This window comes from Pantoea sp. EEL5 (assembly GCF_049892805.1).
GTDB classification, from domain to species: domain Bacteria; phylum Pseudomonadota; class Gammaproteobacteria; order Enterobacterales; family Enterobacteriaceae; genus Pantoea; species Pantoea ananatis.
The window spans coordinates 567,226-624,896 of the sequence record NZ_JBNDNJ010000001.1 but is presented as its reverse complement, the minus strand read 5'-3'; the positions used below and the strand labels follow the sequence as shown (position 1 = coordinate 624,896).

At 53.6% G+C, this 57,671-nt stretch carries 43 protein-coding genes (2 of these 43 only partly in view); 15 read left to right on the top strand and 28 right to left on the bottom strand.

What is annotated here, in order from left to right; all coding sequences use genetic code 11:
• A protein-coding gene (locus ACPXSQ_RS02910) for a YcbX family protein (protein ID WP_064373481.1) crosses the window boundary here: on the top strand, window positions 1–403 show its 3' portion. It extends 707 nt beyond the left edge of the window; only the last 403 of its 1,110 coding nucleotides appear in the window; the start codon falls outside the window, past its left edge; it ends in the stop codon at window positions 401–403.
• 1 nt (window position 404) lies between these two features.
• On the opposite strand, the gene ACPXSQ_RS02905 is transcribed toward ACPXSQ_RS02910, so the two are convergent.
• The 4 genes from ACPXSQ_RS02905 to ACPXSQ_RS02890 all read right to left on the bottom strand — a co-directional run bounded on the left by ACPXSQ_RS02905 (window position 405) and on the right by ACPXSQ_RS02890 (window position 4,599).
• Window positions 405–947 (bottom strand): cell division protein ZapC, encoded by a 543-nt coding sequence (locus tag ACPXSQ_RS02905; protein WP_015700640.1) that lies wholly within the window; start codon window positions 945–947, stop codon window positions 405–407.
• 141 nt (window positions 948–1,088) lie between these two features.
• A complete protein-coding gene (gene pyrD, locus ACPXSQ_RS02900; protein ID WP_013025267.1) occupies window positions 1,089–2,099 on the bottom strand; it encodes a quinone-dependent dihydroorotate dehydrogenase in 1,011 nt (336 codons plus the stop codon).
• Between the two features lie 134 nt (window positions 2,100–2,233).
• Complete coding sequence (locus ACPXSQ_RS02895) at window positions 2,234–3,535, bottom strand: flippase (protein WP_013025266.1); 1,302 nt, start codon at window positions 3,533–3,535, stop codon at window positions 2,234–2,236.
• Between the two features lie 83 nt (window positions 3,536–3,618).
• Entirely contained in the window at window positions 3,619–4,599 is a 981-nt protein-coding gene (locus tag ACPXSQ_RS02890; RefSeq protein WP_014606180.1) for a glycosyltransferase, read from the bottom strand.
• Between the two features lie 753 nt (window positions 4,600–5,352).
• Here ACPXSQ_RS02890 and ssuE point away from each other — a divergent pair.
• The 5 genes from ssuE to ssuB are packed head-to-tail and all read left to right on the top strand — an operon-like array spanning window position 5,353 to window position 9,614.
• Window positions 5,353–5,904, top strand: a complete 552-nt coding sequence (gene ssuE, locus ACPXSQ_RS02885) for an NADPH-dependent FMN reductase (RefSeq protein WP_013025264.1) — start codon at window positions 5,353–5,355, stop codon at window positions 5,902–5,904.
• A gap of 10 nt (window positions 5,905–5,914) precedes the next feature.
• Entirely contained in the window at window positions 5,915–6,868 is a 954-nt protein-coding gene (locus tag ACPXSQ_RS02880; RefSeq protein WP_105087673.1) for a sulfonate ABC transporter substrate-binding protein, read from the top strand.
• Window positions 6,869–6,878: 10 nt separating this feature from the next.
• Complete coding sequence (ssuD, locus tag ACPXSQ_RS02875) at window positions 6,879–8,027, top strand: FMNH2-dependent alkanesulfonate monooxygenase (protein WP_014593339.1); 1,149 nt, start codon at window positions 6,879–6,881, stop codon at window positions 8,025–8,027.
• A 10-nt stretch (window positions 8,028–8,037) separates the two neighbouring features.
• Entirely contained in the window at window positions 8,038–8,829 is a 792-nt protein-coding gene (gene ssuC, locus ACPXSQ_RS02870; protein ID WP_024470936.1) for an aliphatic sulfonate ABC transporter permease SsuC, read from the top strand.
• Entirely contained in the window at window positions 8,826–9,614 is a 789-nt protein-coding gene (gene ssuB, locus ACPXSQ_RS02865; protein WP_015700642.1) for an aliphatic sulfonates ABC transporter ATP-binding protein, read from the top strand. The genes ssuC and ssuB overlap by 4 nt, the downstream gene beginning before the upstream one ends.
• 32 nt (window positions 9,615–9,646) lie before the next feature.
• Here ssuB and pepN read toward each other — a convergent pair whose 3' ends face one another.
• Complete coding sequence (gene pepN / locus ACPXSQ_RS02860) at window positions 9,647–12,262, bottom strand: aminopeptidase N (RefSeq protein ID WP_072138667.1); 2,616 nt, start codon at window positions 12,260–12,262, stop codon at window positions 9,647–9,649.
• A gap of 284 nt (window positions 12,263–12,546) precedes the next feature.
• Between pepN and pncB the strand changes: the two genes are divergently transcribed.
• The 4 genes from pncB (at window position 12,547) to ACPXSQ_RS02840 (ending at window position 18,135) form a co-directional block, all read left to right on the top strand.
• The gene (gene pncB / locus ACPXSQ_RS02855; RefSeq protein WP_105088521.1) at window positions 12,547–13,752 is read left to right on the top strand and encodes a nicotinate phosphoribosyltransferase; all 1,206 of its coding nucleotides are present in this window, start codon (window positions 12,547–12,549) and stop codon (window positions 13,750–13,752) included.
• A gap of 156 nt (window positions 13,753–13,908) precedes the next feature.
• On the top strand, window positions 13,909–15,309 hold the full coding sequence (gene asnS, locus ACPXSQ_RS02850; RefSeq protein ID WP_013025258.1) for an asparagine--tRNA ligase: 1,401 nt from the start codon (window positions 13,909–13,911) through the stop codon (window positions 15,307–15,309).
• Window positions 15,310–15,609: 300 nt separating this feature from the next.
• The gene (ompF, locus tag ACPXSQ_RS02845; RefSeq protein ID WP_029568574.1) at window positions 15,610–16,734 is read left to right on the top strand and encodes a porin OmpF; all 1,125 of its coding nucleotides are present in this window, start codon (window positions 15,610–15,612) and stop codon (window positions 16,732–16,734) included.
• 210 nt (window positions 16,735–16,944) lie between these two features.
• Window positions 16,945–18,135 (top strand): amino acid aminotransferase, encoded by a 1,191-nt coding sequence (locus ACPXSQ_RS02840; RefSeq protein WP_013025256.1) that lies wholly within the window; start codon window positions 16,945–16,947, stop codon window positions 18,133–18,135.
• A gap of 41 nt (window positions 18,136–18,176) precedes the next feature.
• On the opposite strand, the gene ACPXSQ_RS02835 is transcribed toward ACPXSQ_RS02840, so the two are convergent.
• The 7 genes from ACPXSQ_RS02835 to cmoM form a co-directional block, all read right to left on the bottom strand.
• On the bottom strand, window positions 18,177–18,806 hold the full coding sequence (locus ACPXSQ_RS02835; RefSeq protein WP_014593331.1) for an MBL fold metallo-hydrolase: 630 nt from the start codon (window positions 18,804–18,806) through the stop codon (window positions 18,177–18,179).
• Between the two features lie 39 nt (window positions 18,807–18,845).
• Entirely contained in the window at window positions 18,846–19,394 is a 549-nt protein-coding gene (locus ACPXSQ_RS02830; protein WP_013025254.1) for a YcbK family protein, read from the bottom strand.
• A gap of 185 nt (window positions 19,395–19,579) precedes the next feature.
• Window positions 19,580–21,397 carry a L,D-transpeptidase gene (ldtD, locus tag ACPXSQ_RS02825; RefSeq protein WP_029568573.1) on the bottom strand — a complete coding sequence of 606 codons (1,818 nt, stop codon included), beginning with the start codon at window positions 21,395–21,397 and terminating at the stop codon, window positions 19,580–19,582.
• A gap of 169 nt (window positions 21,398–21,566) precedes the next feature.
• Window positions 21,567–26,033: a chromosome partition protein MukB gene (mukB, locus tag ACPXSQ_RS02820; RefSeq protein WP_029568572.1), complete on the bottom strand. Its 4,467-nt coding sequence runs from the start codon at window positions 26,031–26,033 to the stop codon at window positions 21,567–21,569.
• Window positions 26,030–26,755 carry a chromosome partition protein MukE gene (gene mukE / locus ACPXSQ_RS02815; protein WP_019106194.1) on the bottom strand — a complete coding sequence of 242 codons (726 nt, stop codon included), beginning with the start codon at window positions 26,753–26,755 and terminating at the stop codon, window positions 26,030–26,032. The genes mukB and mukE overlap by 4 nt, the downstream gene beginning before the upstream one ends.
• Window positions 26,736–28,058, bottom strand: a complete 1,323-nt coding sequence (gene mukF / locus ACPXSQ_RS02810) for a chromosome partition protein MukF (RefSeq protein ID WP_013025250.1) — start codon at window positions 28,056–28,058, stop codon at window positions 26,736–26,738. The genes mukE and mukF overlap by 20 nt, the downstream gene beginning before the upstream one ends.
• On the bottom strand, window positions 28,055–28,840 hold the full coding sequence (gene cmoM / locus ACPXSQ_RS02805; protein ID WP_426142700.1) for a tRNA uridine 5-oxyacetic acid(34) methyltransferase CmoM: 786 nt from the start codon (window positions 28,838–28,840) through the stop codon (window positions 28,055–28,057). Before cmoM ends, mukF begins: the two co-directional genes overlap by 4 nt.
• A 125-nt stretch (window positions 28,841–28,965) precedes the next feature.
• On the opposite strand from cmoM, the gene elyC reads away from it, so the two are divergent.
• A complete protein-coding gene (gene elyC, locus ACPXSQ_RS02800) occupies window positions 28,966–29,742 on the top strand; it encodes an envelope biogenesis factor ElyC (RefSeq protein ID WP_072137916.1) in 777 nt (258 codons plus the stop codon).
• Between the two features lie 97 nt (window positions 29,743–29,839).
• Here elyC and kdsB read toward each other — a convergent pair whose 3' ends face one another.
• The 11 genes from kdsB to serC form a co-directional block, all read right to left on the bottom strand.
• A complete protein-coding gene (kdsB, locus tag ACPXSQ_RS02795) occupies window positions 29,840–30,589 on the bottom strand; it encodes a 3-deoxy-manno-octulosonate cytidylyltransferase (RefSeq protein ID WP_028714991.1) in 750 nt (249 codons plus the stop codon).
• On the bottom strand, window positions 30,586–30,768 hold the full coding sequence (locus tag ACPXSQ_RS02790; RefSeq protein WP_013025246.1) for a Trm112 family protein: 183 nt from the start codon (window positions 30,766–30,768) through the stop codon (window positions 30,586–30,588). The genes kdsB and ACPXSQ_RS02790 overlap by 4 nt, the downstream gene beginning before the upstream one ends.
• Before the next feature lie 85 nt (window positions 30,769–30,853).
• Window positions 30,854–32,071 carry a winged helix-turn-helix domain-containing protein gene (locus ACPXSQ_RS02785; protein WP_028714990.1) on the bottom strand — a complete coding sequence of 406 codons (1,218 nt, stop codon included), beginning with the start codon at window positions 32,069–32,071 and terminating at the stop codon, window positions 30,854–30,856.
• A 24-nt stretch (window positions 32,072–32,095) separates the two neighbouring features.
• Entirely contained in the window at window positions 32,096–33,097 is a 1,002-nt protein-coding gene (gene lpxK / locus ACPXSQ_RS02780) for a tetraacyldisaccharide 4'-kinase (RefSeq protein ID WP_426142696.1), read from the bottom strand.
• A complete protein-coding gene (msbA, locus tag ACPXSQ_RS02775) occupies window positions 33,094–34,842 on the bottom strand; it encodes a lipid A ABC transporter ATP-binding protein/permease MsbA (RefSeq protein ID WP_013025243.1) in 1,749 nt (582 codons plus the stop codon). The genes lpxK and msbA overlap by 4 nt, the downstream gene beginning before the upstream one ends.
• Window positions 34,843–34,876: 34 nt before the next feature.
• Window positions 34,877–37,132, bottom strand: coding sequence for a DNA internalization-related competence protein ComEC/Rec2 (locus ACPXSQ_RS02770; protein ID WP_426142693.1), 2,256 nt, complete (start codon window positions 37,130–37,132; stop codon window positions 34,877–34,879).
• A 202-nt stretch (window positions 37,133–37,334) separates the two neighbouring features.
• Window positions 37,335–37,619, bottom strand: a complete 285-nt coding sequence (gene ihfB / locus ACPXSQ_RS02765) for an integration host factor subunit beta (protein ID WP_003849360.1) — start codon at window positions 37,617–37,619, stop codon at window positions 37,335–37,337.
• 82 nt (window positions 37,620–37,701) lie between these two features.
• A complete protein-coding gene (rpsA, locus tag ACPXSQ_RS02760; protein ID WP_026021040.1) occupies window positions 37,702–39,375 on the bottom strand; it encodes a 30S ribosomal protein S1 in 1,674 nt (557 codons plus the stop codon).
• A gap of 122 nt (window positions 39,376–39,497) precedes the next feature.
• Window positions 39,498–40,178, bottom strand: a complete 681-nt coding sequence (gene cmk / locus ACPXSQ_RS02755) for a (d)CMP kinase (protein ID WP_014606194.1) — start codon at window positions 40,176–40,178, stop codon at window positions 39,498–39,500.
• Between the two features lie 191 nt (window positions 40,179–40,369).
• On the bottom strand, window positions 40,370–41,656 hold the full coding sequence (gene aroA / locus ACPXSQ_RS02750) for a 3-phosphoshikimate 1-carboxyvinyltransferase (protein WP_014593322.1): 1,287 nt from the start codon (window positions 41,654–41,656) through the stop codon (window positions 40,370–40,372).
• Window positions 41,657–41,737: 81 nt separating this feature from the next.
• Window positions 41,738–42,823 carry a 3-phosphoserine/phosphohydroxythreonine transaminase gene (serC, locus tag ACPXSQ_RS02745; RefSeq protein WP_015700652.1) on the bottom strand — a complete coding sequence of 362 codons (1,086 nt, stop codon included), beginning with the start codon at window positions 42,821–42,823 and terminating at the stop codon, window positions 41,738–41,740.
• Between the two features lie 309 nt (window positions 42,824–43,132).
• Between serC and ycaO the strand changes: the two genes are divergently transcribed.
• The 4 genes from ycaO (at window position 43,133) to pflA (ending at window position 49,398) form a co-directional block, all read left to right on the top strand.
• Window positions 43,133–44,896: a 30S ribosomal protein S12 methylthiotransferase accessory factor YcaO gene (ycaO, locus tag ACPXSQ_RS02740; protein ID WP_105078752.1), complete on the top strand. Its 1,764-nt coding sequence runs from the start codon at window positions 43,133–43,135 to the stop codon at window positions 44,894–44,896.
• A 378-nt stretch (window positions 44,897–45,274) separates the two neighbouring features.
• A complete protein-coding gene (gene focA, locus ACPXSQ_RS02735) occupies window positions 45,275–46,135 on the top strand; it encodes a formate transporter FocA (protein WP_105078751.1) in 861 nt (286 codons plus the stop codon).
• A gap of 72 nt (window positions 46,136–46,207) precedes the next feature.
• Window positions 46,208–48,490 (top strand): formate C-acetyltransferase, encoded by a 2,283-nt coding sequence (gene pflB / locus ACPXSQ_RS02730; RefSeq protein WP_013025234.1) that lies wholly within the window; start codon window positions 46,208–46,210, stop codon window positions 48,488–48,490.
• Between the two features lie 167 nt (window positions 48,491–48,657).
• Window positions 48,658–49,398 (top strand): pyruvate formate lyase 1-activating protein, encoded by a 741-nt coding sequence (gene pflA / locus ACPXSQ_RS02725; RefSeq protein WP_014606197.1) that lies wholly within the window; start codon window positions 48,658–48,660, stop codon window positions 49,396–49,398.
• Between the two features lie 101 nt (window positions 49,399–49,499).
• Here the strand turns inward: pflA and ACPXSQ_RS02720 are convergent, their stop codons facing one another.
• The 5 genes from ACPXSQ_RS02720 to ACPXSQ_RS02700 all read right to left on the bottom strand — a co-directional run.
• The gene (locus ACPXSQ_RS02720) at window positions 49,500–50,654 is read right to left on the bottom strand and encodes an MFS transporter (protein WP_013025232.1); all 1,155 of its coding nucleotides are present in this window, start codon (window positions 50,652–50,654) and stop codon (window positions 49,500–49,502) included.
• Window positions 50,655–50,976: 322 nt separating this feature from the next.
• Window positions 50,977–52,269: a serine--tRNA ligase gene (gene serS, locus ACPXSQ_RS02715; protein ID WP_013025231.1), complete on the bottom strand. Its 1,293-nt coding sequence runs from the start codon at window positions 52,267–52,269 to the stop codon at window positions 50,977–50,979.
• A 90-nt stretch (window positions 52,270–52,359) separates the two neighbouring features.
• The gene (locus ACPXSQ_RS02710; RefSeq protein WP_026021039.1) at window positions 52,360–53,703 is read right to left on the bottom strand and encodes a replication-associated recombination protein A; all 1,344 of its coding nucleotides are present in this window, start codon (window positions 53,701–53,703) and stop codon (window positions 52,360–52,362) included.
• 7 nt (window positions 53,704–53,710) lie between these two features.
• A complete protein-coding gene (gene lolA, locus ACPXSQ_RS02705) occupies window positions 53,711–54,322 on the bottom strand; it encodes an outer membrane lipoprotein chaperone LolA (RefSeq protein WP_014593314.1) in 612 nt (203 codons plus the stop codon).
• A 182-nt stretch (window positions 54,323–54,504) separates the two neighbouring features.
• On the bottom strand, window positions 54,505–57,671 hold the 3' portion of the coding sequence (locus tag ACPXSQ_RS02700) for a DNA translocase FtsK 4TM domain-containing protein (protein WP_426142685.1). It continues 280 nt past the right edge of the window; 3,167 of the gene's 3,447 nt are visible here — the last part of the coding sequence; the start codon falls outside the window, past its right edge; the stop codon is at window positions 54,505–54,507.

The following is a 57,671-nucleotide window of genomic DNA, read 5'->3' as shown; positions in this document are numbered from 1 at the left end:
GGACGGCAGCGGGGACATTGATTTTGGCCTGAATCTGATCGCGCTCAACAGCGGTATTATTCGCGCTGGCGACGCCGTCAGGATACTGAAACGCCAGTCGCCGCGCGCCTATGGTCCAGGAGAGGTGACTGAAACACTGAAACCGCAACGGCAACCCGCCGCGCAGGTAACCATCACCTGGCAGGGCCAGCGTTTCAGCGGTGATAATCAGCAGGTCTTACTTGAGCAGCTTGAAGCCCAGGGCTTTCGCATCCCCTATTCGTGTCGGGCGGGTCTGTGCGGCAGTTGTAAAATAACGCTGGTTGCGGGAAAGGTGAACGCCTTAAAGCAAAGCGCCATCCGTCACGATGGCACTATATTGAGTTGCAGCTGTATTCCTGCAAGCGATATCGAGGTGCTCTGAATTACACCGCGCGCGCATAGCGCGTGGTTTTTTCCTGCTGGTGCGGTTGTAGCCGATCGTTCATCACTTTAATCGCATCGCCGAGCACCATCCCCTTGCCCGCCAGCGTCAGAGCGGGCTGTGCCAGTAAGCAGAGTGCGGCATTATCACCGTTTTCAACCACCAGCAGACGCGCCTGCTCGCCGCTGTCCGCCAGCGTCACCGCCACCATCTCACCCACCGCAGGCTGCATAGGCTGGCGGTGCGCGGAGAAATGCCAGCTTTTCGGCATCAGTGGCTTGAGGAAACGTGCGGCAACCAGCGCATTTAAAACCAGCTCGGCACGCTGGTCGCTGCTTAGCGGGCTTTGACGACACTTCTCTTCGAACGTGAAATAAAGAGCCGCATCGTCAACACAGAATCCGGATTCGGTGAAAGCATCAGGGGTTAGCATTTTACGTGCATAGCGGGAACGAAAAAGCATACCGTCAGCCAGATCGAGCATCATACGGTCGTGCTCTGCGTCGTAGAACCAACGCCATTTGTCATCGGGTTTAATTTTCATCATGTGCCCTGTATTTACCGCTGCGCTAAAGCTAAAAATCCATAAAATAAAAATGCATGCTGAAAAATCGTGCAACAGGACAAAATATAAACGAGCCGGAGGGATAAATAAACCCCCCAGCGCATTATTATGGCGAATGTCTTAGATATGGGTCACGATATCTTTAATTAAACTGGGCCCTTTATAAATAAAGCCAGAATAAATTTGAACCAACGTCGCGCCCGCTGCTATTTTTTCACGCGCAGCAGTAAGCGAATCAATACCGCCTACGCCAATAATGGGCAATCTTCCCTGTAACTCCTGCGACAGTCGCTGGATGACGGCGGTACTGCGCGACTGTACCGGACGACCACTTAATCCACCGATTTCTTCGCCATATTTCAGGCCCTTTACCAGAGAACGATCGAGCGTGGTATTGGTCGCAATGACACCATCAATTTGGTGACGTATTAAACTGTCGGCAACCTGGATCAATTCGTCTTCAGAAAGATCCGGCGCGATCTTAACAGCCACCGGCACATATTTGAGATGCCGTTTTTCCAGATCTTTCTGTTTGGCTTTTATGGAAATGAGCAGATCGTCCAGCGCCTCACCATATTGTAACGAGCGTAAACCCGGCGTATTGGGTGATGAAATATTGATCGCAATATAACCGGCGTGCGCGTACACCTTCTCCATACAGATCAGATAATCGTCTTTTCCCTGCTCCACGGGTGTGTCTTTATTTTTGCCAATATTGATCCCGAGCACGCCTTTAAAGCGGGATTTTTTTACGTTTTCAACCAGGTTATCAACGCCGAGATTATTAAATCCCATGCGGTTAATAATCCCTTCGGCTTCCACTAAGCGAAACATGCGTGGCTTGTCATTGCCCGCCTGCGCGCGCGGCGTGACTGTTCCGACCTCCACAAAGCCGAACCCCATTGCCCCAAATGCATCAATACACTCGGCGTTTTTATCCAGGCCCGCCGCCAGGCCAAGAGCATTGTCGAAGGTCAGCCCCATGCAGGTAACCGGACGCGAGGGTAAATGCTGGCGAATGATCATTTCCAGCGGCGTGCCGCTCATAAAGCGTAATTGCTGAAAGGTGAGATGGTGCGCACGTTCAGGATCGAGCCTGAACAACGCCGGTCGGACAATTGAGTAAAACATGCACTCTCCTGGAAGACGGAAGCGATGGTGAAAATCAGTGCACGGGAAATTGTGCGCCAGAATGGTAAGGTGCTCTGGCGCAAAAGTAAATCGCGGGGCGCTAAGTCGGGAGACTGTTTAAAGTTGTTTTGATCTTACACAACGGAATCGTTTGCTGTACGGGAATTCAGCCTGTCCGGGAAAGCATAGTCGCGCCAGATGTTATGCCGCACCATAATGCCGAAGATACCAATACAGACCAGCACCTCGGCCAGCACCATCGACCAGGCCGCACCGATGGCCCCAAACTTCCATGCCAGCAGACAGCACACCGGGACGTTAACCACCCCCGCAACCATCATTACCATCATACGTTGCCGCGCCAGTCCATGCGGAATCAAAATCTGCAGGCCCGCCGGATAGGCAATATTGCCAAACAGGAAGCAGAGTACAAAGACGCGCAGCACATCCGCTGACGGCAGGAAGTCTTTCCCTAACAGCAGTGCGACAACCTCATCGGCAAACAGCCAGGTGAAGATCACGATAGACAGGCTCAACGCAAACGACAGCATCAGGCTTTTGCGCGTCGCCGCCACTGCAGCGGCTTTATCACGCCCAAATAAGTGGCTTACGCGGGGGAAAAACGCGCTACCAATCTGCTCCGGCACCGAGTTGGCGGCCTTGCGCAGCCTGTCCGCACCGTTATAGATCCCCACCATATAGTGCGAGGTAAACGACGCCAGAATCACGACGTTTACGCTGTTAAACAGATTGGCACCTGCGATGGCAATAAAGACATCGGCACTGTCGGTAATGCGCTGTTTGATTTCGCGTGGTTCAAAGCGATACGCGCCAATCACCTTCATTTCCAGCACAAACTTCAGCGTAATGATGGCATTGATGATCGATACCGCGCCCGGTATCAACGCAGCCAGCCAGGTATCGTCCGGCGTTTTAACCAGTAGGAACGTGAGCGGAATGGCACAAAAGTTACCAAAAGTGGCAATCACTGCGGTTTTGCCCAGCTTTTCGAAGCCCTGCATTAACCAACCAAACGAAAACAGTGAGCCGATTAAGGTGGTGCAGTTGGCCAGAATAATAAAGAACAGCGAATGCCAGGACGGATTAAACCACGTCGCAGTGAGTAACGTACCGCTGGTAACCAGTAACAGCATCAGCTTGGCGTTAAAGGTGGACCAAAAAAGCTGGGTAACACGTGCCTTATCGTCACGGTGATGGGCAATGTCCTTAGTGGTAAAAACATTGAATCCCCAGTCGGAGATGGTACTGCAGTAAAGGACGCAGGCAATCGCCAGCGCCAGAATCCCCATATGGTCCACCCCCAGCACGCGCGCCAGATAGGGGAGCGTCGCCAGCGGAAACAGGAACGAGGCTCCCCGGTACGCCAGCAAAGATAAGATATTCACTACTAAACTTTTATCGAGCACTTTTGCCATGTCGCAACAACCTTATACACATTGCATGTCTCACCTTCTCATTTCGCTCAGGTGCAAACAACATCAGGTCCCATTTTTAGGAATTACGGAACGCGTTTGAGTTCTTTCTTCACTTTATGGCTTTGCAATAAAATGAAGGTTTCCGGACGGTTAAGCAGCAGCCATTCTTTGAGGCTGCCGGCTTTAATTCGGCGCCCCAGATATCGAATCGCATTGAGCACATATTCCGGTACAGGCGTTTGATTGTAGAGCGACAGATAGATCATTAAACGGAAGGAGTGAATAAGGTAAGCTTTTTCCAGCGCCTTTTTTAATTCACTTTGGGTCTGCGCACAACATAAGGTGTCATAGGTGGCAATAAACGCATTGTAACGTTGGGCGAAAAAGGATGGACTTTTACTGCTGTTAGTCAGTGATCCAACGCGGATACGCTGTTTGTAATACGTCTGGCGAGTGACCCATGCCTGTTGGCAATGCATAAATACCGATAAGGTAAATTTGTGATCTTCATGCACGCGATCGACGAAGCGCAAATGATGCTGCTGGATAACGGTTTTTCTTACCACATAATTCCAGGCCGCCGACGTATAGGAGCCATTATGCAGCAAACTTAGCAGGACATCCTGTGGCTTCTGAATGCCGGTCAGGTTATGCCTGACTTTAGGCCACGTCACGTCCGGTTTGTCTTCGCGGTAAGCGCTGGAATTAAAACAAAATAAATCGGTATCGGGATAATTGTCGACAACCTGGGCCAGCTCATTGACGAATCCTTCTACCACCACATCATCCGGGTCGCAAAAGAAAACGAACTGACCTTCAGCGACCTCAACGCCTTTATCACGCGCATTACCTGCGCCACCGTTGGCAATAGTGATCAGTTTCACCTGAGGAAGATGGCCATAGTGCTGTTCAATTAACGCCACGGTTCCATCGGTAGAACTGTCGTTAACAATGATAATTTCGTTTGGCGCGCTAATTTGTCTTAATAATGAATCCACACATTCGACAATATATTTTTCAACATTGTAAGTGGGAATAATGACCGATAACAGGATGTCAGACATACAGGTTTTCTCTGCTGTTAGAAAAGGACAAATAAATCCACCAGCCCGAGACAGGCACTGACCAAAGGCGAATAGTAATTTTAAAATAACAGGCGCTTACATTGAGCAGAGACATTTTACTGCCTGAATGACTAAAATGCCTGCCTCAATCTCAACAGGGTCCGAATGTGACAAAAACCATGGTTAGAAAATCTGAAGAATAGCTCGCTGATAATCATCTTCCCGTTGAGGAACCATTTAGGCACAGCCGCCTGTTCAGGGGGGTTTCAGGCCGGACATCTGTAACTAAAAATGAATTGTTGTTAAAAACTTCGCCAGACTGCTGCGCTTAACACGCACCGCCTGATGCAACTATTCCTAATCCCCTCTCGCCATCGCGTTAAATAACATTGAATTTTAATTCTTTTTTCTTTTTCCTTCCTCCTGTGAATTTAAAAAAGCGAAAGGCGTGTTTTTCGTTTTACCTGAATGTCTCACTTTTCTGATACTCAAGTAACCAAATGTACGGATTTCCGGGTTTAAACGAATTTTATTCACCCGGATTAATGTATCGACTCGCCCGTCCTGGCGTTTTTAAGATTTGTCGCATCAGGTCTTTCTCAGAAACGCGGCGGTCTCGCTTCAGGCCTTTTGCCGGTTTTCACCTTTAGATTGTCAGAAAAATCATTTAAGCCGTGCCGTCGCCTCTGCCAGGATGAAAGCATCAGTTCTCAACAAAAGATAATCAATAACTTTCAGTTATAAGGAGTCGTAATGAGAGTGCTCACCCTGGCAGGTAGTCCGAGATTTCCTTCACGGTCCACATCGTTATTAGCGCTGTGCCAGCGCAAACTGGAAGCATCCGGTGTTGAGGTTATACCCTGGAATATTCATAACTTTCAGCCTGAGGATCTGATCAACGCCCGCTTCGATTCCCCGGCTATTCTCGCACTGAGTGAAGACCTGGCTCAGGCTGATGGCCTGGTCATTGCCACGCCGGTTTATAAGGCGTCTTTCTCGGGCGCGCTAAAAACCGTTTTGGATCTGTTACCTGAACGCGCGCTGGCCCACAAAGTGGTGCTGCCGTTAGCGAGCGGGGGCAGCGCTGGCCATATGCTGGCGCTGGATTACGCACTCAAACCCGTATTAAACGCCCTGAAAGCCGAAGAAGTGCTTCATGGTGTTTACGCCGAAGATAAACAAATTCATCACTATGATCGCCAGCCGGAACTGGATCCGGTACTGGCTACCCGTCTGGAGGAAGCGGTGCACACGTTCTGGCTGGCGCTGTCACGACGTCATCAGCCCGTTGCCCTGGCTGTGTAAGGAAACAATGATGAAACGAATAATCAGCGCGTGGTTAATGGCAGGGATGTTCGTGGCAGGCGCGCAGGTGAATGCCGCAGAACCCGCCCCTACACAGGTTCGCATCGGCTATCAAAAAGGATCGGTCAGTATGGTGCTGGCCAAGGAGCATCAGCTGCTGGAGAAGCGTTTCCCTGCTACCCGTATTCAATGGATCGAATTCCCGGCCGGACCGCAAATGCTGGAAGCGCTGAACGTTAACAGTATTGATATTGGCAGCACCGGTGATATTCCGCCTATTTTCGCCCAGGCAGCCGGGGCGGATTTGCTGTATATCGGCTCAGAGCCGCCTAAGCCGAAAGCTGAGGTCATCCTGGTCAGCCAGAACAGTCCGTTGAAGTCGGTTGCCGATCTCAAAGGCAAAAAGGTGGCGTTCCAAAAGGGTTCCAGCTCGCACAATCTGCTGTTGCGTGCGCTGGAAGAAGCGGGTCTCAGTATCAAAGATATCCAGCCGGTTTATCTGACGCCAGCCGATGCGCGCGCCGCTTTCCAGCAGGGTAACGTGGACGCCTGGGCAATATGGGACCCCTACTATTCTGCCGTACTGCTTCAGGGCAATGTCCGCGTGTTGAAAGACGGCACCACGCTGAACCAGACGGGACCGTTCTACCTTGCAACCCGCCATTTTGCGCAGGAACACAATGACTTCGTCTTAGCGACGTTAAAAGCCTTTAGTGATGCCGAAGCCCTGACGCGTAGCGAACGTGACCAGAGTATTCATCTGCTTTCGACATCGATCGGTCTGCCTGAGGCCGTCATTGCCAGCAACCTGGACCACCGTCCACCCAGCCCGGTCAGTCCGGTCAGTGCGCGCACGGTTGCTATGCAGCAGAAAACCGCCGATCTGTTTTATGCCAATCATCTGATTCCCGTAAAAGTATCGATTGCCGAGCGCATCTGGCATCCCCAGGCCGTGACGCAATAAGGAGAGAAAAATGAGTGTTTCCGTATTCTGGTTCCTTCCAACCCATGGTGACGGCCATTATCTTGGCACGGCTGAGGGCGCGCGTCCGGTTGATCATGCCTATTTACAACAGGTTGCCCAGGCTGCCGACCGTCTGGGATTTGGCGGCGTACTGATCCCTACCGGGCGTTCCTGCGAGGATGCCTGGCTGGTGGCGGCATCGCTGATCCCCGTTACGCAGCGTCTGCGCTTCCTTGTCGCGCTGCGTCCTGGCGTGATTTCCCCCACCCAGGCGGCGCGCCAGGCTGCAACGCTCGATCGTCTTTCCAACGGACGCGCGTTGTTCAACCTGGTGACCGGGGGCGATCCCGAGGAACTGGCCGGTGATGGCGTCTTTCTTGACCACCGTGAGCGCTATGCAGAATCGGCCGAATTTACCCGCGTCTGGCGCCGCGTGCTGGAAGGCGAAACGGTGGATTACGAAGGCAAGCACGTGCATGTACGAGGTGCGCGTCTGATGTTTAAGCCGGTACAGCAGCCTCGTCCGCCGCTGTGGTTCGGGGGTTCGTCAGAGCCCGCTCAGGATCTGGCTGCCGAACAGGTCGATGTTTATCTGACATGGGGCGAACCCCCTGCGCTGGTGAAAGAAAAAATTGAGCAGGTGCGGGCGAAAGCCGCAGCACAGGGCCGAAAAGTCCGGTTTGGCATCCGGCTGCATGTCATCGTGCGAGAAACCAATGAGGAAGCCTGGCAGGCAGCCGATAAGCTGATCGCGAATGTGGATGATGCCACCATCGCCAAAGCGCAAAGTGCCTTTCAGCGCACCGACTCGGTAGGCCAACAGCGCATGGCCGCCCTGCACGGCGGACGCCGCGATAAACTGGAAATCAGCCCCAACCTTTGGGCTGGCGTTGGGCTGGTGCGCAGCGGGGCAGGCACCGCGCTGGTTGGCGATGCGCCTACCGTAGCGGCTCGCATGAAAGAGTACGAAGCCCTGGGCATTGAAACCTTTATTCTCTCTGGTTATCCGCATCTGGAAGAGGCTTATCGCGTCGGCGAGCTGCTGTTCCCCCATCTGGATCTGGCTATTCCCCAGATTCCTCAGCCTCGTGTTGTTCAGGCGCACGGTGAAGCGGTCGCCAATGATTTTACGCCTGAGAAAAAAGCCGCGCGGGCCTGAGGAGATAACGATGACCAGACTACGTCAATCCTTCTCAGCGGCGCTGGTGCCCTGGCTGCTGCCGGTGTTACTGGTGGTGGTCTGGCAAGTTGCGTCACAGACCGGCTGGTTGTCCAGCCGTATCCTGCCAGCGCCGGAAAAGATTGTGACGACCTTTTGGCAGTTGGCTATCAGCGGAGAGCTCTGGCAGCATCTCGCCATCAGCAGCTGGCGAGCGTTACTTGGCTTCAGCATTGGCGGATCGCTCGGCCTGGTACTGGGATTAATTACCGGCACTTCGCGACTGGGTGAGCGTTTGCTGGATACTTCGCTGCAAATGTTACGTAACGTGCCCCATCTTGCGCTGATCCCATTGGTCATTCTGTGGTTTGGCATTGATGAGTCAGCCAAAATTTTTCTGGTGGCGCTGGGTACGCTGTTTCCCATCTACCTGAATACCTATCACGGTATTCGTAATGTGGATCGTGGGCTGGTTGAGATGGCCCGTAGCTACGGCTTATCCGGCTGGAGCCTGTTTGTTCAGGTGATCTTACCGGGTGCGTTACCGAGCATCATGGTGGGCGTCCGCTTTGCTTTAGGGTTGATGTGGCTGACCCTGATCGTCGCCGAGACAATTTCGGCTAACGCAGGGATTGGCTATCTGGCCATGAATGCCCGTGAATTTCTGCAAACCGATGTGGTGATGGTCGCCATTATTCTTTATGCCCTGCTGGGAAAACTGGCTGATGTCAGCGCACTGCTGCTGGAACGCGTCTGGTTACGCTGGCATCCGGCCTATCAACGTCAGGAGAAAACAGCATGATAAACTCCGCCAGCCCGGCGCGTCTGAATGCGGGTACCCCCGTAGGTGTGAAGGGCGTCAGTAAAAAATACGGTGAACGCACCATTCTGAATCATATCGATCTGCATATTCCTTCCGGCCAGTTTGTTGCCGTAGTCGGCCGCAGCGGTTGCGGTAAAAGCACCCTGCTGCGTCTGCTGGCCGGTCTGGAAAGCACGACCCAGGGCGAGCTGCTGGCAGGCAATGCGCCGCTGCAGACCGCACGTGAAGAAACCCGGTTAATGTTCCAGGATGCGCGACTGCTGCCGTGGAAAAAAGTGATTGATAACGTCGCTCTCGGCCTGCGTGGCAAGGCATGGCGTAAAGCCGCCCTGGAGGCGCTGGAAGCGGTAGGCCTGGCGGACAGAGCGCAAGACTGGCCTGCCGCTTTATCCGGTGGGCAGAAACAGCGCGTGGCACTGGCCCGGGCGTTAATTCACCGTCCCGGCCTGCTGTTGCTGGATGAGCCTCTGGGTGCGCTGGACGCCTTAACGCGAATCGAGATGCAGGAGCTCATCGAATCGCTGTGGCAGCAGTACCACTTCACGGTTCTGTTGGTCACGCACGATGTCAGTGAAGCGGTCGCGATGGCTGATCGGGTATTACTGATAGAGGAAGGCCAGATAGGACTGGATTTGCAGGTCGATTTGCCCCGGCCACGGCGACGAGGCTCGGCGCGTCTGGCAGAGCTGGAAGCCGAAGTGCTGGATCGGGTGATGCGCCGCGGCGCGGCAGAAAAGCCTCCCCGCTACGCGCAACAGCGTTAAAGAAACGGCGGGCATTTGCCCGCCGTTTCTTATCAGGCATTCAGTGCCTTGGTGATTTTCTCGTACAGATCGCCTGACAGTTTATCCAGTCCTTGTAACTGTTCCAGCGCCTGGCGCATCAGCGCCTGACGGTGGGCATCGTAACGTTTCAGACGAATTAATGGCTCAATCATACGCGAAGCCACCTGCGGATTGCGGGTGTTCAGATCCGTCAGCATCTCCACCAGGAAACGATATCCGCTGCCGTCTTCGGCGTGGAAGGCGGAAGGATTACCCGAAGCAAAAGCGCCAATCAGTGAACGGATGCGATTCGGGTTACCCATACTGAAGGAACGATGTGACAGTAAACGGCGCACGTTGAGTAAGGCATTCTGCGCCGGGCTGGTAGCCTGCAACATAAACCATTTGTCCATGACCAGGCCATCCTTGTGCCAGCGCTCATCATAGTCGGCTAACAGCGCATCACGGCAGGGTAACTGTGCCGCCACCGCAGCGGAGAGTGCCGCCAGGGAATCCGTCATGTTATTGGCATGGTGGTATTGCGCCTGCACCAGTTTATCCGCCAGATCCATATCACCAAACGCCAGATAGTACAGACAGATGTTCTTCAGCGAACGTTTGCCGATTTCCGCATGATCAACGTGGTACTCCGCCTGCTGATTGGCGTTATAAACGGCAAAGAATTCATCTGCCAGTTCCCGCGCCAGGGTACGAACCAGAGCTTCGCGCACCAGTGCAATTGCCTGAGGATCGATAATCTCAAACAGTTCGGCGATTTCGTTTTCGCCAGGCAGCGACAGAATCAGAGCGGTCAGCGCCGGATCGCTGTTGGCATCCAGCAGCACCGTGCGAAAGGCATCAGCGACATGCAACGGCAGCGACAGATGCTGGCCCTGCTGATGGCGCGCGACATTGAGGCGCAGGTAGGTTGCCAACAGACTTTGCGCCGCGTCCCAACGTGAAAAATCGTTGCTTGCATGACGCATCAGGAACGTCAGCTGCGCGTCGCTCCACTTGTAGTCGAGCTTCACCGGCGCGGAAAACTCACGCAGCAGCGATGGCACCGGCTGGAAGTAAACGTTGTCAAAAATAAAGGTCTGGAACTCTTCCGTTACGTTCAACACGTTATGCACCGGATGACCGTTGTGCTGCAACGGAATGACCTTACCCTGTCCGTCATACAGTTCGATGTCCAGAGGGATATGCAGAGGCAGTTTCTCTTTCTGCTCGGTCGTCGGCGGCGTGTGCTGCGTCACGTGAAGCGTGTACTGCTCAAGTTCCGGATTGTAGTCATCACGTACCGAGAGCGTAGGTGTACCTGACTGACTGTACCAGCGACGGAACTGGGAAAGATCAACGTTAGACGCGTCTTCCATGGCCTGAACGAAATCATCACAGGTCGCCGCGCTACCGTCATGACGTTCGAAATAGAGCTGCATGCCCTTCTGGAAATTCGCTTCGCCCAGCAAGGTGTGCATCATACGGATCACTTCTGATCCCTTTTCATACACCGTCAAGGTGTAGAAGTTGTTCATCTCGATAACCTGATCCGGGCGGATAGGGTGCGCCATCGGGCTGGCGTCCTCGGCAAACTGCGCGCCGCGCATAATACGCACATTATCGATTCGGTTTACCGCACGCGATCCCAGGTCGGAACTGAACTCCTGATCGCGAAACACGGTCAGCCCCTCTTTCAGGCTCAGCTGGAACCAGTCGCGACAGGTCACACGGTTACCGGTCCAGTTGTGGAAATATTCATGACCGATGACCGCCTCAATCCCCAGATAATCTTTATCGGTGGCGGTTTCGGCTTTGGCCAGCACGTATTTGGAGTTGAAAACGTTAAGCCCTTTATTCTCCATGGCCCCCATGTTGAAGAAGTCCACCGCAACAATCATAAAGATGTCGAGGTCATACTCCAGGCCGAAACGCTCCTCATCCCACTTCATGCTGTTCTTTAATGACGTCATCGCCCAGTCGGCACGATCCAGATTGCCGCGATCGACGAAGATCTCCAACGCAACATTCCGACCCGAACGCGTAGTAAAGCTGTCACGCAGCACGTCAAAATCGCCCGCGACCAGCGCAAACAAATAACAGGGCTTAGGAAACGGATCCTGCCACTTCACCCAGTTACGGCCCTTGTCGTCCTGACCGCTGTCAATGCGATTTCCGTTAGACAGCAGGAAAGGATAACGGCTGCCGTCGGCAATGACGGTGGTCGTGAAGCGTGCCAGCACGTCGGGGCGATCTAAATACCAGGTAATATGCCGAAAGCCTTCGGCTTCACACTGGGTACAGAGCGCTTCACCCGATTTGTATAAGCCTTCAAGGGCACTGTTACGATCGGGATGAATGTCATTGACGATTTTCAGCGTAAAGCTGTTCGGTAACTGGCTGAGCACCAGGCAACCCGCCTCTTCACGCCAGGCCGTCCAGGCCTGTCCATCCACTTCCAGCGAGATCAGCGTCAGATCTTCGCCGTCCAGACGCAGTTCAGCCTGGCTGTCTCCCTGACGCTTAACCTGACTCACCGCCGTCACCCGCGTGGTGCTTTCATCGAGTTCAAAGGTTAAATCGATATCGGTGATGGTGTAGTCTGGTGCACGATAATCGTGTCGATATTTTATTTGTGGCTGCTGCGTCATATTCCGTCCCGCATTAAGTAGTTATTCATCAACGTCTTTGCATTATTCACTCAAGTATAAGCCCTACGCGTCAAACGTCTAAGCATGATGCGCCGAGCTTAGCATGCACAACGTGCACATCAGGTAAAATGGCTACAATTTGTTAACAATGACACATTTCGTCCTCGACTCGCTATCCTGAAATATGCTGTGATCGCTGTCTCTTAGTGATTTATACTTTTGCGTCTTTTACGACGTTTAATACACCGGGCTCTGCGCCACCGAACAGGATGCCGAAACGCGCCATGACAGGACATGCTTCCCCGATACTGACTTCGCTGCTGGATACGGATGCTTATAAGCTCCATATGCAGCAAGCCGTATTCCACCGTTACCATGATGTCACGGTGGCCGCGGAGTTTCGCTGCCGTAGCGACGAATTGCTGGGTTTTTATGCTGACGAGATCCGTACAGCCATTGACGCCATGCAGGCACTGGCGCTGACCGATGCTGAATATGCCTGGTTATCTGATCTGCCCTTCTTTGCTGATGACTACCTTAACTGGCTGCGAAATTTTCGCTACGACCCGCAGCAGGTAGAAGTTCGCAATCATCATGGCAAGCTGGCTATTCGTATCCAGGGCCCCTGGCGGGAAGTGATCATGTGGGAAGTCCCCCTGTTGGCCTTGATCAGTGAAGTGGTCCATCGCCACCGTACACCGGCCATCAGCAGCCAGCAGGCCGTGGATTTTCTGCATCAGAAACTCGCTACCTTTAAGACTCAGGTTGCCGACACTGACATGTCACGTTTTCGCCTGATGGATTTTGGTACCCGCCGCCGCTATTCCCAGGATGTGCAGGAATCGATCGTCAGCACGCTGAAACAGGATTTTCCCTGGCTGATGGGCACCAGTAACTACGACCTGGCCCGTCGCCTCGCACTCACGCCAGTGGGTACCCAGGCCCACGAGTGGTTCCAGGCTTTTCAGCAAATCAGTCCGGTACTGGCGAACAGTCAGCGCGCTGCCTTACAGGCCTGGCTGGATGAATATGACGACAAGCTGGGCATTGCACTCACGGACTGTATCGCCATGGATGCCTTCCTGCGGGATTTCGGCCCGGTGTTCGCCCGCCGTTACCAGGGGCTGCGTCACGATTCAGGTGACCCGGTTGAGTGGGGCGAAAAAGCGCTGGCCCACTATCAGCAGTTGGGTATCGATCCGCTCACGAAAATGCTGGTGTTCTCAGATAATCTCAATCTGGAAAAATCCCTGGCGCTGTATCGCCACTTTGGTCAGCGTACAAACGTCGTCTTCGGCATCGGCACGCGCCTGACTTGTGATATTCCTGGCGTTACGCCGCTCAATATCGTGATTAAGCTGGTGCAATGTAATGGTAAGCCGGTCGCCAAGCTTTCCGACAGCCCAGGTAAAACCATCTGTCAGGATAAAGCGTTCGTTAAGGCTCTTAGAAAAGCCTTTGATCTGCCACTGGTTAAAAAAGCCAGCTAGCGTCTTAGTTATCGGGGCGTTATCGCGCCCCGCCTTCCTGCAATAAATCGGTTATTCCCCTGAATTTTGCTTGTTTCCTGTTGACTCACAAGTAACATAGCTACACCCCAGTCTGGGGAATTCATTCACACACTTCTTCTATATAGAGAGATATTTATGAGCGTAGTGCCTGTAGCGGATGTACTGCACGGTCGCGTCGCGGTTGACAGTGAAGTCACCGTACGTGGTTGGGTGCGTACCCGAAGAGATTCCAAAGCCGGTCTTTCCTTTATCGCTGTCTATGACGGCTCCTGCTTTAATCCCGTTCAGGCTGTCGTCAATAATTCTCTGAATAATTATCAGGACGAAGTGCTGCACCTGACCACCGGCTGTTCCGTCATTGTCACCGGTAAGGTCGTTGCATCTCCGGGTCAGGGTCAGGCATTCGAAATTCAGGCGACAAAGCTGGAGGTCGTGGGCTGGGTAGAAGATCCCGACAGCTATCCAATGGCGGCAAAACGCCACAGTATCGAATACCTGCGTGAGGTGGCCCACCTGCGTCCGCGTACCAACCTGATTGGCGCCGTGGCGCGCGTTCGTCATACCCTGGCCCAGGCGCTGCACCGTTTCTTCCATGAGAACGGCTACTTTTGGGTTTCCACGCCGCTGATCACCGCCTCTGACACCGAAGGGGCTGGTGAGATGTTCCGCGTTTCGACGCTGGACATGGAAAACCTGCCGCGCAACGATCAGGGCAAAGTCGACTATTCGGAGGATTTCTTTGGGAAAGAGGCCTTCCTGACGGTTTCAGGTCAGTTGAACGGTGAAACCTACGCCAGCGCCCTGTCGAAAATCTACACCTTCGGCCCAACGTTCCGTGCGGAAAACTCCAATACCAGCCGCCATCTGGCAGAGTTCTGGATGCTGGAACCGGAAATTGCGTTCGCTTCATTAGACGATGCGGCAGCCCTGGCGGAAGCCATGCTCAAGTATGTCTTCAAAGCGGTGCTGGATGAGCGTGCAGACGATATGGCATTTTTTGCCGAGCGCGTAGACAACGATGCGATTAATCGCCTGGAGCGTTTTGTTACCACCGATTTCGCCCAGGTCAATTATACCGATGCCGTCGATATCTTGATGAACTGCGGGCAGACCTTTGAGAACCCAGTGTCATGGGGCATTGATCTGTCCTCTGAACACGAACGTTATCTTGCCGAGAAGCATTTCAAAGCGCCTGTGGTAGTGAAAAACTATCCCAAGGACATTAAGGCGTTCTACATGCGCCTTAACGACGACGGGAAAACCGTGGCCGCGATGGATGTGTTAGCGCCGGGTATTGGTGAAATTATTGGCGGTTCTCAGCGTGAGGAACGTCTGGATGTGCTGGATGCGCGTCTGGAAGAGATGGGGCTGAAAAAAGAAGATTACTGGTGGTATCGCGATCTGCGTCGCTATGGCACCGTGCCACATTCAGGGTTTGGATTAGGTTTCGAACGTTTAATCGCCTATGTCACCGGCGTACAAAATGTAAGAGATGTTATCCCCTTCCCACGGACGCCACGCAACGCGAGCTTCTGATTTTCAGCATTAAATATAAGAAATTCATATATATAAAGAGGTCGGCATCGCCGGCCTTTTTTTATTTTTGTAAATTTTGATATGACTCACAAAGTTCCGTTATTTTTACATCTTGTAATACATTTTTTATATTTGAAACAAGATTACGACTTTTGTAGCATTTTCGCAGTAGAATTACCCGATGGGGGATGGAAAGATGCGTGCAGACACAGGAGACACCAAACTTCTTTCAAGGTTCACGTAAAGTTTTCTTGACAGCAGTGGCAGGTGTCCAAATAACTCCAATGAGGGTAATAAATAATGATGAAGCGCAACATTCTGGCAGTGGTTATCCCTGCTCTGCTCGCCGCCGGCGCAGCCAACGCAGCAGAAGTTTATAACAAAGACGGCAACAAGCTGGACCTGTACGGTAAAGTGGATGCACGTCATACTTTTTCTGATAACGCTGGCGACGATGGCGATCAGACTTATGTTCGCTTCGGTTTCAAAGGTGAAACCCAGATTAATGACCAGATGACCGGTTACGGTCAGTGGGAATACAACATTCAGGCGAACAACTCTGAAGGTTCTGATGCGCAAACTGACAACAAAACCCGTCTGGGCTTTGCTGGTCTGAAATTCGGTGATGCAGGTTCAATCGACTACGGCCGTAACTACGGTGTGGTTTACGATGCAATCGGCTGGACCGATATGCTGCCAGTGTTTGGTGGTGACTCAAGCTACTCTGATGATTACTTAACAGGCCGTAGCACCGGTGTTCTTACCTATCGTAACTCCAATTTCTTTGGTCTGGTGGATGGCTGGAACTTTGCGCTTCAGTACCAAGGCAAAAATGATCGTTCAGACGTGCGTCGTGCAAATGGTGATGGTTACGGTATTTCAACTTCATATACCTCACCAATTGGTGTAGGTATTGTTGGTGCATACAGCAGCTCAGACCGTACAAACACTCAGGCAGCAGGTACAACCGACATCAATGGTAATGTAATTGGTCAAGGTAAGCGTGCTGAGAACTGGGCAACAGCTCTGAAATATGATGCTAATAACGTATACCTGGCAGCCATGTATGGTGAAAGCCGTAACTCAACCCCAGTAACTGTTACCACGGGCATCAACCCAGCAAATGGTGCTAACGTTACTGGTACAGCATTCGTCAATAAAGTACAGACCATTGAAATGGTTGCTCAGTATCAGTTCGACTTCGGTCTGCGTCCTTCACTGGCCTACGTTCAGTCTAAAGGCAAAGACATCGAAGGTATCGGCGATGCTGATATCTACAAATACTTCGATGTGGGCGCAACCTACTACTTCAACAAAAACATGGCCACCTACGTTGATTACAAAATCAACCAGCTGGACAAAAACAACCCACTCGGCATTCCTAACGATGACGTAGTTGGTGTTGGTCTGGTTTACCAGTTCTAAGTTTGTTGATGCAGTACAAAAAACGGAGCTTCGGCTCCGTTTTTTATTGCCGTTTCCTCGCACTCAGCCCCGCGCTATCCCACTGTTAACATTAGAACGGGTAATTCTGTCGCACAGACGATGAATTTTATCGCAAACGGTTGGCATTTCGCCGTGCTGACGTTAACCTGATGGTTCATTTGCTAAAGTTCACGCTACTGGACCCGACTCATGTTTGAATCGATCTCTGCTGCACCCGCTGACCCCATTCTTGGCCTGGCCGATCTCTTTCGTGCCGACGACCGCCCCAATAAAATCAATCTCGGTATTGGTGTTTACAAAGATGAAACCGGAAAAACCCCGGTGCTCACCAGCGTTAAGAAAGCAGAGCAGTACCTGCTTGAACACGAAACCAGCAAAAATTACCTGAGCATTGACGGTCTGCCAGATTTCGCGCACTGCACGCAGGAATTGTTATTTGGTCAAGGCAATGCCCTGATCGCGGCGGGCAGAGCCCGCACGGCGCAGACGCCGGGCGGTACAGGCGCACTGCGCGTCGCCGCGGATTTCCTGTCTACTCAGACGTCCGTTAAGCGCGTGTGGGTGAGCAACCCGAGCTGGCCGAACCACAAAAACGTGTTTAATGCCGCCGGGCTTGAGGTATGCGAATACCAGTACTATGACGCAGCAAACCATACCCTGGATTTTGACGGCATGCTGGCCTCACTGAAAGAGGTGAAAGCCGGTGATGTGGTGCTGTTCCATGGCTGCTGCCATAACCCGACCGGTATCGATCCTACTGCAGAGCAGTGGCAACAGCTGGCACAGCTCTCTCTGGCTAACGGCTGGCTGCCCCTGTTTGACTTTGCCTACCAGGGCTTTGCCCGTGGTCTGGAAGAGGATGCTGAAGGTCTGCGCATTTTTGCGGCCAGCCATCAGGAACTGATTGTCGCCAGTTCTTATTCCAAGAACTTCGGCCTGTATAACGAACGTGTGGGTGCGATTACGCTGGTTGCGGGCGATGCCGCGACGGCCGACACCGCATTCAGCCAGGTGAAATACACCATCCGCGCCAACTATTCTAACCCGCCGTCACACGGTGCGGCCGTGGTGGCCACGATTCTGGGCAACGACGCGCTCCGCACTATCTGGCAGCAAGAGCTGTCTGATATGCGTCAGCGTATCCAGCGCATGCGCCAACTGTTTGTGAACACCCTGGCGGATAAAGGCGCGCAGCAGGACTTCAGCTTTATCATTAAGCAGAATGGCATGTTCTCGTTCAGTGGGCTGACCAAAGATCAGGTCATTCGCCTGCGCGAGGAGTTTGGGGTTTATGCCGTTAATTCAGGCCGCGTAAACGTTGCCGGTATGACACCAGATAATATGTCTGCACTGTGCGAGGCGATTGTCGCCGTACTTTAAGCGCATCGCGTATAAAAAAATGGGCCACTCTGGCCCATTTTTTATTGCAGGAAAGGATTGGTCAGACGTTCACGCCCCAGCGTTGACACAGGCCCGTGACCGGGTAAAAACGTCACATCGTCGCCGAGCGGCAGCAGCTTATTATTTATCGCATCAATGAGATGTTGATGATTACCCTGCGGGAAGTCGGTACGCCCGACGCCGCCGCTAAAGATCACATCACCTGAGACCAGTAAGCGGCCTTTGGCATCAAAAAATACAATGTGCCCCGGCGTATGTCCGGGACAGTGCAGCACATCAAGCGTGACCTGACCGACCTGAACGGTATCCCCCTCCTCCAGCCAGCGATCCGGCGTCAACGGGGCACAATATTCCAGCCCAAACATTTGGCTTTGAGTAGGTAAGGATTCCAGCCAGAAAGCATCCTGCTTTTGCGGGCCGACCAGCGGCACCTGCCAGAATGCAGCCAGTTCTGCCGCTGCCCCAACATGATCGAGGTGACCATGCGTAAGCAGAATCTGTGCAGGCTTCAAATCAAGCTGCGCCAGCGTTTGCCTGATGGTATCGGCATCGCCACCCGGGTCCACCAGGGCCGATTCACGCGTGGTTTCGCACCAGATAACCGAACAGTTCTGGGCGAAGGCGGTGACGGGGATAATGTGATAATTCATAACGCTCCATGGTCGGCACCCGCAGCGTTGCCGACGTTACTACCAGTGCCTGACGGGACCGGTATCAATATGTACAAAGTTGCTGCTGGGATAATATCCTACACCACCGGCACGCATTTTTAATGCGGCTTTGCGAACATTCGCCAGCGTCACCCCTTCAATGTGGAAATCCATCGCCTGGCCTTTGGTGTGATAACTGTGTTTTGCCACACCAGGTCCGGATTCCCGCAGCATATTGTTCGTCGCCAGTGAGCGATAGCCGGAGACGAGCTGGACGGGTTTGCGCGTTTCTAACAGCGCCTGAAGGCGATAGAGCTGGTCAAATAAGTGGGGATCGATACTTTTGGTTTTATTGGCACGGTAGTCGCGGAAAAAGTGGTTCAGGCGTGACAATTCACTTTTGTCGTAACTTTTACCGTTAAAGAATTCCGTTTTAAGGGTTTCACCAGTGTGAAGATTATTGAGCGTTAATATCCGCGGGCGTGAAGTGGAGAGTGATGCCATCGCGGTCTCTGGCAGTAAGGCCAGGCCGGCAGCGGCACTTCCGCAAAGCAGCAGTTTGCGACGTAAAGAATCGATTGTAGACATGGAGCGGTTTACCTGAAAGCAGAGTCAAAGACATGTGCAAAAAACGTACTGGCGAACCATAACTTTATGGCGGTAGCACGTCAACCCATTATGGGCAAGTTTGGAAGGCGGCTCCGGATAAAGCCGCCTGAATGACAGGACTGAATAACGGACATACCGTACGACTAACGATTGAAAATCAACTATTAGAGTAATAACTGCTGCGCACGGCTTAAGACCTGGCTCGCCGAACGCGCCGTATTATCATAATTGTAAATATCTGTACGGAACTGCGTTTTGCCGTCATCCGCAACCCAGGCCGTTAAATAATACAAGTTAACCGGGATGCGATGCCGAATGGGTACATAGCGCGTATCGCCCTGCTTGAGCGTGTCAGAGATACGTGCGTCATTCCAGCCGACATCCTGCAACAGAATACCGGCCAGTTCCGAAGCTTTATTCACGCGCACGCAGCCCGAGCTGAGCGCACGAATATCGCGCTGAAACAGATTGTGGTTCGGCGTGTCATGCAGATAAATCGCATCCGAGCTTGGCATATTAAACTTATAGCGACCGAGTGAATTGGTTTGCCCCGGTGCCTGACGTATGCGGTAAGGGAAGGATGAGGCTGACACCATGCTCCAGTCAATCATGCTGGGATCGATGACTTCGGAATCGGCGCTCCAGCCAGACAGCAGCGTGTAACCATGTTTATACAGATAGGTTGGGTCCTGTTTCACCTTAGGAATAATGTCCTGACGCACCAGATTGGTCGGCACATTCCAGGGCGGATTCAACACCACATTATTTAGTGCGCTTCGCATCAACGGCGTTTTACGATCTGGTCGTCCCACGATGACCCGGGAGGACAGCACTTTAGTGCCGTTGTTGTAATAATTCAGCGAATAGTTGGGGATGTTCACCATAATGCCGTTGTGCATATCATCCGGCAGCAAACGCAGCCGCTGGATATTCAGCGCCAGCAAGGCCGCACGCTGTTGAGGAGAGACATTCAGCCATTCCCGTGTACGCAGGCCAATCGCCCCATCGGCGTCCAGCCCCTGCCACTGTTGAAAGCGTTTTACCGCCGCGACCAGCTCATCGTTATAAACATTCACACCGCCGGGCGCAGCGGGAGCATTCTGGACGTTACCCTGAACACCGGGTGCCGCAGCAGGTATATCGTTAACCGTGACGGCCGAAGGGCTGACGGCGACAGGCTGCTCGCTGTGGCTGACGGCAACGGGTGCGGTGGGAACGGCATCCTCATTGGGCGCGGGTGCGGTTACCTGTGCACTCAGCATGCCGCTGCGGCGAAGAATTTCCCGCAACGCCGGCACATCGTCACTGACCTGTCCAGGTCGTAACGTGTCGCGATTTTTAATTTGTGGCCAGGGTTGTTTATCTTCAAGCAGGCTTTTCAGGGCCTTATGCATGAGTGGATACTGCGGATGCTGCGGCACCAGTGAATTAACAAACGCCGCCGAACTGCCCGCATTGACGGCATTTTGCCAGGCATTGATCACGGATACAGAAGGCACAGCCAGCTTGTAGGGCGTGGTGCTGTAAAGCCAGATTTCTCCCTGAGCAGGCACCGAGGAGACAAACTGCAAATAGCCCAGCATCGCATCAGACAACGTGACATCACGGGCAAAGCCTGTGATGTCAGGATCGGTCAGGCGATCGACCCAGCGGGTAAACTGCGGCTGCACGCCGGAGAGGGCAACCTCCGCCAGCTGCTGCTGAAATTTCTGTACGGCTTCATGATCCTGCCAGATCGGCTGCATGTTACGCGCGGCGTAGAGCGCGGCCAGAGAAGCACCGTAAAAAGGCTGGCTGTCGCCTGAAAACGCCTGGCGAATCTTCTGCTGACTCTCACTGACGGATGTGGTGGCGTACGCCGCGTGCGTACCGGGCATCGCGGCGATGATCGCAGCCTGAGCCATTGCACAGGGAATGAGCGTGAGCGCTAGCGTCAGCCACGAACTAACCTGATGAATTTTGAAGCGTTTATACAGTAACATCCCTGCCCCCTTCATTGATCTACCGCGCAGCCTGTCAGGAAACAACTGCGATCGGGCTGTTACTCATATTATTGAGTATACAAATAAAAACGGCATTTGCCTCCTGTGACAAATGCCGTTACCAGATTAACTAATGGCGCTGTTTTTGACTATCTCTGCATCGTGAATATTATGTCGTGGTTTCGCTCGCCGGATCGGCTTCGCTGCTGCGTTTTGCGGGCAGTGGATCGGCCGCGAAGCCTCGCAATCCTACCACGTGAACGTGCTCGGTGTTGTTAAACACTTTACGCATCAGTTTATAGGTGGTGCCCTTCTCCGGACTGATATTTTCTGGCGCCGCGATTACCAGTTGCATCTCCAGTCGCTCACAGAGTTCAAACAGGGTCGCGATCGAGCGCGCATCCAGACGTGCGGCTTCATCCAGGAACAGCAGACGGCAAGGCGAAATATCTTTACCGCGCAGGCGACGTGATTCCTCTTCCCAGCTCTGCACCACCATGACCAGAATTGACATCCCCGTACCAATGGCCTCACCGGTGGAAAGCGCGCCACTTTCGGCACGCAACCAGCCATCTGAACCCCGGTTGACCTCGACTTCCATCTCAAGGTAGTTACGGTAATCCAGTAGCTCTTCACCGATGGTTTGTGGTGTACGCTGCCCCATATCAATATGCGGATTCAGACGCTGGTAGAGTTTAGCCAGCGCTTCCGAGAACGTGAGTCGGTTGCTGTTAAACAGATCCTGATGCTGTTCGTGCTCTTCAGACAAGGTGTCCAGCAGCATGGCATGCGTTTCGCGCACGTTGACGTTCAGCCGGACGCTGCGCACCTGACCAAAGCTCACGGTTTGCAGCCCCTGATTCAGCTGGCGGATACGGTTCTGTTCACGCTGAATCGTTTTACGAATAATATTCGCGACGCTGCGTGAACTGATAGCCAGGGTCTGCTCGCGGGCCGTCAGCTCTTCCGTCAGTCGATTGAGTTCAATCTCCATCTGCTCGATGGCTTCAACCGGATCGTCCGTGCGAATGATATCCTGGCGGATACGTTCGCGCAGATGTTGATACACGGCGATGAAAAACTGAATCTTACGTTCCGGGCGTTTCGGATCTTCAGACAAACGCAGCACATCGCGCAGATGTTCGTTATCGGCCACCGCCAGGCGCAGTGCGCCCAGTGCCTTATCCGACATGGAACGCAGTTCATCGCCACTGAGATAAGCCAGTTCACGACGGTGCAGACGACGTTCAACACCGTTATCTTTCACCAGACGCAGCACCAGGCACCAGCCCGCCTTAGCACTCACCACCTGTTCGCGGATCTGGTGATAGTTACGTTCAAGCTGGCGCAGTTTTTTCTGCAGGTTGTCCATTTCTGCTTCGCAGAAAGTGAGCTGTTTCTCCAGCTGATTACGGCGGGCGCGGTTGTGACTTAACGCCGTATAAAGTTCATCGCGGCGGATACGCGCGCGTTCTTCCGCGCTGGCATCGGCCTGAACACCGATATCCTGCATTTCCTGCTGCAGCTCTTTCAGCATATCGCGCTTGGCATCGTAGGCGCTTTTAAGCGATGCCAGCACCTGAGAATATTGCGTCAGCTGCGACTGATGGGCGCGCAAACGCTCACGACAGCGGCTGCGCTCGGCTTCTGCCTGCTCCAGCCTTTGACGCAGTTTGTCGCTGAGATCGTTGTTGCCGCCCAGCATGCTGGCAGAGTCGTCATAGCCGAAATGCGCACGACGCTGCACCACTTCTGTCAAGGCAAACGCCTGCTGACGCGCGTTACGTTGCTGTTGCTGCGCCTGCTGGTAATCCGCCTGCAACTGCTCATGCTGTTCAGGATCGCTTTGCAGTACCGCAAGCATCGGCTCCAGTCTGGCCAGTTTTGCGCCATGTAAATGGAGGAAACGCGCGGCCTCCTGTGCCTCTTCAACCTGCTCGCGAATCTCCTCACAGCGATCCGCCAGCGTCTCATCTCGCAGCAGACTGATGCGCGGCAGCAGGCGGTTAAGCTGTGCAACGCCCTCTTTGGCCAGTTCATACTGCTGACGCTGTTGCTGATTATTACTTTCATGCTGATTGAGCGCACGTTCCAGCTCACCGCGACGGGCGCCGAGCTGACGGATTTGCGCTTCTGGGTCATCATCAAAGGCCACCGCAAGATGGCTGCCGATAAAGCGACTAAATGACTGATGCAGACGTTGCGTCTTCTGTACGTCAAACGACAAGGTGGCGTAACGTTCCGCCAGCCGGTCGCGCTCGTTATTGAGTAATTCAAGCTGGTTTTCGCGCGCCGCCCGACCAAACAGCGGGATTTTCGGGAAGCGGGAATAGCGCCACTGACGCTCGGCGACTTTTACCACGACGGCGTTCTGGAGCTCGTCTACGCTAAACACGCTGTCATCAAACGACTGCGGATCCCCTTCGATCAGGTACAGATCTTCCGGGCACTCTTCTAAGCCATCGAGTTGCTCGCGCACCAGCGACAGATCGGGTACGACAATGGCGTGGCGCGATGGGCCGTACAAGGCAGAAAAGTAAGGCGCATCGTCCAGCGTTACGTCATCATAAATTTCCGACAACAGTACGCCGCCAAATCGCTCAGCCAGCTGATTCAGGCGAGGATCTTCGGCACCGCCCGGTTGGCTGAGGCGTTCAATCTGCTGCTCAATTTCACGCTTGCGGGCTGCGACTTCGTCACGCTCAACGGTGGTTTCACGCTCGCGCTCCAGCAGCTGCTGCATGTATTCCGTCACATCCTGGCTGTTGGCCAGGTCCTGACCGGTTTGCTCACTGAGCTGAGTCAGGATTTCTTGCGCGGCCAGCCAGTGCGGCGCGCGCGCGGTCAGCGCGGTGATACGTTCGCGCAGTTGCTCAAGTTCCTGACGCATCATCATGCGCTGTTCGCCCGCGTCTGCCACGCTGCTGTTCAGCTGCTCGATTTGCGCTTCAAGCTCACGCTGAAGGCCTTCCAGCGCGTCAGGATCGTAGTGCTGCCCCTGACGTTTACAGAACTCTGCCAGCAGACGCTCGGCTTCCTGCTGCTCACGCAGGCGCTGTTCGAGTTCATTCAGGCGCAGGCGCAGGGAGGAAAGCTGATCGGCATGGTGACGTTGATTGCTGGCATCGCGCAGCAGATCGCGCCCGACCTGCCAGGCTTCTTTGCGGCTAACCTCACCGGCAATGCTGGTGACCAGTGATAACGCCTGTTCAAACTGGCTGTGGGCGGCTTCTGCTACGCTCAGCTTCTGCTCCAGATTCAGCAGTTGCCCGGTGGCTTCTTCTTCTTTGGCCTGGAAACTGGCCTGCCATTCGGCGGCATTATCGATGGTTAAGTCTGGCAACTGACAAAGCGTGCGGGCGCGTTCCAGCGCCTGTAATGCCTGTTGATACTGAATAGCACGGGTTTGCTGCACATCCAGCGCCTGCTGAAAATCGGCCAACTGGCTCTTCAGCTCATCCACTTCCAGTTCTGCGGCTTCGGCCCGGGCCTCATTTTCTTCCTGGATTTCGCGCGCTTCAGCAACGACTTCGCTCTGCTCTTCCAGACGGATCGTAAGATCTTCAATATCGCTGTCATAGCGCGTAATTTTTTCCTGCTGGCGCATCGCCGTCTGCACCAGATTCAGGTGATCGCTCGCCGCCTGATAATCGACTTCGAGATCGTTTTCCGCCCCGCTATGTTCGGCCAGCTCGCGCGCCATCTCTACATGGCGGTACTGTTCAGAAGCCAGCTGTTTGCGACCGCTGAGCAGCTCATTGCGCAGCTGTAAGGCGCTGTCGAGGTGGATGCGTCGCTCGTTGGCATGACGCATATAATCCGCCGACACATAGCTGGTGGCCTCAGAAATAAGGTGCTTAAACAGGTCACGATCCGACTGGGTGACGCGGATCGCTTCCAGCGTCATACGGTTCTCGCGCAGCGCCGCTTCCATGTCCTGAAAGGCTTTACGCACGCCGCTGTTTTCCGGCAACAGATAATCACGTAGCGAGCGGGTAATCGCACTGGAGATACCGCCGTAAAGAGAGGCTTCAATCAGGCGGTAAAACTTGCTGCGATCGCTGGCCGAACGCAGACGACGCGGGACAACGCCGAGATCAAACATCATGGCGTGATAGTCGGTGACCGAGCTGTACTGACGGAACTGCACGCCTTCCAGCGCCTCAACGCGTTCTTTTACCTCATTAAGCGGTAACACGCGCGCCTGACGGCTGTTGAGGATTTCCGTCAGCATATCAGTAGGCAGCGTATCTGTAGGTAAACCATGAATACTGAAAGGTTTGATATCGACTTTCTTATCGCGTCCGGCGATCTGCTGCAGTCTGACGCCCGCCACCACGCGTTGGTGACGTGAATTGACGACGTCCAGCATGGCATAGCAAACACCGGCACGGAGTTTACCGTGCAGGCCTTTATCACGTGAGCCTGAGGTCGCACCCGCTTCGGTCGTGTTACGGAAGTGCAGCAGCGTTAAGTCAGGGATCAGCGCCGTTACAAAGGCCGCCATGGTGGTTGACTTGCCTGCCCCGTTACCGCCCGACAGCGTGGTGACCAGTTCATCGAGATCAAAGGTTCGGGCAAAAAAACCGTTCCAGTTGATCAGCGTTAGCGAACGAAATTTGCCGCGTTCAATCATGCCTGTTCTTCCTCCGCGATATCACCCGCATCGCTGTCATTCTCATCACTGTCATCAGCCTCAGTCGTGGCCGTGGCGTTATCCAGCAACATTGCCTCACCGACACGAATCAGGCGCAGCTGCGCTTCCCGCGGATCGTCACCGCTGCGCACATCGGCGCCGAAGCGAAAAACGGACTCGATAATACGGAACTTGCTGCTGTCGTTGCCAAAAAACCACACCATGCCAAGACGGCGCAGGCGGCTTAAAGACGCACGCATTTTTTCCTGCAGCTTGGCGCGATCGAGATCTGAGCCGGTTGAGCGCTGATTAACCAGTTTCAGCAGTTTACTTTCATCCGCCAGAGACAGCAGCTCGTCATAAAGTTCCTGCTGGGTAAAAATGCCTTCATTCGCCAGGCGTTCCGGGCTGAGATAGAGATAGCAAAGGATTTTACCGACCATCATATCCAGCTCAGACAGGACAGAACGGGGAATGAGCGTGGTTGAACGCGGACGCAGATAGAAGAATCCCTCTGGCGCGCGAATCAGCTCAACGTTGTAGCGGGTGTAAAACTCTTCCAGATACTGCTGGTAATCCATCAGAAAAGCGTGATTGTCCAGCTCTTCGATACCAATGTGGCGTCCGGCGCGTAACTGGCTGTCCAGCGCCGGAAAAATAGGATTTGCCAGTGCCTGTGCCAGTTTAACCGGCATCACTTGTTCAATATTTGTCGATGACATGTGCCTGCACCTTGGCTCCGTAATCATTAATGGCTTGCCATTCCACAGGCAAGCCGGCTAAATCGGCTTCCGCTACGCCGAGCCGCACGGCCTGATCCACCACAATACGCGCCAGGTCAAAGTGACGCGCGCGTGGATATTGAGCCAGATAGTCGCGCATCACAGCGGCGAGGTTGAGCGGTTTTTGCTGCGTTTTATAAATCTCTAAGGCTTCTTCAATCATGGCCGCCAGCTGCTCGCGAATTTCATTGAATTCTTCAAACTCCAGCTCGGCCGGCAATTCGCCCATAACTTCGTCATTGCGCAGCGTCAGTTCGTCGTCACGCATATCGTACAGACGTTCGGCGTTGGCATAGGTGAGCGCCCAGGGCGCATCAAAATAGTTCTGCACAGAAACACGCAAACGCTGGGCGAAAACGCGGTTTTTGTCCATATCGATGGCGGTACGAATGAATTTGTGCACGTGGCGATCGTAGCCAATCCAGAGATCGATGGCCTGCTGCCCCCAACTGGTAATGCGATCGAGTTTGCTTTGCAAATCGAAAACCAGTTTGTCGACAAAACCCAGATCCGGGCTGTCCAGCGTGGCATCCTGAATGCGCAGCAGATTTTCCTGCAGCTTATCGCCCGCCGCCTCCAGCGTATCCTGCAGTTCACGCAGCGTACCTGAGGTTTCCGACAGCAACATTTCACAGCTCGAAATCGCGGCTCGCCAGTCTTTGTTCAGCAGTTCGGCAATATCCGTCTTAACCGCCTGCTGTTGCTCATCCATCAGGCGCTGCGTCATATCGATACTGTCGAAGATTTCGGCCACCGAATATTTCAGCGGCGCGAACACGTTGCGGTGCCAGTGAAATTCATCGCCGTTTTCCTGAGCCGCATCTGCGGCGCGCTTCAGCTCCGCCGCCACGATAGAAAGCTGCATTGACAGGCGCAGCGTGGAGAATTCCCGCTGGCGAATATAGTAATCAGTGATGCCAATGGCCAACGGGGTCAGGCGATAAATCGCATTGCCCTCGGTTAACTCACTGGTAAAGCGGTTTAACAGGCGCTGGCGCACCATATCGTTGATGGCGTTGTTGGCGCGTACCAACACCGTTTCACTGGTTTGCTCAAAGGCTTTGCTGACGTGACGAAACGCATCAATCAGGTCACCTTCGCTCATTTCACCGTCCATGCGTTCGCCATTTAGCGTGGCGATGGCCAGCAAAAAAGCCAGACGTTCAACTGGCAGCGCAAGCGAGAAGTCATTCTTGCGCGCCCAGGATACCAGCTCCGGTACCGTCTGGGAAAATTCACTCATAATTCGTCCTTCTGCCCGGGTTTGCGCGCGGTCACGTGGATGTAACGCCCTAAGCTTAAAAAGGGTTCCTGGCGGCAAAAGCGCCGCTCCATCTCAATAATTTCGTCGTCGCTCTTTGGCTCGCCTTTAGGCGGCTTCATATAATCGCTGAATACGCGAATCCCGGCACGCCGTTCAATCTGAAAACCACAGTTCTCCAGCCAACGATACACGTCATCGGGATCGCGGGGATAGTCCGGTGACAGCGTGCGCTTCTTGCGTTTGGTCAAGTTAGTGCGCAGATAACCAAAGTTGCCCAGCGTCAGGGTGCGTAATGTTAACCCATGCAGGTTGTAAAACATCAACGACAGCACGCCGCCGGGGCGCAGTGTATCAAACAAGGCTTTTAACACCGCTTCAGGTTCCGCAACCCACTCAAGCACAGCGTGAAACAATACCAGATCCACCGACTTATCCAAATGTTCACCGACCTGCTGCGCGCTAATTTGTTTGAATTGCATGTTGTGGCTCACACCCAGCGCATCCGCATTTTCCTGGGCACGGCGTAACATCTCTCCGGAAAGATCGCACAGCAGTATCTGGTGGCCCCGCCCAGCCAGCCCGCTGGACATCTGACCGATGCCGCCGCCCGCATCCAATACGTTCAGCGCGGAGGATGACAGGCTGGGAAGAATCGTTTCCAGCTCATCCCATAAGATGGCCTGACGCACCAGGCCTTTGGTTGTGCCGTAAATGTTTTGCGAAAATTTATCCGCGAGATCGTCAAAGTTACGATCCTGCATGGCGTGGGCTCCGGTATGCTGCGGTGAAACATATGCTATTTTGTCACAGGTACGGTAAGAATGAAGCTTTGATACCATTCTTGCGCTCTGGCTGCTGTTTTTTCGGACAACAAGAGGTTTTTTACATGGTTTTCATGCTGAAAAAGGCCGTCGGTAACCTGTTGCTGCCCTTGCCTTTTCTGCTTTTACTGATGGCGGCAGGCATTTTACTGCTTTGGTTCAGCCGCTGGCAGAAAAGCGGCAAAATACTCATCTCGGTGAGCTGGCTGATAATATTACTGATTAGCCTACAGCCTGTGGCAGACCGCCTGTTATTGCCGGTGGAGTCGCACTATTCGACATGGAATGGTAGCCAGAAAGTGGATTACATCGTGGTACTGGGTGGAGGCTATACCTACAATCCTGCCTGGGCACCCAGCTCAAACTTGTTGAATAACAGTTTGCCTCGCGTGACAGAGGGCGTGCGTCAGTGGCTGCGTAACCCGCAGGCAACGATGGTCTTTACCGGTGCTGCTGCAGGGCACAATCCCAAAAGTAATGCGTGGGTGGCCGCACAGGTCGCCGAAAGCCTTGGCGTACCTGACGCTCATATTCATATTCTGGATCAACCCAAGGATACTGAGCAGGAAGCGCGGGCGGTCAGCGCAGTGATCGGGCATCATTCCTTTTTGCTGGTCACATCAGCGAATCATATGCCGCGTGCCATGCGTTTCTTCCAGCAGGCAGGGCTTAACCCGATTGCCGCACCGTCGAACCAGTTGGCAATTACCTCCCCGCTCAACTGGTGGGAGCGGGCTTTTCCTTCTCCGCTGTGGATGGGCCACAGCGAACGCGCCATCTATGAAACGCTCGGCAGTGTATTGCAACGCATTAATCCCCCCGCCGAAACACCCGCTTCGTAGAAGCGTTGGAGGATGCGCACGACGCCGCGCGCATCCTTCAATCGGGTAATCAGAAGCGCGGAGAGCCGTAGTCACGCCCTGAACCTGTCGGATGACCTCAGCCGCGCATGGCAGCGCGCACACGAATTAGGTCCTCTGGCGTATCGACCCCAACGCCCGGCACCGTTTTTGCTACGGCCACGTGAATCTTTTCGCCGTACCACAGCACCCGGAGCTGCTCGAGTAATTCAATCTGCTCAAGGGGACAAGGTGCCCAGTCGATGTAACGGCGAATAAAGCCTGCCCGGTAGGCGTAAATGCCAATGTGCCGGAGCAGCGTATCGCCGATGCGATCGCGTGATTCCGCATAGCGCTCGCGGTCCCAGGGAATGGTCGCACGAGAAAAATACAGCGCATAGCCTTTGGCATCCATAACGACTTTCACGGCGTTAGGATTAAAGGCTTCTTCTGCATCGGTAATGGGCACGGCCAGCGTCGCCATACCGGCCTCAGACTGCGCCAGATTATTCGCCACCTGGTGCACGATTTCGGCCGGGATCATAGGCTCATCGCCCTGAACATTGACGATAATTTGATCGTCTGCGAACTGATACTTCTCAATCACTTCGGCAAGGCGTTCTGTGCCTGAATGATGATCGGCGCGCGTCATGCAAACTTCGCCTCCCGACGCTTCCACTGCGCCGGCCACATCCGGGTGATCGGTCGCCACGATAACCCGGCTGGCACCGGATTCGCGCGCGCGTTCCATCACATGTACCACCATCGGCTTGCCATGAATATCGACCAAGGGTTTACCGGGTAGACGGGTTGAGGCATAACGAGCAGGAATGATGGCAATGAAACTCATGGATGGATCTCTTCAACCGACAACGTACGGGCTTCGTTTTCCAACAGGACCGGAATGCCATCGCGCACCGGAAAAGCCAGTGCATCGGGCTTGCAGATCAGTTCTTGCTGTTCGTTGTTGTAATACAGCTTGCCATTGCAAACCGGGCAGGCAACGATTTCGAGTAAACGGTGATCCATATATCCTCCATCACGGACCGATAGCGTAAGCGCTAAAGCATATCACAGCGTTGATAAGAGCGGGTAAACCACACCGGTTGTGGCATCACGAATTATCCAGCGGCCACAACCGCGGCCAGTGTGCCAGTAACGCCGGAGGAGCCTGCTGTAACACGACCGTCTCTGCACCCTGCCAGCGCGCGAAACGGGTAATTGCCCGTTGTGCATCCTGGAGAAAGGAGGTGGTGACAGAGACGTCGTGCTCCAGCCAGATATTTTTGATCTCCAACTGACGTGACGCGCGAATCATTCGTGCATCCAGCCGGGCTTTAAGCTGACCACGATGCAGCAAAGGTAAAACGAAGTAACCGTACCTGCGCTTTTCGGCAGGCGTGTAGCATTCGATACGGTAGTCAAAATCAAACAGTTCTCGCGCCCGCTTTCGATCCCAGACTACGGGATCAAATGGGGATAACAGCGCGGTGTGCGTCGCTTTCAAAGGCGTCGTTAATCCGGGCAGCGCGCTCTGGTGCAGCCACATCGCGCCCATCCCCTTGACCTCGACCGGAATAATGTCTCCCGCGACCTGCGCCGATTGGATAAAGGCTTTGATCGGTGCCTGTTTCAGCCGGTAATAATCGGCCAGCCATTCACTGCGAAAAATCCCCAGGCTGCGCGCACTGTTCATCAACATCAATTGGATCGCTTCATCCTCGCCGATCGCGTGGATCGCATCCTGCCAGTCCGGCATCACCCGGGTGCGTAAATCGTAGACTCGCTGAAAATTTCGGCGCTCTGCTACCATCAATTCACCTGCGCTAAACAGATTTTCGAGATGCCGCTTGTGCGGTTTCCACGCCCACCATCCCGGTTTATGATTTTTTTCGGTGGCAAAATCGGCCGATCTGACGGGGCCGTTATCGCGGATGTAGGTCAGTAAATCGGCCATCTCCTGCTGATACTCGGCAGCCCATTGCGCACTGTATTTCCAGCCCAGGCGTTCGGGCGAGAGCATGCGATGTCGCAGTAATTTGTAATCGTTGCGCGGAATAAAGCAGGCTTCGTGGGCCCAGTACTCAAAAATGTCCCCCTGAGCCAGGGATGTATCCAGCCAGGATTGAGGGTAATCCCCTAAACGACTAAACAGCACCAGATAAGGGCTTCGGGCAACCACATTGATGGTGTCGATTTGTAGTAAGGCCATTCGGGTAATACAGTCTGGAATGTCCTGCTGACGCGCCCGGCGGGCTGCCGGACGGAGCAGACCCTGAGCTGCGAGGTGGATGTTACGTGCCTGCTGTCGCGAAAGTGAATGTATGCTCATTCTCTTCCTTATCAGATGGGGAGGTTAGTACTTTGCCCGGTGTGCAGACGTACGGCAAAGGTTTTCTATATCCTCTAACAGCAAGGTGGCTGCCTCGGCGTGCAGTTGTGCATCAACCGGCAGATACCACCACGAGGGTTGTGCGAATGCCCGGCACTTAACCGCATCTTTTTCGGTCATCAACAGCATCTGCTCAGGCTGCAGCAGACGTGAAAGTTCTTCTTCGCTGTAAGCATGGTGGTCGGCAAAAGCGATTTCCGCTACAGGCGTTAACCCCTGCTGCTTTAAGGTATTAAAGAAGCGTGGCGGATGACCAATTCCCGCGATAGCAACAACGTTATGAAAGGTGCTGAGCGGGCGTTGTTCGCCGCTCAGCAGATGCGTCGCCTTGCCCGGGCGCAGTTGCATCGCAATTTCACCTGCCTGCGGTTCGCCGCCATTGACGATAACGGCATCCACCGTTTTGAGACGTGAAGCGCGTTCGCGCATTGGGCCAGCAGGTAACCACCAGCCGTTGCCGAAACGGCGCACGCCATCCACCACGACAATCTCCCGATCGCGCTGCAAGGCGTAATGCTGCAGACCATCGTCAGTCACAATCAGATCCAGCTCGTGATGCTTCAGGAGAAGGTCAATGGCCTCACGGCGGCGCGGCGCAACGGCCACGGGCGCAGCCGTGCGCTGGGCGATCAGAACGGGTTCGTCACCCGCCTGTTCAGTGGCGGTTGCGGCAGTGACCTGCAATGGATAATGGTCTGCTTTACCGCCATAGCCTCGTGAAATCACGCCAACACGCAGGCCGCGTTGTTGCAGGGCCTCTACCAGCCAAATCACCACCGGCGTTTTGCCGTTCCCGCCTGCGGTTAAATTCCCGACCACCACGACAGGCACGGGCGCACGCCAGCTTTTGCGCCAGCCGCGTTGAAAACTGAAGCGGATCAATGCCGTAATCGCCCCGTATAGCACACTAAGTGGCCATAGCAGTACCCATAAAGGCGATCGCCCGCTCCAGATGCGCTCAATCATTGGCCAAATTGCATTTTATGAAGTTGGGCATAGGCGCCTTTTTCCGCAAGGAGCACAGCATGCGTGCCGCGCTCGATAATTTTGCCCTCTTCCACGACCACAATTTCATCCGCTTTTTCGATAGTCGACAGGCGGTGTGCAATCACCAGGGAAGTACGGTTTTTCTGCAACTCATCCAGGGCTGACTGAATAGCACGCTCAGATTCCGTATCCAGCGCCGAAGTGGCCTCGTCAAGAATCAGGATAGGACAGTCGCGCAGTAACGCACGCGCAATGGCGATACGTTGACGCTGACCGCCAGACAACAGGACGCCGTTTTCGCCGATAACCGTATCCAGCCCTTTATCCATTTTATTGATAAAATCCATGGCATGAGCCATGGTCGCCGCTTTTTCAATCTCCTCACGGCTGTACTGCTCGCTGCGCGCATAGGCAATGTTATTGGCGACAGTATCATTAAACAGGTGCACATTTTGCGACACCAGCGCGACCTGATTACGCAATGACGATAAGGTGTACTCGCGCAAATCGTAGCCATCCAGCAAAATGTTGCCCTGCTGAATATCATAAAAACGGGTCAGCAGGCTTGCCATGGTCGATTTACCCGAGCCTGAACGCCCCACCAGGGCTACCGTTTTGCCTGCCGGCAGCGCCAGATTAATGTCTTTCAAGGCAGGCGTTTCACGACCCGGATAGGTAAATGTCACATTACGGAACTCGACATCCCCTTTTGCGCGGGTAATTTCACGCTTACCGTTGTCAATTTCCTGCTCGCTGTCCAGAATGGAAAACAGCGTCTGGCAGGCCGCCATACCACGCTGGAACTGAGCATTCACGTTGGTCAGTGACTTCAGCGGGCGCATCAGCGCAATCATGGATGAGAACACCACAGTGATCGTACCGGCGGTCAAGGTATCCATCACGCTGGGGAAACTCGCCGCATAAAGCACAAACGCCAGCGCCAGCGAGGCAATCAGTTGAATAACCGGATCGGAGATCGAGGACGCTGACACCAGCTTCATACCCTGCTGGCGCATACGGTTGCTGACCTTGGCAAAACGCGCCGATTCGATTTCCTGTCCGCCAAAAATCAGCACTTCTTTATGCCCTTTCAGCATCTGCTCGGCACTGGTTGTCACCTGCCCCATGGTGTTTTGCATGGATTTGCTGATGTTGCGGAAGCGCTTCGACACCATACGAATGGCAAAGGAAACAATGGGGGCGAGCACGATGAGAATCAGCGACAGCTGCCAGCTGTAATAGAACATCATGATAAACAGGCCGATGATGGACGCGCCTTCGCGCACGACCGTGACCAGTGCGCCTGATGAAGACGATGCAACCTGCTCCGAGTCATAAGTGATACGCGAGAGGAGCGTACCCGTAGACTGCTGATCGAAGAAGGCCACCGGCATGCCCATCATATGACTGAACAGGCGCCGGCGCATATTCATGACCACGTTCCCGGATACCCAGGAAATGCAGTAGCTGGAAATATAGCTACTTACGCCGCGAACCAGCATCAAGCCAATAACTGCCAACGGCATCCACAGCATCACGGACCTGTCCGCTTTACCAAAGCCGTCATCCAGCAAAGGCTTCAACAGGGAGAGCATTAACGTATCGCCTGCGGCATTAATAATCAGGGCCGTAGCCGCCACAATTAAGCCAGCTTTGTTGGGTGCGATCATCGGCCAGAGTCGACGGAATGTCTGCCACGTTGAGAGATCTTTATCTTGATGCATTATTTATTCACGTTGTTGGAAATAGCCGGCCATTCTACCTGGATTCGCGTTTGACGCCAAACCACTGATGATACCAACGGGGCATTAATTGTTCTCTGAGGGTAAAAACCTGCATTTTACCTTTACCAACTCTGATGCTTATCTGTCCAGATTGCCCTGTATCGAGCCAGTTATAGCCATATTCGTGGTAATTACGTAATACAGGTTTAGCCGGCATTCGCCATGCATTATAGCGCGCCAGAGAGGCAATCGCGGTGTGTCCGGCCACGCTACGAAGCAGTAATCGAGAGGATGACGTGCGGCTGCCATGATGGGGAACCTGCAAAATATCGGCTTTTAGCTGCTGCTTCTCCAGCCTGACCAACTGCTGCTCAGCCAGTTTTTCCAGATCGCCGGTCAGCAACAGCCGGACATTTCCGTCATCAACGCTCACCACGCAGGAGTCGTTATTTTCACCTTTATTGGGTGAACTGAGTGGCCAGAGCACGCTGAAATTTAGCTGCTTCCAACGCCATGTCGCTCCCCGAACGCAGGCCAAATGGTGCGTTCCCTCCAGGCTGCTGCGCACCTTTATCCCAGGCCAGCGTTGCAGAATGGCAGCGAGCCCGCCGGTATGATCGAGATGTCTGTGGCTCAGGATAACCTCCTGCAATACCAGACCTTTATGTTGTAACCAGGGCGTAATCACGCGTGTTCCTGCATCACTGTGTTGCCAGCGTGGCCCCGTATCGTACAACACGGCCTCACGGCCCTGACTGATGACCACGCTCAAGCCATGCCCGACATCCAGCATATCAATGCGCCATTCCCTTTCCGGTTTATAGTGGCGGGAAAACACCATGGCCAGTGCGATAGCGCTGCAGCTCCACGGCAGGCTGAACAGTGCACCAGTGCGCCAGACCAGCAAGCCGCCCCACACCATGAGCATAAAAAAGGCTGCCCCCTGCAATGGCCACCAGCCCGGCGGCAACAGCGCCAGGCTGGTTAACAGAAAACGAAGAGAGCCATCTGCCGCCAGCCAAAACCAGGTGGAGAGTGCCGGCACCGGTAGCAGCATCGCAACCAGTATTAACGGCACCGTGACAAATGACACCACCGGGATGGCCAGCAGATTGGCTATCAGCGCCGTTATACTTATGCCGTTGAACAAGCCCGCCTGTAACGGCAGCATCAAAATCATCATGCCTGACTGCAGGTGGAGAAGCTGTATCGGTAACCAGCGGCGTGCGTGCCGAAAGCGCGCCGCCAGTGGGAACCAGTGGTACCAGGTCAACAGCATGCCCACCGCCAACACAGAAAGCCAGAAGCTGTCAGAGAGTACCGTAAGCGGGTCGACGGCAAGCAGTAAACCCACACACAGCGTCCAGACTTGCCAGCTACTCAACTGCACGCCAACGAAACGTGTTACAGCCCAAAGTGTCAGTGCCAGTAATGCCCGCTGCGCAGGTGCATGCGCCCCGGAAAGCCAGGTATACAGCGCGGCAAAAAGCCAGCCCATAATGACAGGATACAGATAGCTGACAGCGCGGGCCGGAAACAGAATCTGGCTTCCTCGTGCCAGTAACCACCCTGTCCCTGCTGCCAAAGCAATGTGCATGCCTGAAATTGCCATAAGGTGCGCGGTACCGGTCTCCCTTAACAGCTGTCGGGTCGCCTCGCTGAGGTTGTCCCGGATGCCAAAGGCTAACGCTTCAAGCGTGGCTGAGGCAGGCAAGTGGCCGTTTTGCTGACGATGGTGAGTGATAAATCGCCAGCGCACGCTGCAGGAGGCGTGCGTGATGGTCTGGGAAACAATACGGCCCTGCACGGGTGCATGATTCGCCATGGCGAAGCGCTGCGCATCAAACGCCCCTTCGTTGAGCCTGGCATGCACCGCTCTCAGCCTGAGCATCATCTTTCCACGCTGACCGGGGCAATACTCACTGGCGTTATCCGGCAACGAAAGCCACGCAAAGCGCGGCGGAAAGAGAATGTGATCGTCCACTTTTAGCAATCTGACTCTGATGCGCGAATGCGTCTGATGGACGTCCTTAATTTGCACATCAAACTTCCCCGGGGCAGCAATCATCATTTCGGTGTCTTTTACCAGTGATTGTGCATTAAAAAGCCCCCAGGCCGTGAACAGGAGCGCCACGCCGGCGATGCGGATCCTGCGATGAGACAAGGCAATCACGCAGACACCACTCAACAGCAGCACCACTATGGTGAAAGGGGAAGGAAGCCCGGGTAACACCAGTAAGGGTAACGTCGTGATCGCGGCGATTCTTGCCAGTAAAATCCATGTCAACATAATGCATCCCGCTCCTGTCGTGCCACAAGTATGCCGCACGACTTCTCAGGATAAAGCGCATTCGTTGTTCACCAGGTAAAGGATCGCAGTAAAAATCGGCCGTTGCAGCGAAGAGACATTTTTCTGGAAGAGAGATCCATCGCAGGTGACAGGCAAAAAAAAACGACATCCGGAGATGTCGTTTAGGCGGTTCGGTATCGGCTTAGCCGTAAATGTTTGCACGGTCACGCAGTTCTTTGCCCGGCTTGAAGTGGGGAACGTATTTACCTTCCAGATCCACTTTGTCACCCGTTTTCGGGTTACGACCGGTGCGCGGAGCGCGATAATGCAACGAAAAGCTGCCGAATCCCCGGATTTCAATGCGTTCGCCCTGTGCCAGCGTCGTGGCCATGTGCTCCAGCATTTCTTTGACTGCATCCTCAACGACTTTCGCCGGTATATGAGTATGCTGTCCCGCCAGCCTTTCAATCAGTTCTGACTTGGTCATGTAACCTCCGGTTAATCCCTACAGGAATGTATGACAGCTTTTACCGAAACCGGGCGAATAAATCCGCCCGGTGCAAGGTCGATTACTCGCCTTTAGCCGCTTTGAACGCTTCAGCCATAGCGCTAGAGAAGTTGCCTTCTTCCTGTTTGGTGTTAACAGTATTGATGGCTTCTTTCTCGTCAGCCTGGTCTTTCGCACGAACAGACAGGCTAACAACGCGGTTTTTACGGTCAACGCCGGTGAATTTAGCTTCAACGTCGTCGCCTACGTTCAGAACCAGCGTAGCGTCTTCGATGCGGTCCAGTGAAGCTTCAGAAGCGCGCAGGTAACCTTCAACGCCGTCTGCTAATTCAACTGTAGCACCTTTAGCATCAACTGCAGTCACTTTACCGGTGACGATGGCACCTTTCTTGTTCAAAGTGATGTAGTTGTTGAACGGATCTTCTGCCAGCTGTTTAACGCCCAGAGAGATACGCTCGCGCTCTGCATCAACCTGCAGTACAACGGCAGCGATTTCGTCACCTTTTTTGTACTCACGAACGGCTTCTTCGCCAGTCGCGTTCCAGGAGATGTCAGACAGGTGAACCAGACCGTCGATGCCGCCGTCCAAGCCGATGAAGATACCGAAGTCAGTGATTGACTTGATTTTACCTTCAACGCGATCGCCTTTATTGTGAGTCTCGGCGAACTGCTGCCATGGGTTAGATTTGCACTGCTTCAGACCCAGGGAGATACGACGACGCTCTTCATCGATGTCCAGAACCATTACTTCAACCACATCGCCTACGTTGACAACTTTAGACGGATGGATGTTTTTGTTGGTCCAGTCCATTTCTGAAACGTGTACCAGACCTTCAACGCCTTCTTCGATTTCTACGAAGCAGCCGTAATCAGTCAGGTTGGTCACACGACCAGTCAGCTTGGTGCCTTCTGGATAGCGCTTAGCGATAGCCACCCATGGATCTTCGCCCAGCTGCTTCAGACCCAGAGATACACGGGTACGCTCGCGGTCGAATTTCAGGACTTTAACGTTGATTTCATCGCCAACATTCACGATCTCGCTTGGATGCTTAACGCGCTTCCAGGCCATATCAGTGATGTGCAGCAGGCCGTCAACGCCGCCCAGATCAACGAACGCACCGTAGTCAGTCAGGTTCTTAACGATACCTTTGACTTCCATGCCTTCCTGCAGGTTTTCCAGCAGCTGATCGCGCTCTGCACTGTTCTCAGATTCGATAACCGCACGACGTGAAACCACGACGTTGTTGCGTTTCTGATCCAGCTTGATCACTTTGAATTCAAGCTCTTTGCCTTCCAGGTGCAGCGTGTCACGCACTGGACGCACATCTACCAGTGAACCTGGCAGGAACGCACGGATACCGTTCAGCTCAACTGTGAAGCCACCTTTGACTTTGCCGTTGATAATACCGGTAACAGTTTCAGCTTCTTCGTAAGCTTTTTCCAGCGTGATCCAAGCTTCATGACGCTTAGCTTTCTCACGGGACAGCAGAGTTTCACCGAAGCCGTCTTCCACTGCGTCCAGAGCAACGTCAACTTCGTCACCAACCTGGATTTCCAGTTCGCCGGCTGCGTTTTTGAACTGCTCTGCAGGAATTGCAGATTCAGATTTCAGGCCCGCATCAACCAGAACGACGTCTTTGTCGATAGAGACAACGACGCCACGAACGATGGAACCCGGGCGGGTTTCGATTTCTTTCAGGGATTCTTCAAATAGTTGAGCAAAAGATTCAGTCATATTGATAATCTTAGGATTCTTCAATTTAACGTCCATCTGACTTCATGTCGGATGGGGTTGTTTCACATGCCCTGCACCGGATCCCTGGCACAGGGTTAATACAATTCGTTTAAACCAAAATGTTAAATGCCCAGCGTTTTGCGGGCATAATCTAACGCTTTATCAATAACTTGCTCGATAGACATCTGTGTTGAATCCAACACTAACGCATCTTCAGCAGGCACTAATGGCGCTATAGCGCGGTTACGATCGCGGTCGTCGCGCTCTTTTATCTCGGCTAAAAGGCGATCAAAGTTAACATTAAAGCCCTTGTCCTGCAACTGTAGCATACGTCGTTCTGCACGGACTTCCGGGCTGGCATCAAGGAAAATCTTCACAGGCGCGTCGGGGAAAACAACGGTTCCCATATCACGCCCATCGGCAATCAGGCCGGGAGCCTCGCGAAAGGCGCGCTGGCGGCGTAACAGGGCTTCACGCACGCGAGGAAATGCCGCAACGCGCGACGCGGTATTGCTCACTTCCTGGGTGCGAATTTCGCTGGTGACTTCTTCGCCTTCAAGGATGACCTGCATCTCACCGTTCTGTGAGATGAAGCGCACATCAAGGTGAGCGGCAATCGGCACCAGTCCTTCTTCAGATTCGATATCAACCTGGTGATGTAATGCAGCTAACGCCAGAACACGGTAAATCGCGCCAGAGTCCAGTAAATGCCACTGCAATGCTTCCGCCATCGCTTTGCACAGGGTGCCCTTTCCCGCACCACTTGGCCCATCAATAGTTATGACCGGGGCAGTTGCTGTCATTATTCCCTCCTGTTGCTGCGCGCATTTTGGCCAGTTGGCCATCACAAATGTCGGGCATTATACGCTGCCCTGCGACACGGCGTTACCCTTAAGAGAGAAGGTTAGGCGAAATTTCGTCTGAAAAAGGGCTTTTTGACGCGAGAAATGAGACAGGGAAAACGGCCCGGTGAAATACTCACCGGGCACAGGACTCAGGCGTTATGGCTAATTTTTGCCAGTTGCTCAAAATAGTCAGGGAAGGTTTTAGCAGTACAGCCCGGGTCAAGAATTGTTACGGGCGTATCTGATAACGCCACCAGCGAAAAACACATAGCCATACGATGGTCGTTATAAGTTCCGATGTCAGCATGCATCAGCTTAGCCGGCGGGGTAACACGGATAAAGTCGTGCCCTTCTTCGACGTCAGCCCCAACTTTACGGAGTTCTGTTGCCATCGCCGTCAGGCGATCGGTTTCTTTAACCCGCCAGTTGTAGATATTGCGCAGTTGGGTCGTGCCTTCAGCAAACAGCGCAGCAGTGGCAATTGTCATCGCGGCATCGGGAATATGGTTCATATCCATATCAATAGCCTGCAGCTTGCCCGCCGTACAGGCAATGAAATCGTCACCCCACTCGATGGTGGCACCCATTTTTTCCAGCACGTCGGCAAAACGAATATCGCCTTGCACGCTATGACGACCGATACCGGTCACGCGCACAGTGCCGCCTTTAATCGCGGCCGCCGCCAGGAAATAGGACGCAGAAGACGCATCGCCCTCCACCAGATACTCCCCCGGTGACTGATACTGCTGTTTTCCCTGGATCAGGAAATGCTGGTAGTGCTGATTTTCAACCTCCACGCCAAAACAGCGCATCAGGTGCAGGGTAATGTCGATGTAGGGTTTCGAGACCAGATCGCCTTTAATCGTGATTCGCGTGTCTTCCTGAGCTAACGGCGCCGTCATCAGCAACGCGGTCAAAAACTGACTGGATACGCTACCGTCAACGGTGACCTCTCCGCCCGTAAAGCCGCCACGCAGACGAACAGGTGGATAATCCGTATTCTCAAGGTAATCGATTTGGGCGCCGCCCTGACGTAGCGCGTCAACCAGATGCCCTATCGGCCGCTCTTTCATCCGCGGTTCGCCCGTCAGCACCACATCCTGCTCGCCAAGGCACAGCGCCGCAGCCAGCGGACGCATAGCCGTACCAGCATTGCCCAGGAAGAGTTCAACGGGTTGTGACGCCTGAAGCGGTCCGCCCTTTCCGGTAACGTCGCAAACGGTACGATCGCTGGAAAGCGTGAAATCGACGCCCAGAGCCTTAAGCGCATTAAGCATGTGCTTAACATCATCACTGTCCAGCAGATTAGTGAGTCGGGTTTTGCCGTTCGCCAATGCGGCCAGCAGCAGCGCGCGGTTTGAAACACTCTTGGAGCCGGGCAAATTAACCGTGCCATTTACGCGAGCAATGGGCTGAAGGGTCAGGGAATCTTGCATGTGAAACTCTATCCTCAAAAAAACGACAACTCCGCCGTATGGCGGAGTCAGGTGTCAGCAATCCCACTGACTGGGGAATAATCAGCCGTGGCGGCGTTCGAAATCGATCATGAAGTCTGTGAGGGCTTTAACACCTTCCAGCGGCATCGCATTGTAGATGGATGCACGCATGCCGCCAACAACGCGATGGCCTTTCAAGGCATGCAAACCTGCTTTAAATGACTCTTCCAGGAACAGGCTGTCGAGTGACGCATCCGCCAGTTGGAAAGGAATATTCATTCGCGAACGGTTCAGCAGAGCAACATCGTTACGGTAGAAATCACTCTTATCGATGAGGTCGTAAAGCAAGCCCGCTTTTGCCTGATTAATTTTTTCAATTTCACCGACGCCGCCTTTCTGCTTCAGCCACTTGAATACCAGACCGCTCAGGTACCAGGCGAACGTTGGCGGCGTGTTGAACATGGAGTCGTTTTCCGCCAGAACACTGTAATCCAGAATGGAAGGCACACTTTGATGCGCTTTACCTAACAGATCGTCCCGGACGATGACCAGGGTAATGCCCGCCGGACCAATATTTTTCTGGGCGCCCGCATAAATCACGCCATAGCGGCTGACATCAATAGAGCGGGATAAAATCGTGGAAGAGAGATCGGCAACGACGACCTTGTCGCCAAAATCAGGTTCTTCATCAATGGCAACGCCGTCAATGGTTTCATTCGGGCAGAAGTGCAAATAGGCTGCCGCATCGCTGACGTCCCACTCACGCATAGGCAGAATGGCGCGTTTTCCCTCAAGGGTCGTTTTGACATCCAGCGTGCGGGGCGAACAATATTTTGCCGCTTCTTTAATGGCGCTGTGCGCCCAGTAGCCGCCGTCGGCATAATCCGCACTGGTGGCGCTGCCCAGCAGGTTACCCGGTACCGCAGCAAACTGCGCACGTGCGCCGCCGTGGCAGAATAAAACTTTGTAATTAGAGGGGATTTTTAGCAGATCACGGAAGTCCGCTTCCGCTTCCTCGGCCACCTGAATAAACTCTTTACTGCGGTGACTGATCTCCATTACTGAAGTCCCCAGACCATGCCAGTTTGTCAATTCTTGTTCTGCACGGCGGAGCACTTCGCTCGGCAGCATCGCTGGCCCAGAGCTAAAATTATAAATTTGCGTCATTTCCCTCACCACTGTCATATCGAACGGTTATGAATAACGATTCGGTTTTATCACTGCATTCTGGTGGCTGCAATCATAAATCTAACACCGGTCACATTTTTTCAGCACGGCGCACCGGAGGTTATGTTACCAATGCAAGCCAACACAAAATATTGTGAGGGACGTTCCTTTCACTCGCTGCCGGTATTGGCAGACAAACCCTGACATGAGAAAACGTCCAGTAAAATTGCAGCGACTTGATAGCGAACAGGCGGTAAAAAACGTATCATTGCGCGCTTTAGGCACCCTATTCACAGAGAGAGCGGCACCATGACGCAAACTTTTATCCCGGGCAAAGATGCCGCCCTGGAAGACTCCATTACGCGTTTCCAGACCAAACTGCAGGATCTGGGCTTTAATATAGAAGAAGCTTCCTGGCTTAATCCCGTTCCACACGTCTGGTCTGTGCATATTCGCGACCGCGACTGTCCACTCTGCTTTACCAATGGCAAAGGTGCCAGCAAGAAAGCCGCCCTGGCTTCAGCATTGGGTGAATATTTTGAGCGCCTGTCCACGAACTACTTTTTTGCCGATTTCTGGCTGGGTAACCGCATCGCTCAAGGCGATTTTGTTCATTACCCCAATGAAAAATGGTTTGCGCTTCCGGAAGATGACAGCCTGCCAGAGGGGATCCTGGACTCACGCCTGCGTGCCTTTTACGATCCTGAAAATGCGGTGGCCGCATCAGACCTGATCGATCTCCAGTCGGGTAACAGCGAGCGCGGTATTTGCGCCCTGCCTTTTACCCGCCAGTCCGATCAGCAAACCATCTATATCCCGATGAACATCATTGGCAACCTTTACGTATCGAACGGCATGTCGGCCGGCAATACGGCCAATGAAGCGCGGGTGCAGGGATTATCCGAGGTCTTTGAGCGCTACATTAAGAACCGTATCATTGCCGAATCGATCAGCCTCCCAGCCATCCCTGAGTCAGTGATGGCGCGCTACCCTTCCGTGGTCGAGGCCATTGCGCGCCTGGAAGCTGAAGGCTTCCCAATCTTTGCGTATGACGCGTCGCTGGGCGGTAAATATCCGGTTATCTGTGTGGTCCTGTTTAACCCTGCCAATGGCACCTGTTTCGCGTCCTTCGGTGCGCATCCGGACTTTGGCGTTGCGCTGGAGCGCACCGTTACTGAACTGCTCCAGGGCCGCAGCCTCAAGGATTTGGACGTCTTTACCCCACCCACCTTTGATGATGAAGAAGTGGCAGAGCACGCCAATCTGGAAACCCACTTTATTGATTCAAGCGGCCTGATTTCCTGGGATATGTTTAAAGAAACGGCCGATTATCCGTTTGTTGACTGGACGTTTGCTGGCACTACCGAGCAAGAGTTCAGCACGCTGATGGCCATTTTTGCTGCCGAAGATCAGGAAGTTTATATCGCGGACTACGAGCACTTAGGCGTTTATGCCTGCCGCATTATTGTGCCGGGCATGTCCGATATCTATCCGGCCGAAGACCTGTTGCTGGCAAATAACAGCATGGGCGCAGGCATTCGTGACACGCTGCTTGCCCTGCCCGGCAGCAACTGGAATCCAGAAGAGTACCTTGATCTCATTTCGCAGTTGGATGAAGAAGGTTTTGATGACTTCACTCGCGTCCGTGAGTTACTTGGCCTGGCAACGGGTAAAGATAATGGCTGGTATACCTTACGCATCGGGGAGCTTAAAGCCATGCTTGCGCTGGCCGGCGGCGATCTGGATCAGGCATTGATCTGGACAGAATGGACCATGGAATTCAACGGCTCCGTGTTCAGCCCAGCGCGGGCAAATTATTATCGTTGCCTGCAAACTCTGCTACTTCTGGCCATGGAAGACGAGCGTAATCCACTGGAATATCACGCCGCCTTTGTCCGTATGTATGGCGCAGAGGCGGTAGAAGCGGCATCCGCAGCCATCAGTGGTGAAGCAGCCTTCAACGGTCTTCAGTCGGTAGACAGCGACCTGACCGCTTTCCCTGCTCATCAGGCGCTACTGGCGGCTTATGAAAAATTGCAGCGTGCCAAACGCCGCTACTGGGAAAATGCCTAAGCTGGCGTTGAACATTCACGCGGGTTAGCCTGACAATCATGCCTGAGGCACTGAACCTGTTCAGTGCCTTTTTATTGATCCTTATGTATTCCTGCCATTAATAGATTAATGTCATTATTTTTCTGCTAAATAGCGACACCAACAACCTATCTTATTAACAAATCCACAACATTTCAGCCTTGATTACGCCCTCTCGTTAAACAAAACCTGTATTATTTAAAATAAATTTATTCATTATTTTTCATGACGTTAGTTCCAAAAACCACCTTTCTTGTTAAACCTTTACCGTTGTTGCTCTGCTGGACATGATCTATATCAACTTTAATCACAGGTGCATTTGTTATTATTTTTTTCAGACAACTTTTGGAGTGAGTTAGTGTGAAAGCTGACAATCCTTTTAATCTGTTATTACCCGCCGCGATGGCAAAAGTGGCTGAAGACGCTGGCGTCTACAAAGCCACCAAGCATCCGCTGACGACAACCTTTCTCGCGTTTACCGCAGGCATGTTTATCTCCATCGCTTTCGTGTTTTACATCACAGCCACCACCGGCAGCGGTGAAATGGCTTACGGCATGGCTAAGCTCGTCGGGGGGATATGTTTCTCACTCGGGTTGATACTCGTTGTGGTATGTGGTGCCGACCTGTTTACCTCCACCGTGCTGATCGTCGTTGCGAAAGCGAGTGGCCGCATCACCTGGGGGCAACTGGCACGTAACTGGATCAACGTTTATGTTGGTAATCTGGTCGGTGCGCTGTTTTTTGTCGCGCTGATGTGGTTTTCCGGTGAGCATACGGTGGCCAACGGCGCATGGGGTTTAAACGTGTTGCAGACTGCCGACCATAAAATGCATCACACGTTTGTTGAAGCGGTCTCTCTGGGTATTCTGGCTAATTTGATGGTCTGTCTGGCGGTCTGGATGAGCTATTCAGGACGGACCTTAATGGATAAAAGCCTGATTATGATTTTGCCGGTGGCGATGTTTGTTGCCTGTGGTTTTGAACACAGTATCGCAAATATGTTTTTAATTCCTTTCGCCATCGTCATTCGCGATTTTTCTGGCCCGGAATTTTGGCATGCTGCGGGCGCGACGGCAGCACAGTTTCCGGCCCTTTCTGTGAAAAACTTTATTTTCGACAATCTGATTCCAGTCACGCTCGGCAACATTACCGGCGGTGGAGTGCTGGTCGGATTGACCTACTGGGTAATTTACTTACGCGGTGGACACGAAGCGCACTAATCCAGCCTCGAGGGTTCATCCCAACCGGATCGACCCAAGAGCAAAAGTCTCCTTAAATAAGGCAGGTATAATATGACCGAACTTAACGCAAAACTGGCCTCAGCCTGGCAGGGTTTTACTGAAGGCGAATGGCAGAACAGCGTCAACGTACGCGACTTCATCCAGAAAAACTATACGCCGTATGAAGGCGATGAATCTTTCCTCGCTGGCGCCACCGAAGCCACCACTAAACTGTGGGAAAGCGTGCTGGAAGGCATTAAAGTTGAAAACCGTACCCACGCACCCGTCGATTTTGATACCGATCTTGCTTCTACCATCACCTCGCACGATGCCGGCTATATCAATAAATCACTGGAAAAAGTTGTTGGCCTGCAAACGGAAGCGCCGCTGAAACGCGCCATTATTCCTTTTGGCGGCATTAAGATGGTCGAGGGTTCATGTAAAGTTTACGGGCGCGAACTCGATGCTTCACTGAAAAAAATCTTCACCGACTATCGTAAAACGCACAATCAGGGCGTGTTTGATGTTTATACCCCTGATATTTTACGCTGCCGTAAATCAGGTATATTAACCGGCCTGCCTGATGCCTATGGTCGTGGACGCATCATTGGTGACTACCGTCGTATCGCCTTATACGGCATTGACTACCTGATGGCCGATAAGTTTGCTCAGTTTGCGTCTCTGCAAAGCGATCTGGAAAATGGCGTCAACCTGGAAGCCACCATTCGTCTACGCGAAGAAATTGCTGACCAGCATCGGGCGCTTGGACAAATCAAAGAGATGGCAGCCAAATATGGTCACGATATCTCAGGTCCGGCGACCAATGCAGTCGAAGCCGTTCAGTGGACCTATTACGGCTATCTTGCCGCAGTAAAATCACAGAACGGTGCAGCCATGTCCTTTGGCCGTGTTTCAACCTTCCTGGACGTGTTCATTGAGCGCGATCTCAACGCCGGTAAGCTGAACGAAGCGCAGGCGCAGGAACTGATTGACCACCTGGTGATGAAACTGCGCATGGTCCGCTTCCTGCGCACGCCTGAGTACGATGAACTGTTCTCTGGCGACCCCATCTGGGCAACGGAATCGCTGGCCGGTATGGGCGTTGATGGACGTACGCTGGTGAGTAAAACCACCTTCCGTTTCCTCAATACACTTTACACCATGGGCCCTTCACCTGAGCCTAATATGACCATTCTGTGGTCTGAGAAGCTGCCGGTTAACTTTAAAAAGTATGCGGCGAAAGTGTCTATTGATACGTCATCATTGCAGTATGAAAACGACGACCTGATGCGTCCCGATTTCGACAACGATGACTATGCAATTGCCTGCTGCGTCAGCCCAATGATCGTCGGTAAGCAAATGCAGTTCTTCGGTGCCCGCGCCAACCTGGCGAAAACCCTGCTCTACGCAATCAATGGCGGCGTGGACGAAAAACTGAAAATGCAGGTCGGACCAAAAGAAGCCAAGATTACCGATGAGGTGCTTGATTTTGACGTGGTAATGGCGCGTCTGGATCACTTTATGGACTGGCTGGCGAAACAGTACGTCACTGCACTGAACATCATCCACTTCATGCACGATAAATACAGCTATGAAGCCGCGCTGATGGCACTGCACGATCGTGACGTTTACCGCACCATGGCATGCGGTATTGCCGGACTCTCTGTCGCGGCCGACTCGCTGTCTGCCATCAAATACGCGAAGGTGAAACCGGTGCGTGATGAAGATGGCCTGGCCATCGATTTCGACATCGAAGGAGAGTATCCGCAGTTCGGGAATAACGATCCCCGCGTTGACGATCTGGCCTGCGACCTTGTTGAACGCTTTATGAAAAAGATTCAGCAACTCGAAACCTATCGCAACGCTGTACCGACCCAGTCTGTGCTGACCATTACCTCTAACGTGGTTTACGGCAAGAAAACCGGTAATACGCCAGACGGTCGCCGTGCAGGCGCGCCTTTTGGTCCGGGCGCTAACCCGATGCACGGTCGCGATCAGAAAGGTGCCGTGGCCTCGCTGACCTCGGTGGCGAAACTGCCCTTTGCTTACGCAAAAGACGGTATCTCCTACACTTTCTCTATCGTTCCTAATGCGTTAGGCAAAGATGACAACGTGCGTAAAACCAATCTGGCAGGCTTGATGGACGGTTACTTCCATCATGAGACCAGTATTGAAGGCGGTCAGCATCTTAATGTGAACGTAATGAACCGGGAGATGTTAATGGACGCGATGGATAATCCTGAAAAATATCCTCAGTTAACCATTCGCGTCTCCGGCTACGCCGTTCGCTTTAATTCGCTGACAAAAGAGCAGCAGCAGGACGTGATCACCCGTACCTTTACACAATCGCTGTAAGCGCTGTCGCCATCAGCCCTTTCTGAGGCTCCTTCATGGAGCCTCATATTCAAAGTCTGCTTTGGTCGTTGTCTGAGATACGGATAACCACCAAAATTGATTTCCTGTTCAGAGCACACCAGAGAGTGTGCCACCTGCTCCGCAGGCTTACCTGGAGAAACATCGCAATGTCAGCCATAGGTCGCATCCACTCATTCGAATCATGCGGAACCGTAGACGGTCCCGGCATCCGGTTTATTACCTTTTTCCAGGGTTGCCTGATGCGTTGCCTTTACTGCCACAACCGCGATACCTGGGACACGCACGCCGGTAAAGAAATCACCGTTGAGGCGCTGATGGCGGACGTTCTGTCCTACCGTCACTTTATGAATGCCTCTGGCGGTGGCGTCACCGCATCGGGTGGCGAAGCCATTCTTCAGGCTGAGTTTGTGCGTGACTGGTTTCGTGCCTGCAAGGCAGAAGGCATACATACCTGTCTGGATACCAATGGTTTTGTTCGCCGCTACGATCCGGTCATTGATGAGTTACTGGACGCAACAGATTTAGTGATGCTGGACCTTAAACAGATGAATGACGAGGTTCACCAGATTCTGGTTGGCGTATCTAACCATCGCACGCTTGATTTCGCTCGCTACCTACAGAAAAAAGGCAAACGGACATGGATCCGTTTTGTCGTCGTGCCTGGCTACTCAGATGACGACGATACCGTTCATCGCCTGGGAGCGTTTACCCAGGATATGGCGAACGTTGAAAAGATCGAGCTTCTGCCTTATCACGAACTGGGTAAACATAAGTGGATCGCGATGGGCGAAGAGTACAAGCTTGATGGCGTGAAACCGCCCACTAAAGAGACGATGGAGCGGGTAAAAAACATTCTTCTCCGCTACGGACATGAAGTCATGTATTGAAAACGGGGCGGAGATCACTACCGCCCCGCAGGAACCTTTCAGGAAGGCGCACTGACCACCATGCAACAACGAGGCACAGTGCTGCCCTCTGCAGAAGGCATTCAGGCATGCGCCACGGGCGTGGCATGATGATCGGCTTTACGCAACAGCATCACCAGGTAAACCAGCGCCACTGCCGCAATCATAACGAACAGTAAACGGTCTGAGTAACTCTGCATCAGCATTGCTGTCATGCTCGGCCCCGCCAGACTGCCCAGCGTATAGCTCAGTAACAGCGCCTGATTCATGGCCACCAGTTCGTGATGCGCCACGGTTTCGCAGGCCCACGACATCGCCACAGGGTAAAGCGTAAAACCCGCCAGCCCCAGAACAAACAAGGCAGGTGCCATCGCGGCATTGGTTAGCATCGCAATCGCGCCCAGGATTACCACAAATACCTGCACACGCAACACCATCATGCGGCCAAAGCGATCGGCAAGGCGCCCAATCGGCCACTGCCCGACAATACCTGAACTAACGAGTAACGCCATCCAGTAACCTACGTTTGCATCGCTCATGCCCTGATGGGAAAGATAGAGCGGCATCAAGCCATATAACGAACCTAAAACAATCCCGGAGATGATGCAGCCGTTGATGCCCAGGCGCGAACTGCGGCGGCGTAGCATGGGTAAGATACGGCCACCCGGCAAGGCTTCAGCCGGATCACGGCTGGCAGCAACCTGTGTGAAGATCAGCGGTAAAATGGCACAAATCACCGTCGCGGTTACCCAGGGGATCACACTTAACAGCTCTGTGGAAAGTTTGCTCACCAGTAGCTGCCCGGCAACCGTTCCCAGATAATAGACAATCATATAGGCAGCCAGGAGCTGCCCACGGTTACGCACCGTGCCGCTGCACAATAAAGCGCTTTCAACCACGACCCAGACTAAGGCGCAGCCGACACCCGCGCTAAAACGCAACAGCGTCCATGACCAGAAGCCTGCCAGCACCATCATACACAGGGTTGCCACCGCAAACAGGCCGGTTGCCAGATAATAACTACGGTTAAATCCATACTGTTTAATCAGCCAGCCCGCCAGCAACGTGCCAAGCAGATTGCCGGTGTAATACGACGAACTCACCACGCCCACCTGCCAGGTAGCCAGAGCATCATGCGTCAGCCAGAGAGGCACTAACGTATTCAGCACAGCAATTGAAACTGTCATTAACAGCAGGCCGCAAAGCAGCAGTATCACAGGACGTGACCAGGTCGACATAGGGAATTAAAACCAAAAGAAATGAAGGAAATTGCGCGCAGTTTGCCACTGCGTTTTTTAAAGTCAACGGGGCCAAACGCACCGCAGCACATTTTGCTGCCCGACAATTTAATTTATTTATCTTCAGTAAGTTAGCGGCATATTTTACGTCAGGGAAAATAAAGCTATCTTACTGATAATGTAGATTTTTACGCTTTCGGCATCGGGATATATCGATAACGTTTATTTGTGATAAATTCTGATACCGTCCTTTGGCATCGATCCGTCTTGCGGACCAAAAAAAACCCAGCAGCCGCTGGGTTTTTCAGAGAAGAACGGGCGATTAACCAATAAATTCCAGGCCCTTCATATAAGGACGTAACACTTCAGGCACGGCGATGCGGCCATCCTGCTGCTGGTAGTTTTCCAGCACCGCCACCAGCGTGCGTCCCACAGCCAGACCGGAACCATTTAATGTATGGACCAGACGCGGCTTTTTATCCTGCTTACTGCGGGTCCTTGCCTGCATACGGCGAGCCTGGAAATCACCCATGTTTGAACAAGAGGAGATTTCACGGTACGTATTCTGCGCCGGTAACCACACTTCTAGATCGTAGGTTTTGGTCGCACCAAAGCCCATATCGCCGGTGCACAACAGCACTTTACGATAAGGCAGATTCAGCAGCTGTAAGACTTTTTCGGCGTGGCCGACCAGCTCTTCCAGGGCATCCATTGAGGTTTCAGGCGCCACTATCTGTACCATCTCGACTTTATCGAACTGGTGCATACGGATAAGCCCGCGCGTGTCACGGCCATAGGAACCCGCTTCAGAGCGGAAGCATGGCGTGTGAGCCGTCAGCTTAAGCGGCAGGTTTTCTTCCTCGACGATTTCATCGCGAACCAGATTGGTCAGCGGCACTTCGGCAGTAGGAATCAACGCATAGTGGCTGCTTTCTGACTCTTCTTCCAGCGGCCGGGTGTGAAACAGATCTTCACCAAACTTTGGCAACTGTCCTGTTCCGTACAGGGTCGCATGGTTGACCAGATAAGGCACATAGGTTTCCAGATAGCCATGCTGCTCGGTATGCAAGTCAATCATAAACTGGCTGAGCGCCCGGTGCAGGCGGGCAATCTGGCCCTGCATCACGACAAAGCGTGAACCGGTGAGTTTGACCGCCGCAGCAAAATCCAGCCCTTTCGCGGCTTCGCCCAGCTCAACATGATCTTTCACCTGAAAATCAAACTGACGCGGCTCACCCCAGCGGCTGATTTCCAGGTTCTCGGTATCGTCTTTACCCAGCGGTACAACATCTGCAGGCAGATTCGGCAGCGCCAGGCTGAAGTCACGAATCTGATTTTGCAGTTCATCCAGTTCTGCTTTGGCAGCATCCAGGCGTTCGCCCAGGCTGTTCACTTCCTGACGCAGTGGCTCGATGTCTTCCCCACGTGCTTTGGCCTGACCGATGGATTTGGATCGGGAGTTACGCTCGGCCTGCAGATTTTCAGTTTCTACCTGCAAGACTTTGCGACGCTCTTCGAGCGAACGCAGCATTTCCACATCCAGTTTGAATCCTCGGCGTGCCAGTTTTTCTGCGACTGCGTCTGGCTCATTACGCAGCAGATTGGGATCGAGCATGCTTATCCTGTGTATTTATGAGTTGAAAGAAGGGACGCATTCCAGCTGGAATGCGTTGAAAACATTGACCACATTACCGCAACGTCTGTTTTAGCGGTAGCGTTTTGTCTGGCTATTTTGATCGAGTTCAGTAAGCCAGGCCAGCTTTTCGCCAATTTTGCCTTCAAGACCGCGTTGGGTGGGATGATAGTAACGTGTTTGTGCCATTTCCGGAGGGAAATAGACCTCACCAGCCGCATAGGCGTTGGCTTCATCATGGGCATAGCGATAGCTTTCACCCAGGCCCATTTCTTTCATCAGCTTAGTGGGGGCATTGCGCAGATGATCGGGAACATCAAAATCAGGGTGGTCGCGCGCATCGCGCATCGCCGCTTTAAAGGCGGTATAAACGGCATTACTTTTTGGCGCACAGGCGAGATACACGATGGCCTGAGCAATCGCCCGCTCCCCTTCTGCCGGACCCACGCGGGTGAAACAGTCCCACGCCGATATCGCCACCTGCATGCCGCGCGGATCGGCATTGCCCACGTCTTCAGAGGCAATGGCCAACAGACGACGCGCGACATACAGCGGATCGCCACCTGCGGTAATAATCCGGGCGTACCAGTACAGGGCAGCATCGGGTGCTGAACCGCGAACAGACTTATGTAACGCAGAAATAAGGTCGTAAAAGCGATCACCCTTGTTATCAAACCGGGCAGATCGCTCCCCGGCAACTTCAGTCAACAGCTGTGGCGTCAGTTCTCTTTTGCCTTGCGCGTTGGTTTCGGCCATATCGGCCATCATTTCCAGCGTGTTAAGCGCACGGCGCGCATCGCCGCTCACCAGCTCAGCGATCATGCGGCGCGTATTATTCGGTAACAGGATATCGCTGTTGCCATAGCCGCGATCGGCATCTTGCATGGCCTGGTCAAGCACCTGCTCAATGTCTTCTGTGGTCAGGGATTTCAGTAGATAAACGCGGGCGCGTGACAGCAGTGCGGAATTAAGCTCGAAACTGGGATTTTCAGTGGTGGCGCCAATGAAGGTAATGGTGCCGTCTTCAATATGCGGCAGGAAGGCATCCTGCTGACTTTTATTGAAACGGTGCACCTCATCCACGAAAAGGATGGTGCGACGGCCGGCCTGCTTGCTCAAGCGCGCACGCTCTATCGCTTCACGAATTTCCTTGACGCCGGAGGTGACGGCAGAGATGCGTTCAACGTCCGCATTACCGTAGTGCGCGATAATCTCGGCCAGTGTGGTTTTGCCTGTTCCCGGCGGCCCCCAGAGAATCATGGAATGCAAATGGCCAGCCTCAATGGCGCGCGGCAGCGGTTTCCCCGCAGCCAGCAGGTGCTGCTGACCAATATAGTGCTTCAGGGTTTCTGGCCGCATACGCGCGGCCAGAGGTTTAAAATCTTCGCTGGAGAAATCCAGAGACAGGTTGCCCACTACCACCTCACTGACGTTGATCATCCACCGTGACACCTTTCGGCGGGGTGAAAGTGAATTTATCCGGACTGATAGGGCCGTTTTTCTGGCTCTTCAGCTGGTAATTACTGCGCTGTCCATCCTGCTCTACGGCGCTGAACTGATTAATCGTGCCATCTGGCGTTACGTCGATAGTGAACTGCTTGAGGTTACCGTCGCTTTTCTTCGGCGTCAGTTCAAATTTATCGCCCTGCTGCTTAACGTTGTATTGCTGCCAGTCGCTGGACTGATTGCGGGCAATTAACATAAACGGCGTATTGCTGGTAGCATTCTTTAACAGACTTACCGTAGCCTGCTCTACAAACGGGTTGTAGAACCATAACGATTTTCCGTCAGAGACAATGACGCTCTCGTCAGGCGCGGTCATGTGCCAGTTAAACAGGCTTGGGCGCTTGACCCACAGTTCACCTTCTCCATCCTGCACGTTAGCACCGCTGCCATCGGTCACCTTTTGCGTAAAGCTGGCGTGGAAGCTGTTTACTTTATTCAAACGCTGTTGCAGGTCACTTGATGCATCAGCGAAAGCGCTGGCTGAACCCAAAGCGGCCAACAGGCCTAAGGCAATTACGCGTAATTTCATCTGCTTAAATCCTTATTAAATCGTTTCCCGTTGATAACGCTACTAAGCCTGGTCGCTGTCCTGCGTTTAATACAGGAGAAAAAACCGAAAGCCTAATCAACTATGGGGGTAAACGGCTAAAAAACAATGAGCCAGCAAGAACTGGCTCATTGATTTATGTTTCAAAGCTTATCGTTTAGGCTCTACATATCGTGGGGAGGCGGTGACAGCACTTCGCGGTTACCGTTATGTCCCGGTGCCGAAACGATGCCCTGGGCTTCCATCTGCTCAATGATGCGCGCGGCGCGGTTATAGCCAATACGGAACTGACGCTGAACGCCTGAAATCGAGGCGCGGCGCTTGTCCACCACGAAACCCACCGCCTGATCGAACAACGGATCCAGTTCTTCATCGCTGTCGATGCCGCCCGCACCTTCGCTCTCTTCGCCCGCTGTAATGCTTTCAATGTATTGCGGACGTCCACGCGCTTTCCAGTCCTGGACCACCGCGTGCACTTCCTGATCGCGTACAAAGGCACCGTGAACACGAACCGGCATGGAGGAGTTTGGCGGCATATAGAGCATGTCACCCATGCCCAGCAACGACTCCGCACCGCCCTGGTCGAGGATAGTGCGCGAGTCAATTTTGCTCGACACGGTAAAGGCGATACGCGTAGGAATGTTGGCCTTGATCAGGCCGGTAATCACATCCACCGAGGGACGCTGGGTGGCCAGCACCAGGTGGATACCGGCCGCACGTGCTTTCTGCGCCAGGCGGGCAATCAGCTCTTCCACTTTTTTACCCACGGCCATCATCAGGTCGGCGAACTCATCCACCATCACCACAATGTAAGGCAGTTTTTCCAGCACCGGCGGCGTCATGTCCATACTGTCGCCCGGTTTCCAGAACGGATCGGGGATTGGACGGCCCATCGCCTCAGCCTGTTCAACTTTCTCGTTGTAGCCCGCAAGATTACGCACGCCAAGTGCCGACATCAGTTTATAGCGGCGCTCCATCTCACCGACGCTCCAGCGCAGCGCATTCGCCGCATCTTTCATATCGGTGACGACTTCGGTGAGTAGATGCGGAATGCCTTCATAGACCGACAGCTCAAGCATTTTCGGGTCGATCATAATAAAGCGCACTTCTTCCGGCGTGGCTTTATACAACATGCTGAGAATCATGGCATTTACGCCGACTGACTTACCCGAACCGGTGGTACCGGCAACCAGTAAGTGTGGCATCTTCGCCAAATCGGCCACTACCGGCTGACCGGCAATGTCTTTACCCAGTACCACGGCCAGAGGTGAAGGATTGTCACGGAATTTTGGACAATCCAGCACTTCACGTAAGTAAACGGTCTGACGGTGCTTATTCGGTAATTCCAGTCCGACATAGGGCTTACCCGGAATCACTTCAACAACGCGCACCGCCGTGGTGGACAGTGAACGGGCCAGATCGCGCGACAGGTTAGAAATACGCGCGGCTTTCACGCCCGGCGCCAGATCCAGTTCAAAACGTGTAATGACCGGGCCGGGAGAGATGCCGACGACCTCGGCCTTAACACGATAATCGCCCAGGCGCGATTCAACCAGGCGCGCCGTCTGCTCAAGAGCAAACATGTCAACCGGCTCTTCTTCTGCAGGCGGTGCGGTTAACAGATCCAGAGAAGGCAACGGCGTGGAGGGTTTTTCCAGCGGCTGTTCATGACGCATCAGGAAAGGATGAATCAGGCTGTCATGCAACGACGGCTTCGCCTCTTCCACAGGATCGGGCTGCTCGACAGGTGCCGCGAAGGTATCCGACGCAACGTTCTGCGTCGGCATGCTTCTCTGCGCGGCCGCATGCGTCGGCGCAGCCTGTACTTGCTGCCACGGCTCATGTTTTGCCGCGACCTCATCCGTTTCCGGCGTTGCCGCAATGGTGAACAGCGGCTCAACCGGGCCGTCGTCAACCAGATCTTTCATCGGTGAGAAATCAAAGGCCGCAGACGTGTCCAGGTTGAATACCGGCGCATTGTTGGCAGGTTCGGTCTCATAACGCTGTTGCTGCTGCTCGGCGAACTGACGGGCCAGGGATGCCTGCTCTAGAGCCAGTTCATCGTCTTCACTCTGTTCATCCTGTTGCCAGCTCTCGCCATAACGCTGTTGCTGCTCAGACTGAAACGCCTGACGTAACTCAGCCTGTTGCAGGGCATCCTGCTCCTCCGCTGACCAGTCTGGATTGTGCGGCTGATCGGAAGCCTGTGGAGCCGCCGGGGCTTCAGACAGTCTGGCTTTCTCTTCTGCCATGCGCTGGGAAGGAAGTTTAATTCCGTAAGACGCCAGTTCGCGTCGGGTCGGTAATTTAACCGGGTTTGGCCGCGGTAACGCCGGGCCTATCCCCTGCTTCACCTGTGGATTAGCCTGATTTTCAGGCACCGGTTCAAACAGCGGCGACATCGAGGCCGCGGCTTTGCCTGCCGCGCCTGCCGTTACCGCACTGCTCAGGGTTGCGGCAGAGGCTGCCTCGCGCCAGTTGCCCATCTTCGGCGCATCATCCTCATAGGCCGTAAAGGGTGCTGAGGATGCGGGTGTTTCATCCGGCATTTCAAACCGGTACAGAGGCGGTTCACTGACCGGTTTATCCTGCGGAACAGGATCACGCGGTGCAAAATGACGCTCTGGAGCAGGATGAGGTACAGCCGCTTCCTGGGCGGGCGCGGCGACAGAATGCACGGGTGCAACCGCAGGCTGGGCTGCAGATGGGGCTGACGGCGACACGGTAGCCGTGGTAAAGGTTGACGCCACGCTGGCTGCAGGTTGCTGGACGGGTGCCACCGGCATTTCAGCAGCGTCGGTGGTTGCCGCGACGGCAGCGCGTGTCGCTGTTGCCGCCTTAGCCAGCAGCGGATCGTGCTCGTCCAGATCGGGCTGCGCCTTACGGGGCGCAGAAAGCAGAACGTCATCGTCGTCATGGGGCTGCGCGTGAAGAACAGGCGCATCATCTTCATGATGTTCGGCCTCGTCCTCTTCCTGCCAGGGTTCGTCGTGACGTGAACGGTTGCTGGCAAATGTCAGCACGCCCATGACCACGCAACCGATTCGTTCTGCAATGGTCAACCACGACCAACCGGTATACAGCGTAATGCCCGCTGCCCAGATGCAAAGCAGAGTGAGGGTGCCACCAGCAGGACTAAACCAGGGTGAAATCGCATTGCTGACGAGGCTGCCGATCACGCCGCCTGAAGCAAAGTACCAGATGTCGTCAGCATTCAGTGCAGCCATGCCGCAGGTTGTCACGACCAGGGCCAGTACGCCAATTAACCGCAAACCTACGGCGAAATAGTCGAAGTAGTCCTGATTATCGCGCTGGCGAAAGGCTATCCAGC

Excerpts from the sequence above, each read along its gene's own strand:
- ACPXSQ_RS02905 (WP_015700640.1), bottom strand. The coding sequence starts at position 947 with ATGAAAATTAAACCCGATGACAAATGGCGTTGGTTCTACGACGCAGAG.
- pyrD (WP_013025267.1), bottom strand. The coding sequence starts at position 2,099 with ATGTTTTACTCAATTGTCCGACCGGCGTTGTTCAGGCTCGATCCTGAA.
- ACPXSQ_RS02895 (WP_013025266.1), bottom strand. The coding sequence starts at position 3,535 with ATGGCAAAAGTGCTCGATAAAAGTTTAGTAGTGAATATCTTATCTTTG.
- ACPXSQ_RS02890 (WP_014606180.1), bottom strand. The coding sequence starts at position 4,599 with ATGTCTGACATCCTGTTATCGGTCATTATTCCCACTTACAATGTTGAA.
- ssuE (WP_013025264.1), top strand. The coding sequence starts at position 5,353 with ATGAGAGTGCTCACCCTGGCAGGTAGTCCGAGATTTCCTTCACGGTCC.
- ACPXSQ_RS02880 (WP_105087673.1), top strand. The coding sequence starts at position 5,915 with ATGAAACGAATAATCAGCGCGTGGTTAATGGCAGGGATGTTCGTGGCA.
- ssuD (WP_014593339.1), top strand. The coding sequence starts at position 6,879 with ATGAGTGTTTCCGTATTCTGGTTCCTTCCAACCCATGGTGACGGCCAT.
- ssuC (WP_024470936.1), top strand. The coding sequence starts at position 8,038 with ATGACCAGACTACGTCAATCCTTCTCAGCGGCGCTGGTGCCCTGGCTG.
- ssuB (WP_015700642.1), top strand. The coding sequence starts at position 8,826 with ATGATAAACTCCGCCAGCCCGGCGCGTCTGAATGCGGGTACCCCCGTA.
- pepN (WP_072138667.1), bottom strand. The coding sequence starts at position 12,262 with ATGACGCAGCAGCCACAAATAAAATATCGACACGATTATCGTGCACCA.
- pncB (WP_105088521.1), top strand. The coding sequence starts at position 12,547 with ATGACAGGACATGCTTCCCCGATACTGACTTCGCTGCTGGATACGGAT.
- asnS (WP_013025258.1), top strand. The coding sequence starts at position 13,909 with ATGAGCGTAGTGCCTGTAGCGGATGTACTGCACGGTCGCGTCGCGGTT.
- ompF (WP_029568574.1), top strand. The coding sequence starts at position 15,610 with ATGATGAAGCGCAACATTCTGGCAGTGGTTATCCCTGCTCTGCTCGCC.
- ACPXSQ_RS02840 (WP_013025256.1), top strand. The coding sequence starts at position 16,945 with ATGTTTGAATCGATCTCTGCTGCACCCGCTGACCCCATTCTTGGCCTG.
- ACPXSQ_RS02835 (WP_014593331.1), bottom strand. The coding sequence starts at position 18,806 with ATGAATTATCACATTATCCCCGTCACCGCCTTCGCCCAGAACTGTTCG.
- ACPXSQ_RS02830 (WP_013025254.1), bottom strand. The coding sequence starts at position 19,394 with ATGTCTACAATCGATTCTTTACGTCGCAAACTGCTGCTTTGCGGAAGT.
- ldtD (WP_029568573.1), bottom strand. The coding sequence starts at position 21,397 with ATGTTACTGTATAAACGCTTCAAAATTCATCAGGTTAGTTCGTGGCTG.
- mukB (WP_029568572.1), bottom strand. The coding sequence starts at position 26,033 with ATGATTGAACGCGGCAAATTTCGTTCGCTAACGCTGATCAACTGGAAC.
- mukE (WP_019106194.1), bottom strand. The coding sequence starts at position 26,755 with ATGTCATCGACAAATATTGAACAAGTGATGCCGGTTAAACTGGCACAG.
- mukF (WP_013025250.1), bottom strand. The coding sequence starts at position 28,058 with ATGAGTGAATTTTCCCAGACGGTACCGGAGCTGGTATCCTGGGCGCGC.
- cmoM (WP_426142700.1), bottom strand. The coding sequence starts at position 28,840 with ATGCAGGATCGTAACTTTGACGATCTCGCGGATAAATTTTCGCAAAAC.
- elyC (WP_072137916.1), top strand. The coding sequence starts at position 28,966 with ATGGTTTTCATGCTGAAAAAGGCCGTCGGTAACCTGTTGCTGCCCTTG.
- kdsB (WP_028714991.1), bottom strand. The coding sequence starts at position 30,589 with ATGAGTTTCATTGCCATCATTCCTGCTCGTTATGCCTCAACCCGTCTA.
- ACPXSQ_RS02790 (WP_013025246.1), bottom strand. The coding sequence starts at position 30,768 with ATGGATCACCGTTTACTCGAAATCGTTGCCTGCCCGGTTTGCAATGGC.
- ACPXSQ_RS02785 (WP_028714990.1), bottom strand. The coding sequence starts at position 32,071 with ATGAGCATACATTCACTTTCGCGACAGCAGGCACGTAACATCCACCTC.
- lpxK (WP_426142696.1), bottom strand. The coding sequence starts at position 33,097 with ATGATTGAGCGCATCTGGAGCGGGCGATCGCCTTTATGGGTACTGCTA.
- msbA (WP_013025243.1), bottom strand. The coding sequence starts at position 34,842 with ATGCATCAAGATAAAGATCTCTCAACGTGGCAGACATTCCGTCGACTC.
- ACPXSQ_RS02770 (WP_426142693.1), bottom strand. The coding sequence starts at position 37,132 with ATGTTGACATGGATTTTACTGGCAAGAATCGCCGCGATCACGACGTTA.
- ihfB (WP_003849360.1), bottom strand. The coding sequence starts at position 37,619 with ATGACCAAGTCAGAACTGATTGAAAGGCTGGCGGGACAGCATACTCAT.
- rpsA (WP_026021040.1), bottom strand. The coding sequence starts at position 39,375 with ATGACTGAATCTTTTGCTCAACTATTTGAAGAATCCCTGAAAGAAATC.
- cmk (WP_014606194.1), bottom strand. The coding sequence starts at position 40,178 with ATGACAGCAACTGCCCCGGTCATAACTATTGATGGGCCAAGTGGTGCG.
- aroA (WP_014593322.1), bottom strand. The coding sequence starts at position 41,656 with ATGCAAGATTCCCTGACCCTTCAGCCCATTGCTCGCGTAAATGGCACG.
- serC (WP_015700652.1), bottom strand. The coding sequence starts at position 42,823 with ATGACGCAAATTTATAATTTTAGCTCTGGGCCAGCGATGCTGCCGAGC.
- ycaO (WP_105078752.1), top strand. The coding sequence starts at position 43,133 with ATGACGCAAACTTTTATCCCGGGCAAAGATGCCGCCCTGGAAGACTCC.
- pflB (WP_013025234.1), top strand. The coding sequence starts at position 46,208 with ATGACCGAACTTAACGCAAAACTGGCCTCAGCCTGGCAGGGTTTTACT.
- pflA (WP_014606197.1), top strand. The coding sequence starts at position 48,658 with ATGTCAGCCATAGGTCGCATCCACTCATTCGAATCATGCGGAACCGTA.
- ACPXSQ_RS02720 (WP_013025232.1), bottom strand. The coding sequence starts at position 50,654 with ATGTCGACCTGGTCACGTCCTGTGATACTGCTGCTTTGCGGCCTGCTG.
- serS (WP_013025231.1), bottom strand. The coding sequence starts at position 52,269 with ATGCTCGATCCCAATCTGCTGCGTAATGAGCCAGACGCAGTCGCAGAA.
- lolA (WP_014593314.1), bottom strand. The coding sequence starts at position 54,322 with ATGAAATTACGCGTAATTGCCTTAGGCCTGTTGGCCGCTTTGGGTTCA.